Below are 57,671 nucleotides of genomic sequence, written 5' to 3'. Positions count from 1 at the left end.
GAAATCCGTTCGATTTTAAGTGATTATGTAATTGGTCAAGAACGAGCAAAAAAAAGCACTTTCTGTTGCGGTATATAATCACTATAAGCGTATTAATTCCAATGAATCAACAGAGGACGATGTAGAGCTTTCAAAAAGTAATATCTGTATCATCGGTCCTACAGGAAGCGGGAAAACACTCCTTGCTCAAACGCTTGCACGTATTCTAAATGTTCCATTTGCCATTGCAGATGCGACTTCGCTTACTGAAGCGGGATACGTTGGGGAAGATGTTGAAAATATCTTGCTAAAACTGATTCAAGCGGCGGATTTTGATGTAGAAAAAGCTGAAAAAGGCATCATCTACATTGATGAAATTGATAAGGTAGCTCGTAAATCGGAAAATCCTTCTATTACTCGAGATGTTTCGGGGGAAGGTGTGCAACAAGCTCTTCTTAAAATTTTAGAAGGTACTGTAGCAAGTGTTCCGCCTCAAGGAGGAAGAAAACATCCGCATCAAGAATTTATTCAAATTGATACAAGTAACATTTTGTTTATTGTTGGTGGTGCTTTTGACGGAATTGAACAAATCGTAAAAAACCGTATGGGAGAAAAAGTGATCGGATTTGGCACTGAAAATGAAGTGCTTAATGAAGATGAAACTTATCTTTCAAAAGTAGTACCGGAAGATTTGCTCAAGTTTGGTTTAATTCCTGAGTTTATCGGACGTTTGCCAGTAATCGCAACGCTTGAACAATTGGATGAGGAAACACTGGTTTCTATCCTAACGCAACCTAAAAATGCGCTTGTTAAACAATATCAAAAAATGTTGGAACTAGATGATGTTGAACTTGAATTTACAGACGGAGCGCTTCTTGAAATTGCTAGAGAAGCGATCCACCGAAAAACTGGTGCGCGTGGTCTTCGTTCCATTATTGAACGTATTATGCTTGATGTGATGTTTGAGATTCCATCTCGAGATGATATCGTGAAGTGTATCATTACGAAAGAAGCCGTGACGGGAGAAGAATATCCACAGATGCAGCTAAATGATGGCTCTCTGATCCCGACTAAAACTTCAGCATGAGGAAAAAGCCAGCATTTTTTATTAAAGTGCTGGCTTTTTGCTTTTTTGGAGTGTTTCTTTGATTCACCTATTTTTCATGCTATACTTTAATAAAATCATTTAGAGAGGAATTGAAGGGATGAAAAAAGAACAAGGAAAAGGTACTTTTTTTTTCGTCTATCTTCGGTTGGCTGAAAGTGATAATTATCGCTTTAGTAGTAGCTTTTGCGATTCGCTATTTTTTGATTTCGCCGGTAACGGTTTACGGAGATTCCATGGATCCAACACTTCATGATGGTGAACATTTATTTATCAATAAACTTTCAACGCCGAAAAGGTTTGACATTATTGTTTTTCCAGCACCTGATGAAAAAGGTGCAGAATACATTAAACGAGTGATTGGGCTTCCAGGAGATAAGGTTGAATACAAAAAAGATACCCTCTATATTAATGGTAAAAAATATGATGAACCGTATTTAGAAGGGGAAAAAGAAAAAGTTGCAAATGGCTATTTAACGAATAACTTCAAACTTGAAGATTTGCCTGCAGTTAAAAATGCAAAAGTTGTGCCAAAAAATCATTTATTCGTTCTTGGTGATAATCGGCGTATCAGCAAAGATAGTCGCTACATCGGCTTTATTAGTGAAGATGATGTAATTGGAAAAGTTATTTCATTTGGCAGTTCACTAAAACGCTAAGAAATAGCCAGCAAACTTGTTTTCTTTACAATCAAAATGATTAATGGGATAATAAGAAAAAACTATTTGACGAGAAGCAGGCTTATTTTGAGAGGAAGTAGAAATTTTATGACAGAAGAAGTAAAGAAAAAATCCATTTGGAGACAAATTCTTAGCTGGGTACTTGTCATTTTAGTTGCAATTGGGATTGCAATGCTTGTGCGTACTTTTGTATTTGCACCAGTAAAAGTTGATGGCATGTCAATGTACCCTACGTATGAAGATGGTAACCGGATTTTTATTGAAAAGATAACAAAACCTGACCGATTTGATAAAATTGTGTTTGATGCACCGGTATCAACGGGAGATGAAGGGAAGTATTTCATCAAACGTGTAATCGGAGTTCCAGGCGATAAAATTGAATTTAAGAACGGTGCGCTTTATGTGAATGGCAAAAAGAAAAATGAGTCTTATTTGGCGAAGGACATGAAGACCTACCGAGAGCCAGGAGATGGTGATGGTGACTTTACGCTGAAAGATATCACGGGTTCCACAACGGTTCCTGATGGTAAACTTTTCGTTCTGGGAGATAACCGTGAAGGTAGCATGGACAGTCGAATATTTGGCTTTATTAATTCATCCGCTGTAGATGGTGTTGTTATGAACTTTGGCAAAAAATAAAATATAATGGAAAATCCGTGAAGCTACTTCACGGATTTTTGGCTATTCAGCGAGCTTTTTTTTCGTTTATAATAACACATAGAGGCTCGGAAGTTTGATTGAGGCGGTGCAAGTTGTGAAAGAAAAAAAATTTAAAAACACTTTGGGCGTGGATTTGGGCGCTTGTCGTGGCGATAATTTTAGCACTGATAATTCGCTTTTATTTATTTGTCCCAATCATGGTTGATGGTGTTTCGATGATGCCAACGCTACGGGACGGGGATCGAGTTATCATTAATCGCTTTGACAAAATTGAACGTTTTGACGTGATTGTGTTTCGTGAAGGAAAGACAGATTATATAAAGCGTGTTATAGGGCTTCCTGGCGATGAAATTGAATATAGATCTGATGTGCTTTATGTGAACGGGAAAAGGTATGAGGAGCCTTATTTAGATACTTATCGAAAAAAGATGAAGGAAGGCTATTTAACGGAAAACTATAGCACGAAAGAAATGCTAAAAGATGGTAAAGTTCCAAAAGATACTTATTTTGTTTTGGGAGATAATAGAAGAGCTAGCCGTGATAGTCGTATTGTCGGGCCGATTTCTAAAAGCAAAGTCCTTGGAACTGCACCACTTAGTTACTGGCCAATTGATAATGCAAAAATTATAAAGTAGGAGTATAGATGATGACAATTCAGTGGTTTCCAGGTCATATGGCCAAAGCGCGCCGTGAAGTGACGGAAAAATTAAAGTTAGTAGATGTGATTTTTGAGTTAGTGGATGCACGAATTCCTGTTTCATCTTCCAATCCCATGCTTGAAGAGATTATTCATCAGAAAAAAAGGGTGATCATCTTAAATAAAGCAGACATGGCAGATGAAAAGGTAACACAAGCTTGGATTCGACATTTTAAAGAAAAAGGACTTATAGCGGTTGCTGTGAACTCGCAGCAAGGAAAGAACATGCATGCGATTGAAAAGGCTGCTGAGGCTTTAATGGCAGAAAAGTTCGCTCGCTTAAGAGAACGCGGAATGCGACCTCGGGCTATTCGAGCAATGATTTTGGGGATTCCAAATGTCGGGAAGTCCACTTTGATTAACCGACTTGCCAAGAAAAATATTGCCAAAACAGGAAATAAACCGGGTGTGACGAAGGCGCAACAATGGATAAAGGTTGGGAAGGCACTGGAACTCCTTGATACACCAGGGATTTTGTGGCCGAAATTTGAAGATCAAGAAGTGGGTTATAAGCTAGCTTTAACTGGTGCGATTAAGGACGATTTGCTAAACATGGAAGATATTGCAGGGTTTGGTTTAACCTTTATCCATACGCACTACCCCAATCAGTTTCAACAGTGGAATCAAGTCGCGTCTAAGAGCGATACTGGGGCTGAGTGGCTGAAAGAAATTGCAGAACGGAAAGGGTTTCTTGATAGATACGGTGAAGCGGATTACGGGCGTGCAGCGGAGCTTGTGGTACGTGAGATTCGAACACAAAAAGTGGGAAGACTCTCTTTTGATTTTCCAGAAAAAGAGGAGATGAAACATGCAGAAAATGTCGATTGCTGAAGTGAAACGGCTACTTGCTGCGGTGAATTCTGAGGAAGAATTGCTAAGCTTTCGAGAAGATTCACGGAAAGGGATAATCAAACTTGTAAGTGCAGCTGAAAAACGTTTAGATAAGCAAAAAAAAGCTGCACGAACAGTTTGAACAAATGAAAGCTTATGAGCTGTTTTACAGAGAGCAAGGGTATTCGCAAATTGCAGGAGTTGATGAAGTGGGAAGAGGCCCGCTTGCTGGTCCTGTTGTCGCTGCAGCGGTAATTTTGCGGGAGGATTTTGAACTATTAGGAATGAATGATTCGAAACAACTCAGTGAAACGAAGCGTCTTTTTTATAGTGAAGAAATCAAAAAACAAGCGATTTCCTATGGGATTGGCGTCGTTTCTCATGAAGTGATCGATGAAATCAACATTTACGAGGCGACAAAGTGTGCGATGAAAGAGGCTTTAGAGAAGCTTTCGCCCCCTCCTGACTATACGTTAATCGATGCCATGCCACTTGGTCACTCCGAAAAAGAATGCTCGATCATTAAAGGCGATACTAAGAGCATTTCCATTGCTGCAGCTTCTATTTTAGCTAAAGTGGAACGAGACCGGATGATGCGTGAATTTGAATTGATTTATCCGGGATATGATTTCCAAAATAATATGGGATACGGAACGAAAAAGCACCTTGAAGGTCTGGAAAAACTTGGACCTTGTCCAATTCATCGTGTGAGTTTCGCTCCAGTAAAATCGTTTTTTGCTTAACTATTTGTTATGAAAAATCAAATGAAAGTTTGATAATGAGCTGTCTTTTAAAGGACAGCTTTTTTGCTAGCCTTAAAAAGCATTTTTGCGGATTTTACCTTCTTGATAACTTTCAGTAAGATGGCTAAAAGGAGGTCAATCTGATGAACTTTAAAATGAATCATGCAGAATGGGGAGAGCTTGCAAGTCTCCCTGCAAGAAGGCGAGCAGAGTTATTTGCTCGCTACCGAGCTCACCAATCTAAGAAAGAAATTTCAACTCTTTTGTCAAGCGAGGAACGGAAATGGATTAAAAGAAATTCGACTGATTTTCAAGCTTTTTTTGAGGAAGGGGGAAGAATCATTTTTTATGATGATGACAATTATCCGCGTTTGCTGCGTGAAATCACTTTTACTCCGCCACTTCTTTTTGGTAAGGGGAATTTTTCTTTACTAGAAAAAGAACTCATTACAGTAATCGGAACGCATCAAATGCGCCCTTATGGAAAAGCTGTTACGCGTTTTTTTACAAATGGACTCATGAAGTCGAAATTTGGAGTGCTTACGGGCACGTTAAATGGAACGGAGGAAACAGTTTTAAGAACGTCAGCTAGAATGGGAGGCGAAATCGTTTGCGTATTAGCGTCAGGCCATCACTCTTTGTTTCCAAAAAATAATCGGCAATTACTGGAAAAAATTGAACAAACGGGGGTAACGATAACTGAATATACGCCTGATACTGCATTTGACTCGCGTTTTTTGGAGGAGCGTAGCAGGCTATTAAGTGGAATTTCTAGAGGCGTATTACTCACGGAAGAAAAATCGCGAGGCGGTGCGCTCCTTACTGTTCAATATGCTGTTGAGCAAAATCGTGAAGTTTTTGTCGTTCCAGGAAATATTTTTTCGGATGGATCGGCAGGCGCTCATGATCTTATCATGGAGGGGGCGAGGCTTGTTGCGAATCCTCAACAGGTTGTCGAAAGTTTCTTATTTTAAGTAAATGGATTAATTTTTCATGAGAAAAAGGGGATTTAGCTTGCATTTCTAAAATTTTTGAGATAAGTTTGCTAAAGGGTAACAAAAACCTTCTATATTAAGTGCGTAAAATCTAGTTGAAGAAATATATAGATTGACAAACTTTTTTTTTACGGGCTATTATTGACTACTGAATCAAGTTGTTCGAACACTTTGGATAATTTGAACAGTAAAACGAGGCAAAAAATAAAAGGAAGATTGTTTATTTAGCCCGTTTATTTGACCCAATTAGGGAGGAAATGAATACATGGCAGACTATCTTGTTATTGTAGAATCACCAGCAAAAGCTAAAACAATTGAAAAATATCTCGGAAAAAAATATCAAGTGAAAGCTTCGATGGGACATGTTCGCGATTTGCCTAAAAGCCAGATGGGCGTTGATTTTGAACATAACTTTGAGCCTAAATATATTACGATCCGTGGTAAAGGACCTGTTTTAAAAGAATTGAAACAAGCGGCTAAAAAAGCTAAAAAAAGTTTATCTCGCAGCTGACCCCGACAGAGAAGGAGAGGCTATTGCATGGCATTTAGCGAATAGTTTAGAGCTTGACCAGACAGATGACCTGCGGGTTGTTTTTAATGAAATTACGAAGGATGCAGTGAAAGAATCTTTTAAACATCCGCGTAAGATTGACATGGATCTTGTTGATGCTCAACAAGCTCGGCGGGTGCTTGACAGACTTGTGGGTTACAACATTAGCCCCATTCTTTGGAAAAAAATCAAAAAAGGCTTAAGTGCAGGACGTGTTCAGTCGATTGCACTTCGTTTGATTATTGATCGTGAAAAAGAAATCAATAACTTTAAACCTGAAGAATACTGGACAATTGATGGGAATTTCAAAAAAGGTCGTAAATCGTTTCAAGCGAATTTTTACGGCGTAGATGGTAAAAAAGAAAAAAATTGGAAAATGCCGCGGATGTTAAAGCAGTCATGGCGAAAATTAAAGGTAAAGATTATGAAGTAATTGATGTTACGAAAAAGGAAAGACTTCGTAATCCAGCAGCTCCCTTTACAACTTCATCACTGCAACAAGAAGCTGCACGTAAACTGAATTTTAGAACGCGTAAAACGATGATGCTTGCTCAACAATTGTATGAAGGAATAAAACTTGGTAGACAAGGGACTGTTGGGTTAATCACTTACATGCGTACCGATTCTACTCGGATTTCTGATACAGCAACGAATGAAGCGTATAATTACATTGAAGAAAATTATGGAACAGATTTTGCCCGCAAGAAAAAACGGCAAGATAAGAATCAAAAAGGTTCACAAGATGCCCACGAAGCTATTCGACCTACAAGTGTTTTGCGTTCGCCGCAAGAAATGAAAGAATATCTAAGTCGGGATCAACTTCGACTTTATCGTTTGATCTGGGAGCGATTTGTTGCAAGCCAAATGACACCGGCTGTTCTTGATACTATGCGTGTTGATATGGAAAATAATGGCGTTCGCTTTCGAGCAAACGGTTCGAAAATCAAGTTCGCTGGTTTTATGAAGGTATATGTGGAAAGTAACGATGACAATAAAGAAGAAAAAGAAAATATTTTACCTGAGCTGAAAAAAAGGGGACAAAGTTACTTCGGAGTCGCTTGAACAGCGTCAGCATTTCACACAGCCACCTCCACGTTACACAGAAGCTAGACTGGTACGTACTTTGGAAGAAATTGGGGTAGGTAGACCTTCTACGTATTCCCCGACGATTGATACCATCCAGCGTCGTAATTATGTTTCGCTTACGAATAAGCGATTTGCGCCAACTGAACTTGGAGAAATTGTGAATGAAATGATTTCTGAATATTTCCCGGAAATTTTAGATGTTAGCTTTACAGCTGATATGGAAAATGATCTGGATGAAATTGAGCACGGTAAAATGCAGTGGATCAAAGTCATTGATGAGTTTTACAAACAATTTGAACCACATGTAAAACGCGCCGATGAAGAAATGGAAAAAATCGAAATCAAAGATGAACCCGCAGGAATTGATTGTGATGTTTGCGGAGCTCCGATGGTATATAAAATGGGAAAATATGGTAAGTTTTTAGCTTGCAGTCGTTTTCCTGAATGTCGTAATACAAAAGCTATTGTAAAAGAAATTGGGGTTACTTGCCCGAAATGTCGGGAAGGTCAAGTGATTGAAAGAAAGAGCAAGAAGAACCGAATTTTTTATGGATGCAATCGGTACCCAGATTGTGATTATGTTTCTTGGGATAAACCAGTTGAACGGCCTTGTCCAAAATGCGGCGAGCATGCCCTCGTTGAGAAGAAATTGAAAAAAGGCGTTCAAGTCCAGTGTACGAATTGTGATTACAAAGAAGAAACACAAAAATAGGCGGAGATCTGATCGAAGGAGGAAGTTAGTTGGAAAAGACGGTCAATGTAATTGGAGCGGGCTTAGCTGGAAGTGAAGCAGCTTGGCAACTCGCGAAGCGTGGAGTAAAAGTGCATTTATATGAAATGCGTCCAGTGAAGCAAACGCCAGCCCACCATACGGATAAATTTGCTGAGCTAGTTTGTACGAACTCACTTCGTGCAAATGGTTTAACAAATGCGGTTGGAGTTATCAAAGAAGAAATGCGAATGCTTGATTCGATTATTATAAAAGCGGCTGATCGAGCTTCTGTTCCGGCTGGAGGTGCGCTCGCTGTTGACCGTCATGAATTTTCCGGCTATGTAACTGAACAAGTGAAAAATCATCCGCTTGTAACGGTCTTTAACGAAGAAGTGACAGCAATACCAGAAGGCCCGACAATTATTGCAACGGGTCCACTGACGAGTGAAGCGTTAGCCGAAGAAATTCGCAAAGTTACTGGAGAAGATTATCTGTATTTTTATGATGCGGCAGCTCCAATTATCGAAAAAGATAGTATTGATATGGAAAAAGTTTATTTAAAATCTCGTTATGATAAAGGTGAAGCGGCATATCTCAATTGTCCAATGACACAAGAAGAATTTACTGCGTTCTATGAAGCCTTGATTAGTGCAGAAACTGCTGAGTTAAAGAGCTTTGAAAAAGAGGTTTTCTTTGAAGGGTGTATGCCAATTGAAGTGATGGCGAAACGTGGGATTAAAACCATGCTGTTTGGTCCTCTTAAACCAGTTGGCCTTGAAGATCCAAAGACTGGAAAACGTCCTTATGCGGTCCTTCAGCTTCGTCAAGACGATGCGGCTGGAACACTTTACAATATGGTAGGTTTTCAAACTCATTTGAAGTGGGGCGAACAAAAACGTGTCTTTCAAATGATTCCTGGTTTAGAAAATGCGGAAATTATCCGCTATGGAGTGATGCATCGGAATACATTTATTAATTCTCCGAAGGCGATGCAAAGTACCTATCAATTAAAGACTCGTAAGGATTTGTTCTTTGCAGGTCAAATGACAGGGGTTGAAGGCTACGTGGAATCAGCTGCTAGTGGTCTTGCCGCTGGGATTAATGCTGCGCGCTTTGTATCTTCGGAAGAACCAATTGTGTTTCCAAGAGAAAGTGCGATCGGAAGTATGGCTAATTATATTACTTCTACGAATACCAAAACCTTTCAACCGATGAATGTAAACTTCGGTTTGTTCCCAGAACTACCTGAAAAAATTCGTGCTAAACAAGAACGCAATGCTAAATTAGCTGAAAGAGCGTTAGCTGCTATAAAAAGTGTTGCAGAAGAATTATAAAACGACTATAATGGATAAGGGCTAGTGTGCTAGCCTTTATCTTCTTTTGATTTCATTTGTTTGAATAGTCCAACTTTTATACAGTAGGTTTGACAGATTGACTATAGCTTTCAAATCGCTTGAATTGACGCGGATTCTAATTTAATTGGAAATGTTGTGAAAAATGCGTAAAATTATTGCAACTCGCTTTTCCTTGTGTTACGATGGAGTTGTTTGAGAGGTGGATTTATCATGGAAGAAGAGCAGTTTTTACCCAAGTTTATGGATTATCTTCGAGTGGAAAGAAACTATTCGGATAATACGGAAATTGCCTATTTTGAGGATATTCATGATTTTCAAACTTTTTTTAAATCAACAAGCAATTGAAAGCTTCACGGAGGTGGACTATTTAGTTGTTCGTTTATATTTAACTATGCTCAATGAACGACAATTTTCTCGCACTTCTGTCGCACGAAAGATTTCAAGTTTGCGTAGTTTTTATCATTTTTTGATTCGTGAGGGTGTGATTTCTGACAATCCATTTACATATGTCTCGCACGCAAAAAAAAGATCTCAGGCTTCCAAAGTTTTTCTATAACGAAGAAATGGAAGCTTTATTTCAGGTCGTTTATGAAAATGATGAACCACTTACACTTCGTAATCGTGTTATTCTAGAACTGCTTTATGGAACTGGGATACGTGTTTCTGAAGCCGCGCAGATACAGCTTTCGGACATCGATAATACCTATCAAGCTATTTTGATTAAAGGGAAGGGAAACAAAGAAAGATATGTTCCATATGGCTCTTTTTTAGAGGATGCGCTTAGTGTATATCTTGAAAAGGGACGAGCTATTCTTTCAAACAAATATCATAAACATCATGATGCTTTACTTATAAATCACTACGCCGATCCGCTTTCAACACGTGGCATTCGCTATTGTTTAACGAAGACCATCGAAAAAGCAGCTTTGACAAGAAAGATTCATCCGCATATGTTGCGTCATACGTTTGCAACGGATCTTTTGAACAATGGAGCGGATATGCGAACGGTTCAGGAACTTTTAGGACATGCGAGTTTATCTTCTACACAAATCTATACCCATGTTACTAAAGAACATCTCAAAACTACTTATATGAAGCATCATCCTCGGGCATGAAAAATAGGAGGTAGTTGACTAATGGAATTGCATGCAACGACAATTTTTGCTATTAAGCATAATGGTAAGGGTGCAATGGCTGGTGACGGGCAGGTAACACTTGGTGAATCAGTGGTGATGAAGCATACGGCTCGAAAGGTAAGACGTTTGTTTCACGACCGAGTGATTGCTGGCTTTGCAGGTTCAGTTGCAGACGCTTTTACGTTGTTTGAAAAATTTGAAAGTAAACTAAATGAATATAATGGGAATCTTGAACGCGCAGCTGTTGAGCTTGCTAAAGAATGGCGCAGTGACAATGCGCTTCGAAAACTAGAAGCCATGTTAATCGTAATGGATGAAGAAACTCTGTTACTCGTTTCTGGAACAGGGGAAGTTATAGAACCAGATGATGGGATCCTTGCAATCGGCTCTGGTGGGAATTATGCACTTGCTGCTGGTCGTGCACTCATGCGTCACATCGGAGAGGATATGGAAGCAAAAGAAATTGCGAAACATGCCCTTGAAATTGCTTCAGAGATTTGTGTTTTTACAAATGGCAACATTATCGTAGAAGAATTATAAAGAGGTGATAGAGGTGGAAAATGGAGCAACTTCTCAATTAACACCACGTCAAATTGTTGAAAAACTGGATCAATATATCATTGGTCAAACCGGCGCTAAAAAATCAGTCGCTGTTGCCCTTAGAAATCGCTATCGCCGAATGATGATGGATGAAGCGATGCGTGATGAAATCATTCCCAAAAATATTTTAATGATTGGTCCAACTGGTGTTGGGAAAACAGAAATTGCGCGCCGAATTGCAAAAATCGTCAAAGCACCTTTTACGAAAGTAGAGGCTACGAAATTCACAGAAGTGGGTTACGTTGGGCGTGATGTTGAATCAATGGTTCGTGATCTGGTAGAAGTTTCTGTTCGACTAGTCAAAGAAGAAAAAATGCAAACGGTTCGTTTTAAAGCAGAAAAAAAATGCTGAAAAGAAAATTATTAAGCTTCTTGCCCCAGCAGACAAGAAAAAACAAACGACTTCACAAAATCCATTTGAAGCGTTGTTTCAAAATGCGTCTCGTTCTTCAGAAGAAGAAAGTGAACCCGTTGATGAAACGTTGAAGCAAAAGCGTAATCAGCTTGAGTATCGACTAGAGCGCGGAGAACTTGATGATGAGATGGTAACGGTCGAAGTTACCGAACAGCAAAATCCGATGTTTGACATGATGCGTGGCGGGGGAATGGATCAATTAGCAGGTATGCAGGAAGCTTTTTCTAGTCTCTTGCCGAAAAATAAAAAGAAACGCAGGGTGACGGTGAAAGAAGCTAAGAAAATCTTATTTGAAGATGAAGCTTCAAAACTCATTGATCAAGAAGAAGTTGCAGCATTAGCTGTTAGAAGAGCTGAGCAGACAGGAATTATCTTTATTGATGAAATCGATAAAGTCGCAACAAAAGAAAGCGGAAATGGTGCTCAAGTATCGCGAGAAGGAGTTCAGCGTGATATTCTTCCGATTGTCGAAGGGTCTCAAGTGGTGACGAAATATGGACTTGTGAATACAGAATTCATTTTATTTATTGCGGCTGGAGCTTTCCATATGTCGAAACCATCTGATTTAATTCCTGAGCTCCAAGGTCGTTTTCCGATTCGAATTGAACTTGATAAATTATCGCAAGAAGATTTTGTCAAGATTTTAACTGAACCGGACAACGCACTGATTAAGCAATATAAAGCACTGCTTCGTTCAGAAGGTATTGAACTTATTTTTACAAAAGAAGCTGTTGCAAGACTTGCTGAAATTGCTTTTCAAGTCAACCAAGAAACAGATAATATCGGCGCTAGACGTCTTCACACGATTCTTGAAAAATTACTTGAAGATCTGCTATTTGAAGCACCTGACATCAACTTAGATCAAGTGACGATTACGGAAAAATATGTAAATGAAAAACTCGATTCGATTATGCAAAGCAAAGATTTGACCCAATTTATTTTATAAAATTTTAGGAGGAGCTAATTATGAGCTTATTAGAAAAAACAAGAAAGATTAATGCAATGTTACAAAATACTTCAGGAAAAACAGTTAACTTTAAAGAAATGGCAGATACACTGAGTGATGTGATCGAAGCCAATACGTATATCGTTAGTCGTAAAGGAAAACTTCTTGGTTATTCAGAAATTTTACCCATTGAAAATGAACGTATGAAACAAATGCTTTCTGAACGTCAATTCCCGGAAGAATATACACAAAGTTTGTTTAATGTGAATGAAACTTCTGCAAACCTAGAAGTTTCAAGCCAATATACTGCTTTCCCAATTGAAAATACTGACTTATTCACCAAAGGTTTAACAACAATCGTTCCTGTTTTAGGCGGAGGAGAGCGCCTTGGAACTCTTATTTTATCACGTATGGAAAATAATTTTACAGATGATGATCTTTTACTTGCTGAATACGGAAGCACTGTTGTAGGCATGGAAATTCTACATGAAAAAGCGGAAGAAATTGAAGAAGAAGCGCGTAGCCGTGCTGTCGTACAAATGGCAATCAGCTCGCTTTCATATAGTGAACTTGAAGCAATTGAACACATCTTTGATGAATTAAATGGAAAAGAAGGCTTATTAGTAGCTTCTAAAATTGCTGACCGCGTAGGAATTACTCGTTCAGTTATCGTCAATGCACTTCGTAAATTAGAAAGTGCTGGCGTCATTGATTCACGCTCACTAGGAATGAAAGGAACCTTTATCCGTGTATTAAATGATAAATTCCTAGTTGAACTTGAAAAACTAAAAAATAGCTAAATTTAAAGATAAAAGTCTCCTGCTTTCTAGAACTATTCTAGGCAACTAGAAAGCAAGGGGCTTTTTATTATGCTCAGATTTCTTTTTTCTCCGATAATTTGCTAAAATAGAAAAGGATATTGTTTTTTGGAGGGACCAGTTTATGTTATATACGGAAACCAAAATAGAAGTTCGCTACGCAGAAACGGATCAAATGGGCGTTGTCTATCACGCTAATTATCTTGTATGGATGGAGCTTGGGCGGAACCACTTCATCGAAGAAAGCCTCGGCCTCCGTTATTATGACATGGAGCAGCTCGGCTTTTTATCGCCAGTTATTGATGTTTCGATTCATTACGGAAAACCACTGCGTTACGGGCAAGAAGCGATTGTTAAGACTTGGTTATTAGCCTACGATGGCTTACGCGTCACATATGGCTATGAAATTTGTTATGCAGATAGTGGCGAAATTGCAATTACAGGTGAGACAAAACACGTTTGTGTAACAAAAGACGATTTTAAACCGGTTGCGCTAAAACGAGAGTTAAAAGACTGGCATGAAAAATATTTACAAGCGCTTGAGGAAGGATGAAAAAAATGGCCTTTGGTGTACAACGTGAGGAATTAATAGCGTTTAAAAAAAAGGCAGAACAAGGTGAGGTTGCGCTTTTAACACATTACTGGCTTGATGACCGGTTTCCTAATTCTAAAACCGTGACGAAAGCTGCAAGCGCTGACATTGAAGCCTTAAAAAGATGGGGCAGAAAATATCATTTACCGGAAAATTATATTGATTACGGGCATAAGGATCTACCTCATTATGATTTGTTCGGTGATATTCAACTGAAAATTTTGGAAGAAGAAGGAAAATGGGACCAAATTGATCGGTTTCATTTGAGGGGAGATACGGAATGATTAAATTAGAAAATGAGTCGCTACTTGTTGAATTAACGGAACAGGGAGCTGAACTAACACGAATTTACCACAAGAAAACAGGACTAGACTATTTGTGGGATGCCGAAAAAGCATTTTGGGGAAGACATGCACCAATTTTATTTCCGACTGTGGGCCGTTTAGTGGACGATACCTATTATGTAGATGGGGAGGCCTTTCACTTAACGCAACATGGTTTTGCACGGGACAAAACGTTTACTGCAGTTGAATTAGTCGGAAATCAAGCCATACTTGAGCTAGAGGCTGATGATAAATCGAAACTCATCTATCCTTTTTCTTTTCGCTTAAGAGTTACTTATACGCTACTTGAGGATCAAGTTCAAGTTGAGTATCAAGTTGAAAACACAGACAAAGAGCGAATTTATTTTTCTATCGGTGCGCACCCCGCATTCAACGTTCCACTTACAGAAGGAACGAAATTTGAGGACTACTATCTTGATTTTGGTCAAAAAGAAAAACTTGATACACTTTTACTTGAAGGACCTTATCGCAGTGGGAAATTAAAGCCGCTAGCCGATGAAAAAACTGAGACACTAGCACTTGACTATTCCTTATTTGAAAACGATGCGCTTATCTTTGAAGGACTAAATGGAAATGAAATAGCTATTCGTTCGAAAAAACATCCACATTTCGTTAAGGTTTCCTTCCCTCATTTTCCTTTTGTTGGCATCTGGACACCAGGGGACGGTGCACCATTTTTATGTATAGAACCCTGGTTTGGAATCGCAGATAGTATTGGGGAGTCCGTTGAGCTTCGAGATAAAGCGGGAATCGAGCATTTGGATCCTGAAGCCATTTTTACGTCAGAATACAGCATTCAACTTGGATAAAAAAAGAATTCAGCGTACTTAGGTACGCTGAATTCCTTTGCTTTACATCTTACATCCAAGTGATTTTCGGTTCTTCGCCATTTCGAATTCGCTTAATATTAGCACGGTGCCGCCAAATAATGAATAAAGCTAAGCATGTGATGAGCACGATTAAAATCACATCACCCATAAAAAGGGAAATGATAAATGCGGCAACAGCTGCAACCATTGAGCTTAAAGATACATATTTGCTGATCTTAAGTGTTAAAAGAAAGACAACGATAGCAGCAATGAATAGAAGTGGTGCATAAGCGAGCACGACACCGGCAGAAGTAGCGACGGCTTTTCCCCCGCGGAAGCTAGCAAAGATAGGGAAACTATGCCCAATGATCGCAAAAACGCCCGTTAGCAACATAAAATGGGCATCAAGTTGTGGTAAAAAGAAAAACGGTAGTAGCGTTGCAAGTGATCCTTTTAAGATATCAATGACAGTGACAACAGAACCTGCCTTTACCCCGAGAACGCGAAATGAGTTTGTAGCACCTAAGTTTCCGCTACCGAATTCTCGAATATCTTTTTTATAAAATAGCTTTCCAATCCAAAGGCCAGACGGAATGGATCCGATGATATATGCGGCGAGGCACAGTAACACCAATTTGGTAATCATTTTAAAACCCCTTTTGTAACGGTATTTGCTGTTATGAATTATAGCATAGTTTACATCGAAATGGTGAAAAAGCGAGGAATTTGCTACCTCTTTTTAGCGAACTCTTGGTTAGTGGCTTTACAATGAGGCATTTAAACGATAAAATAGTACTTTGAATAGAAACGTTAAAAAGCGAACGAACTTCTTGTTCAAAGGAAAGGGGCAAGTAGCGTGCAAAACCCGAGTAAACAACAAATTGATACGATCCTAAAATCAGCAAAAACCATTGCGGTTGTTGGGTTAAGTGATAATCCAGAACGAACAAGCTATAAGGTTGCTAAGTTTATGCAGGGAGCGGGTTATCGAATTATTCCTGTAAATCCAAAGGCGACAGAAATTCTTTCGGAGAAAACGGTAGCAAGCCTTGGCGAAATTGAGGAGCATGTGGATATTGTCAATGTTTTTCGGCGTTCTGAGTTTTTACCAGAGATTGCGCGTGATTTCCTAAATATAGATGCTGATGTTTTCTGGGCACAACTTGGGCTTTTTAACGAAGAAGCTTATGAACTTCTAGAAAATCATTACCCAGTGATTATGGACAAATGCATTAAGGTAGCTTACCGCGAAATGGAACATTAACAGGTGAACAGGTTCTTTCTGGGCCTGTTTTTTCACGGCTTTTAGAACAACTTAAGAAAATGTGGCAGGATGAAGATGAAAGGAGTTTTGAATGGATGAAAAAAAAGTGAATACAACGATGATTCTATTCAGGTACTGGAAGGACTGGAAGCGGTTCGGAAAAGACCTGCAATGTATATTGGATCAACTGATGTACGTGGACTTCATCATTTAGTATATGAAATTGTCGATAATTCTGTCGATGAAGCATTAAATGGATATGGGAAAGAAATCAAAGTAATTTTACATGAAGACGGAAGCGTGAGTGTAACCGACCATGGTCGTGGTATGCCGATCGGAATGCATAAAACGGGAAAGTCAACAGTAGAAGTTATTTTGACCGTTTTGCATGCTGGTGGGAAATTTGGTCAAGAAGGCGGTTATAAAACAAGTGGTGGATTGCACGGCGTAGGTTCATCAGTTGTTAATGCACTTTCGGAATGGCTAACGGTGACGATTCACCGTGACCAAGCTATTTATGAACAACGTTTTGAGCATGGCGGGAAACCGGTAAGTAAGCTTACTAAAATTGGTAAAACAAAAGATACAGGAACGACACTCCGATTTAAGCCTGATCCAGAGATTTTTCCAGTCACTTCGTTCAACTATGAAGTCTTATCAGAACGTCTGCGCGAATCCGCGTTCTTGCTTAAAGGTTTGCGAATTGAACTAATCGATGAACGTGTTGGCATGGGAGAAGCATTTTATTTTGAAGAAGGTGTCAAAAACTTTGTTGAATATATCAATGAAGGAAAAGATGTCTTGCATCCTGTTGTTGCTTTTGAAGGTGAAAGCAACGATATCGAAATTGAAATGGCTTTTCAGTTTAACGATGGCTATTCGGAAACGGTGCTTAGCTTCGTTAACAATGTTCGGACGCCAAATGCGGGAACTCACGAAGCTGGAATGCGTTCTGCGATGACTCGTGTCTTTAATGAATACGCAAAACGAGTTGGACTTTTAAAGGAAAAAGATAAAAACCTTGAAGGTAGCGATATTCGTGAAGGCTTATCAGCTGTTTTATCAGTTCGCGTACCCGAGCGAATGCTCCAATTTGAAGGGCAAACGAAGGAAAAATTAGGAACGACAGAAGCACGTGCGGCAACGGAGGCTGTGGTTGCTGAGCACATCGCTTATTTTCTTGCGGAAAATCCAGATACAAGTAGTTTGCTCATTAAAAAGGCGATCAAAGCACGAGAAGCACGAGAAGCAGCTCGAAAAGCGCGTGAAGAAACGCGTAATGGCAAGAAACGGAAGCGCTCGGAAACCCTTCTTTCTGGGAAACTGACACCAGCGCAATCTCGTAATGCAAGCCGAAACGAACTTTATCTGGTTGAGGGGGACTCAGCCGGAGGATCAGCTAAACAAGGACGCGATCGGCATTTTCAAGCTATTTTGCCACTTCGCGGGAAAGTCATTAATGCTGAAAAGGCAAAACTCCAAGATATTTTAAAAAATGAAGAAATCAACACCATTATTCACACGGTGGGTGCTGGTGTTGGTCCAGAATTTGAAGTAGAAGATTGCAACTACGACAAGATTATTATCATGACAGATGCGGATACTGACGGGGCACATATTCAAGTCTTACTTCTCACTTTCTTTTACCGGTATATGCGCCCGCTCATTGAAATGGGGAAGGTATACATTGCTTTGCCTCCACTTTATAAAGTAAGCAAGGGAAGCGGCAAGAAAGAAGTGATTGAATATGCGTGGACTGATGACGAACTGGATGGAGCGATTCAAACAATTGGGAAAGGCTACATGATTCAGCGTTACAAAGGTCTTGGGGAAATGAATGCCGACCAGCTCTGGGAAACAACTATGAATCCGGAAACACGAACTTTGATTCGGGTGCGGATGGAAGATGTGGCAAGAGCAGAACGTCGTGTTGCAACACTTATGGGAGATAAAGTTGAGCCTCGCCGGAAGTGGATTGAGTCTCACGTAGAATTTAGCCTCGAAGATGATTCAAATATTCTAGACAATGAAAATATGGTAGAGGGGGCGGATGAATCTTGAGCAATACACCTGGACAACAAATTCAAGATTTAGCGCTTGAAGAGGTAATGGGCGACCGTTTTGGCCGTTATAGTAAATACATTATTCAAGAACGTGCGCTTCCAGATGCGCGTGATGGACTGAAGCCCGTTCAAAGACGGATTTTATTCGCGATGAACGAAGAAGGCAATACGGCTGACAAGGGATTCCGTAAGTCGGCCAAAACAGTCGGAAACGTTATCGGGAATTACCATCCACATGGTGATACCTCTGTTTATGATGCAATGGTTCGGATGAGTCAAGACTGGAAAGTGCGCAATGTTTTAATTGAAATGCACGGAAATAATGGGAGTGTGGACGGAGATCCGCCTGCTGCGATGCGTTATACGGAAGCAAGGCTTGCTCCGATTGCTGCTGAACTTTTGCGCGACATTGAGAAGGAAACGGTGGATTTTGTACCCAACTTTGATGATACATCGAGTGAGCCAACGGTACTTCCGGCGCGGTTTCCAAACTTGCTTGTCAACGGGTCAACAGGGATTTCTGCTGGGTATGCGACAGATATTCCGCCACATAATTTGGGGGAAATTATTGATGCAGTTATCAAGCGGCTCGATAGCCCAGAATGTGATCTTTCAACCTTGCTTAAAATCGTTAAAGGACCGGATTTCCCAACTGGCGGAATTATTCAAGGTGCTGATGGGATCAGAAAAGCTTATGAAACTGGGAAAGGGCGAGTTGTGGTTCGCTCGAAAACCGAGATTGAAGATATTCGCGGGGGTAGAAAGCAAATTTCTGTCTATGAGATTCCGTATGAAGTCAATAAGGCAAGTCTTGTTAAACGGATTGATGAACTCCGAATCGATAAAAAAAATTGAAGGAATTTCGGAAGTTCGTGATGAAACAGACCGAACTGGCCTTCGAATTGCGATTGAACTAAAGAAAGAAGCGAATGCAGAAGGGGTTTTGAATTACTTATTCAAAAATACGGATTTGCAGGTGAGCTATAATTTCAATATGGTAGCTATCTTTAATAAGCGTCCCGTTTTGATGGGCTTAATCTCGTTACTTGATGCTTATATTGCCCACCAAAAAGAAATCATTACGAAACGTTCAGAATTTGATATTCGGAAGGCGCGTGCGCGCGAGCATATCTTAGCTGGATTAATGAAAGCTCTCTCGATTCTTGATGAAGTGATTCGCTTGATTCGTGAATCAAAAGATAAACGTGATGCGAAACTGAATTTGCAGGATCGCTATGATTTTAGTGAAAAACAAGCAGAAGCGATTGTTTCCTTGCAACTTTATCGCCTAACAAATACCGATATTACTGAACTACGAGAAGAAGCAAAGGAATTGCAAGAAAAAATCAGTCGGCTTGAGAAAATTTTGCAGAATCCAAGTGAGCTTATTGCTGTTTTGAAAGATGAGCTAAAAGAAATCAAGAAAAAATATAAAACAGCTCGTCTTACTGAAATTCAAGCTGAGATTGAAGAAATTAAGATTGACACAGAGGTGCTTGTAGCAAGTGAAGATGTTGTCGTTTCGGTAACGAAAGAAGGCTATGTGAAACGGACAAGTATGCGATCTTATAGTGCTTCGAATGGCCAAGATTTAGCTATGAAGGATTTGGATCATCCGATTTTTATCGAAAAGCTGAATACTATGGATTCCTTGTTAATGTTTACAAATCGCGGGAATTTCATTTACCGGCCAGTGCATGAGCTACCGGAAATGCGCTGGAAAAATTTGGGAGACCACATCAGCCATTTGGCAGGAGACTTAGGCCAGGGTGAAGAAATTATCGCGGCTAAAGGCATTTCCAAGTTTGATAATGCAAGATATTTCTTGTTTGTAACGCGTCTTGGTATGATCAAGGCCTCGCTTATTGCAAATTACAAACCTCAGCGCTACTCGAAATCGATGATGGCGATTAAACTAAAAGCGGACGATGAGCTTTTAAGTGTTGACTTGATTGATCGATCAGAAGACGTTTTCCTTGCAAGTAAATTTGGTTACGGCTTGCGATATGCGGTTGATGAAGTGCCTGATTCTGGTGCAAGAACAGCAGGTGTAAAGGCCATTAACTTAAAGAGCGGTGATGAAGTAAGTGGAGCCGTTGTTATCCCGAGAGAAGAAACGAAAAAACTCTTCTTGTTGACACAGCGCGGTTCACTGAAGAAAATGAAGCTTACAGAATTTGAACCAATTTCACGTGCCAAACGAGGTTTGATCATGCTTCGCGAATTGAAAAATAGTCCGCATCGCGTTTTTGGCGTTTTCCTTGCTGCAAGTGATGAGTTCCTGATGATTGAAACTGATAAGGAACAATTTGTTGAAGTGGAGTTGAAAAATGTGCGGACAGCTGATCGATATTCTAATGGCTCGTTTGTTGTCGACGAGGCACTAGAAGGGAAACCGATTGATGCTTGGTTAGAGATTCCTGAGATTAAAGAAGAACCTGGAGAAACAAATTTGTAACAGCTGAAAACCGGCTATTCGAGGAAAAGATTGGTCGGTTTTTCTAGCTTAAAAGATTGTGGAGAGGAGCTTTTTTATGAGTGAAAAAATGAATGTAGAAAGTTTTAACTTGGATCATACGAAGGTGAAGGCGCCGTATGTGAGGCTTGCTGGTGTAAAAAAGGGCATGCACGGGGATGAGATTTATAAATATGATGTGCGCTTTAAGCAACCTAATAAGGCGCATATGGAAATGCCAGCGCTCCATTCACTTGAGCATTTGATGGCAGAACTTTCGCGAAATCATTCGGATAAAGTCGTTGATATTAGTCCAATGGGCTGCCAAACGGGCTTTTACGTTTCCATGATCAACCATGATGACTATGAAGATTTTCTTCGTATTTTAGAGGAAACATTAAAGGATGTTTTAATACAAGATGAAGTACCTGCGTGCAATGAGATGCAATGTGGTTTTGCCGCAAGTCACAGTTTAGAAGGAGCAAAAGAACTTGCACGTGAGTTTTTAGCGAAACGCGCAAATTGGTCGCAAGTGTTTGCATAAAAAAAACTCTTTTCCAGCCAATGACTGGAAAAGAGTTTTTTTTTATTTCTTGATGGCTTGCATAAGTAAGTTCACATAAGCCTTGGCACCTTCTTTTTTCAAGTGCACTCCATCAGGTTCAAAATAACTACTGTTTACTTTGGCAAGCGAGTACCAATCAATAACCGTTAAGTTAGGATAGTTTTCCGCGGCAGAACTGATTGCAGCATTCACTTCTTGTTCCCATCCACGTGGAACACGGGAATTCACAAAGTAAATATGAGCCTCGTCAAATTGATCTAATAAACGATTTAATTGTTTTTCGGTGAATGGGCCGTTTGTTCCAAGTTCAATAATTACGGCGCTATCACTGGTGTTATATTGTTTATAGCTTGGCGCAATACCAATGGCATCAGATAGTTGTCGCCCGATTTTTCCGTCAATCGTCACATTCGGTACAGTTTCTTTTAAATAGGGTTCGATGTCAATCATAATCGAATCGCCGAGTGCTAATGTTTGCTTATAAGGATAAGGCATATCTTTTTTAGGAGGAACCGCTCCTTGATTTGGCTTGTTTTCTTGTTTGTTTTGCTGTGCGCCATTATTCGATGTTTCTGATTTGTTTTTTTGTATCTTGTTTTTCCTTTTTAGGAGGCACTTTGGTTTTCTCACCATGATTAGAAGTTTTCACTGTTGTTTTTTTTCGTTTCTGCTTTTGTTTCAGTGGATAAAATGCCCGTCATTCCGAGTGCGAAAGTGCCAACTGAAAGAACGAGGACGAGAATAGACGCCCAAAGGCCAACAGGTTTACTTTTAAATACGAAATAATTTTTGTAACGGAACGAGCGAATGAAATTGAAAAAACCATGTTTTCGAATGGGTGTTTCTAAATAGCGATACGAGAGTTCGGCAATAATAAAAGTCGCTGCTACTTGTAAAACAGGTCGCATAATACTTGGTTGACCGATTTCAGTCACAGGAGTTGTTAGTGTAATAATCGGATAATGCCACAAGTAAATGCCATAAGACCGTGTTCCTATCCAGCGTAGCGGCTTAAGACTAAATACGCGACTTAAGTAACAAGATGGATGAGAAATCGTTGCTATCATAATAACGCCTAGAAGAGCGACTAAAAATAGACCGCCTCGATAGAGGAAAGTTTGATATTCACTTAAGAAATAAACAAATACAAAGAATAAAATGATGCTAATTGTACCAGCAATGTTGAGTGTAAGGCGGCTTTTTGCTGGTATTTTAGGGCTGAGTCGATTAAAAGGCCATAAAAAGGCAAGGGCACAACCACTTAATAAATCAAATAGGCGAGTATCCGTTCCATAATAGACCCGGCTTGGGTCGCTACCAGGAGTGTAAAGGATTCCCATTAGAATTGCAGACAAAATGGCAAGAGCAATGATGATTCTTAGCAGCCACTTTGGATTCTTAATAAAACGAAGAAATCCGTATAAGAAAAGAGGCCAGATTAAATAAAACTGTTCTTCAATTGCAAGTGACCATAAATTTTTTTAATGGTGATGGGACACCAAACGAATCAAAATAAGATACGTTATGGAAAATGAACCACCAGTTGCTTACATAGAAAAAAAGAAGCAATGCTATCACCGCGAAGATTAGGTAGTAAACTTCGATTAAATAAAACCGCAAAAATAACTACGCAGATAATCATAAAATAAGCGGCAGGGAATAATCTTCGAATCCGTCTAAGCCAAAATTGTTTTAAATCAATGGTATTTTTAGTTTCCCATTGTGTTAATAGAATATTTGTAATTAAATAACCAGATAACACGAAAAATATATCAACGCCAATAAAACCGCCCTTGGCCCAAGAAAAATTCAAATGGTAAGCAATGACTGCTAAAACGGCCAGTGCACGAAGCCCATCAATACTTGGAACGTATTTTCTACTGTAACGAGCAGTTCTTTTCAAAATAACATCTCCCAATCCCAGTAATTTCAATTTAAGTAATTTTTAAGTCACCATCAATAATACCACAGAAGCGGTATACTGTAACGGATAAAGGTGCTTTTTTTTAACATTTTGAGACCTTAGATACAAAAAAAGGAAAATACGCCTAAAATAAAAGCGCTTTTTAAACATTGTATTTGAATCGTTTATTAAAATTCATCACTGGCTATTAGTTCTATTTTACTATAAAATTTTACAGAATTATTTTTTGAAAACAAAATGCTTTCTCTTTTGAGAAAGATTGGTTATAATGGATATAAGTTAATAGTTAAATTGTCTATTTGAGATTAGAGAGACTACAAACGACGATCCATTCGTCTGTTTTGTGGTCTCTTTTTTTTCTGTTCGCAAGTAAGCTTTACTTTATTTTTTGCGTTTCAAAAGGTGTATTTAGTGGAAAAGGCGAATAGGTGAGTAGATGCGTTAACGAGATATGAAGGGGGAAAAATCATGGTACAATTATTTTCAGCTTTTGACAGAGAAACGATTGAAAGAAAAATGCAAGATGAAAAATTTGATGTAGTGATCGTTGGTGGTGGAATTACGGGAGCTGGGATTGCGCTAGACGCAGTTTCACGTGGAATGACAGTTGCTCTAGTTGAGATGAATGACTTTGCTAGCGGGACATCAAGTCGTTCAACGAAACTCGTACACGGTGGTTTGCGCTACCTACAACAATTTGAAGTAAAAGAAGTTGCAGAGCTTGGTAAAGAACGGGCGATCGTTTATGAAAATGGGCCTCATGTTACGACGCCAGAATGGATGATGCTACCGTTCCATAAAGGCGGAAATATGGGGAAATTAACAGCTTCTGCTGGGATTCGACTTTATGATTACTTAGCAGGTGTTAAAAAAAAGTGAGCGCCGCAAAATTTTGTCGAAAGCGGAAACGCTCTCTAAAAATCCATTCGTGAAAAAAGACGGGCTAAAAGGTTCGGGTTACTATGTGGAGTACCGAACGGATGATGCGAGACTAACTATTGAAGTGATGAAAAAAGCAGTTGAACTCGGGGCGAAAGCAATTAACTATACGAAAGCCGAACAATTTATTTATGATGACAAACGTCAAGTTTCTGGAGTAACGGTTACGGATCGTCTTTCCGGAAAAGTGTATGATATTTATGGTCACCGCGTAATAAATGCCGCCGGACCATGGGTGGATAAGGTTCGTAAATTGGATTATTCCCATAATAATAAACATCTGCGTCTGACAAAAGGGATTCACTTAGTTATTGATAAGAAGAAATTCCCGATGGAACAAGCCGTTTATTTTGATACACCAGACGGTCGGATGGTATTTGCGATTCCACGTGATAAAAAGGTATATGTTGGAACGACGGATACATTTTATGATGAATCACCAATCAATCCAAAAGCGCTTGAATCAGATCACAATTATGTCATTAAAGCGATTAATTATATGTTCCCAGATGTACACGTGACAGAAAAAGACGTGGAATCTAGCTGGGCTGGTGTTAGACCTCTTATCTATGAAGAAGGAAAGGATCCATCTGAAATTTCTCGTAAGGATGAAGTCTGGTTCTCTGATAGTGGCTTAATTACAATGGCTGGAGGTAAACTAACAGGATACAGAAAGATGGCTGAAAAACTTCTAGATGATATTTCAAAAGGCTTGAGTAAAGAAACAGGAAAAACATTTAAATCGGTGCAAACTAAACATTTACCGATTTCTGGTGGAGATATTGGCGGCTCGGGCAACCTAGAAAGCTTTATTGATAAGAAAGCTAAAGAAGCCATTAACCGTTTTGGTTGGTCACTCGAAGAAGCTCGTGAAGTGGTAAAACGCTTTGGAACAAATATCGATCAATTATTTACTTATGCACAGGAACATAAGGAAAAAGGTATCGATACACTTCCGAATAGTTTGTATGCAGAATTGCACTATGCAATCTATCATGAATCGGTGATAGACCCAGTTGACTTCTTGCTTAGAAGAACAGGCTACTTGCTTTTCGATATGCCTTATCTACTTGAATGGAAAGATGCAGTGTTTGAAGAAATGAACCGGTTATTCCACTGGGATGAAAAAACGCGTGAAAAATTGCAGGTTGAATTAGATACACAAATTAAAGATGCGCGCGAACCAGCGGATTGGCATGATAGAAAAAGTGAATAAATGACGAAAGACTTAGAAAAGTACGGGCACGTTCCTAGGATGAATTAGGAGCGTGCTTTTGTATTAAACAAGCACTGTTAAGCAAAAAAAGAGTTTCCAAGCAGTCGTTTTCATGATAAATTAGTAATAGACGAAAAGGAGGTTTTTTCGTTTGACTAAAATTCCAGTCATTGTTCTTGTCGGGCCGACTGCTGTTGGAAAAACCGAACTTAGTGTTTCACTTGCTCAAAAATGGCAAGGTGAAATCATTAGCGGTGATTCTATGCAAGTTTATAAGGGGCTTGATATCGGAACGGCTAAAATCACAGAAAACGAAATGCGTGGTATTCCTCATTATCTAATTGATGTCGTCCAACCAAACGAGTTTTTTTTCAGCTTCTGCCTTTAAAGATGAAACGAAGAAGAGAATTCGGATGATTCATTCAAAAGGCAAACTTCCTTTTATTGTAGGTGGAACAGGTCTTTATATTCAATCGGTTTTTTATAATTATTCGTTTGGGACCGTTTCAGAAGATTCTGAGTACCGAGCTAAATTGGAAGAAATGGACGCGCAAACACTTCATAATAGGCTACTTGCTGAAGATCCTAAAAGTGCAAAACAAATCCATTTTAACAATAAACGACGTGTCATTCGTGCGCTTGAAGTGATTAAGTTGACAGGTAGACCTTTTAGCGAATATCAAGTAGAAACGAAGCTATCAGATGAATTTGAGCCTCTTTTTTTGGGCCTTGAATTAGAGCGTTCTGTACTTTACGACCGAATTAATCGACGAGTTGATCAAATGATGGAAGCTGGATTAGCGAAAGAAGCAAGAGCTTTATTCGATTTATCTCTAGGAGATATGCCTGCAACACGCGGCATCGGTTACAAAGAATTGTTTCAACATTTCGATGGCTTGTTAACAGAAGAAGAAGCTGTTTGGCTAATAAAAAGGAATTCGCGTCATTTTGCCAAAAGACAGATGACTTGGTTTAGGAACCGAATGAAGATTCACTGGATTAACGTATTGGAGGAATTGACTGAAGAAAAAGCAAATGCTTGTATCAGTCAATTTTTAAAGGCAAATCCGTTTGATTCTTATAAATGAGGGTATAAATTTTAGAAACAGAGACAGAGGTCTTCTGGCAATCCTTTTTGTGTGATTGATTTTAAAGAGAGATAGGAGAGAGAAACATGAGCAAAGGTGGACAAGCTTTACAAGATCAATATTTAAATCAACTTCGTAAGGAGAAAATTTTAGCCACAGTATTTTTAACTAATGGCTTTCAGCTACGTGGACGTGTCGTAAGTTTTGATAATTTTACGGTTCTTCTTGATGTTGAAGGAAAGCAGCAACTTGTTTTTAAGCATGCGATTTCAACATTCTCGCCACAAAAAAAATGTAGCGCTTAATCAAGAAGACTAAAATAAAACTTAGAAGGCAGGTTTTCCTGCCTTTTTTGTGTTGAACAAAACAAAGAAGTAAGAAAGGAAAGCGAATGGACGAAAAAGTAAGTAAGTTAAAGCAACAAGCTGAAGAAATGATTCAAGAATGGAATAGTGAAACCGACCAAATTGCTGAGGAAAACCAAGCAAAAGTTCTTGCAGCTTTTCGAGAAAATAAAGTAAGTGACTTTCATTTTAATCCATCAACAGGCTATGGCTATGATGATGAGGGGCGCGACACGCTCGAACGTGTTTATCGTTCTGTTTTTCACACCGAAGCAGCCATTGTGCGACCGCAGTTAATCTCAGGGACTCATGCGATCAGCACAGCGCTTTTTGGAGTGCTTCGCCCCGGCGATGAATTGATTTATATAACGGGGGATCCTTATGATACATTAGAAGAAATCGTCGGCGTTCGTGGTGAAGCGGGGAATGGTTCGCTTCGAGACTTTCAAATCCATTACGAAGCCATTCCGCTTTCTCACAATCAAGTGGACTGGCAAAAGGTTGAGCAGAAACTGTCAGAGAAAACAAAAATGGTGGGGATTCAGCGGTCAAAAGGATATGCAGAACGGGATTCTTTTTCGATCGCCGAAATTGAAGAAATGATCCGCTTTGTTAAATCGCTTTATCCAGACGTTATTGTTTTTGTTGATAATTGTTACGGTGAGTTTGTTGAGCGACTTGAGCCAACAGATGTGGGAGCTGATTTAATTGCAGGCTCTCTGATTAAAAATCCAGGGGGTGGACTTGCGAAAATTGGTGGTTACTTAGCTGGGCGCCAAGACCTTATTGAACTTTGCGGATACCGGTTAACTACCCCAGGAATTGGTCTTGAAGCTGGGGCGTCGCTTTACAGTCTGCTTGAAATGTATCAAGGTTTCTTCTTAGCGCCTCACGTAGTTGCGCAAGCTGTTAAAGGAGCGCGTTTTACTGCTGCTCTTCTTGAACTTTGTGGGATTGAAACGAAACCAAAATGGAATGTAAAGCGGACAGATTTAATTCAAAGTGTTTCTTTTCATGATGAGTCTCAAATGGTGACATTTGCACAAGAAATTCAAAAAATTTTCACCGGTAAATGCCCATGTGCTACCAGTTGGTGCTTATATGCCTGGCTATGAAAATGACGTAATCATGGCAGCAGGAACCTTTATTCAAGGAGCGAGTCTTGAATTAACGGCAGATGGACCCATTCGTCCGCCTTATGAGCTTTATGTCCAAGGTGGGCTGACTTATGAGCATGTGAAAATTGCTGTTTCTGAAGCTGTCAATGAGCTTTTTTCGTGTAAATAACTTTAGATACAATACGAGCAGTATTTGCTCGTATTTTTTTTATAAAACAAACGTGTTAGATAATCTTACATAAATTTGACAAAAGAAATGACATCTTATATAATGCAACTATCCTAAAAAAGATGGAGGGAATGATGGCTATGGGTGAAAAGGAAATTCGTAGATCTATGCCGCTTTTTCCAATCGGTCCGGTGATGAAACTGACAAACTTAACTGCCCGGCAGATTCGATATTATGAGGATCAGGGTCTAATACATCCAGCAAGGAATGAAGGAAATCATCGCCATTATTCTTTACAGGATATTGATACATTGCTTGAAATCAAGGACTACTTAAATGATGGCTTAAACATCGCGGGCATCAAGAAAATGTACAAAATGCAAGAACAAGTTGCAAAGACTCCGCTTACAGATGAAGATGTTCGCAAAATTTTGCGAAAAGAAATGCAACAAGCTGGTCGCTTTGTTAAGGGAACGGATATTCAAAAGAACCAATATCCAAAACTTTAATAGAGTTGAAATTTGGTATTTACTTTTTAAAAAGTTAATATAAAAAATGATTCGGGAGGATTTAGTATGGCAAATTATACAAAAGAAGATATTTTTCGCTTCGCAGATGAGCAAAATGTAAAATTTATTCGTCTTCAATTCACGGACATTCTTGGAATAATCAAAAATGTGGAAATCCCTGTTAGTCAATTAGAGAAGGCCTTAGATAACAAAATGATGTTTGACGGTTCATCAATTGAAGGATTTGTGCGCATCGAAGAATCTGATATGTACCTATTTCCAGATTTAGATACGTGGGTTGTATTCCCTTGGACAGCTGAAAAAAGGCAAAGTTGCTCGTATGATTTGCGATATTTATAACCCAGATATGACACCATTTGATGGAGATCCGCGCGCGAACTTAAAGCGTGTGCTTGAAGAAATGCATGAGTTAGGTTTTACTGATTTTAATTTAGGACCAGAACCAGAGTTTTTCTTGTTCAAACTAGATGAAAACAGAAAACCAACACTTGAACTAAATGACTCAGGTGGTTATTTTGATTTAGCCCCAACGGACCTTGGCGAAAACTGCCGTCGAGATATTGTTCTTGAATTAGAGGAAATGGGCTTTGAAATCGAAGCTTCCCACCATGAAGTTGCTCCCGGTCAGCACGAAATTGACTTTAAATATGAAGATGCGATTACCGCTTGTGACAACATTCAAACGTTTAAACTCGTTGTTAAAACGATTGCGAGAAAACATGGCTTGCACGCGACCTTTATGCCAAAACCTCTATTTGGAGTGAACGGGTCAGGGATGCACTTTAATATGTCGCTTTTCAAAGGTAAAGAAAATGCTTTTTATGATAAAGATGGCGAACTACAATTAAGCGAAACAGCTTATCAATTTTTAGCAGGAATGATTAAACACGCAAAAGGTTATACAGCGATTACAAATCCAACGATCAATTCATACAAACGTCTTGTTCCAGGATATGAAGCACCGTGCTATATTGCTTGGAGCGGTAAAAACCGTAGCCCGCTTATTCGAGTTCCTAGTTCTCGCGGATTAAGTACACGACTAGAACTTCGAAGTGTTGATCCATCGGCTAATCCGTATCTAGCAATGGCCGTGCTTCTTAAAGCCGGACTTGAGGGTGTGAAAAATAATTTAACACCTCCAACACCAGTTGATCGCAACATTTACGGGATGGATGAAGAAGAGCGCCATGAAGCGGGAATTTATGATCTTCCTGAAAGCCTTTCTCATGCAATGAAAGAACTTTCAAAAGATGAAGCCATTCGTGAAGGCTTAGGAGAACACATTTATGAACATTTCATTGAAGCAAAAGAAATTGAATGTGATATGTTCCGCACGGCTGTTCATCCTTGGGAAAGAGATCAATACTTAGAAATTTATTAAAAAAAAAGCAGCCGATTTAAAAAAATCGGCTGCTTTTCTAAAGATAAAAAAAACGCTCCTAAAAGGAGCGTTTTTTTATCTTATATCACGGAATAAACCAATAACTTTTCCAAGAATGGTTACGTTGTCTAAAATAATGGGTTCAAGACTATCGTTTTCTGGTTGCAAGCGAAAATGATTTTGTTCCTTGAAGAAACGTTTACAAGTGGCTTCGTTTTCATCAGTCATTGCCACAACAATCTCACCATTTGTTGCATTGCTCTGTTTTCTAACAATAACTCGGTCCCCATCAAGAATGCCAGCATTGATCATGCTCTCACCATCTATTTCCAACATAAAGATATCTTTTTCACCGGAAGCCATGCTTTCGGGAAGTGGAAAATAATCTTCAACGTTTTCAACGGCAGTAATAGGCATCCCAGCAGTTACTTTACCAATTAATGGAATATTAATAACCGCAGGAGCAGGGATTTCATCTTCCATTGAAAGGATTTCAATGGCGCGTGGCTTTGTTGGGTCACGTCGAATTAAACCTTTTGTTTCAAGCCTCGCAAGATGTCCATGAACAGTTGAACTTGAAGCAAGTCCAACAGCTTCACCAATTTCACGGACGGAAGGTGGATAGCCTTTTTCTTTCACTTCAGATTTAATAAATTCGTAAATGTCTTGTTGTCGTTTGGACAGTTTCATGGTCTCACCCCGTTATTTATAAATATTAACTAAATTAAGTATAGCAAATCTTTCTGATAGATGCAAACAAAGGTTCGATTTTTTTATTGACAAAACCGAACAACCGTTCTATAATAATAAAAAAGCGAACATATATTCTTTCGGAGGGATAAAAATGACTGTTAAACAATTTTGGGATAAATATTATATTGCTGTTATTTTCGTTATCGTATCAATCGTTATGGGGGTTGTTTTTCTGTTTGTGACAAGTGCAACAGATCAGTCTAATTATTCGAAAGTAGATATTTTGTCAGGGGATTCTGTTTGGCAGCTAGCAGAACGACATGCAGATGAGGCAAAAATGGATAAGGCTAGCTTTGTAGCTTGGGTAGAAAAAAAACAATAATTTAGATTCTAATGAGATAAAAGCGGGGGAAAGTCTTGTGATTCCCGTAAAAGAAAAGCAAATTAAAACGGATACGACAATTCAACTTGCAAATGAGTAACCCATAAAAGACAAGAGTTGTTCATTCATGTATAATGAAGAAAGTAGTGAAAACTGCTTTCTTTTTTGTTTGATAGGGAGCTATTTTTTAAATAAAAGGATGAGGGCTATGTTAGAAAAAGCAAAAATCGATCGAATTAATGAACTTTCGCGTAAAAAGAAAACGGAAGGGTTAACAGCAGATGAAAAAATCGAGCAAGAAACGCTTCGTGAGGAATATGTGAAGTCGTTTCGATCTCACATGCGTCAAACGATTGAAAATACAAAGATCATTGATCCAAAAGGAAATGATATTACACCTCACAAGGTAAAGGAGCTAAAACGCAAAAAGAAATAACAATTTATCAAATGAGCAAAAACGCGCAAATGAACAAAAATAATGATCATTTACGCGTTTTTAGTTGAGTAATTCCTAGTTTAGGACTAAAATAAGATAGAGTTGATAATAAAACAAGAGAGGATGTTTCAATTGTTTGATAAAACAGATCAATTAGCGATTAATACAGTTCGTACTTTGTCAATTGATGCGATTCAAAAAGCCAACTCAGGTCACCCTGGTTTACCGATGGGAGCGGCACCAATGGCATACACACTATTTTCACGTGTTTTGAAAGCTAATCCAGCGAATTCGCATTGGTTTGATCGTGATCGTTTTGTACTTTCTGCAGGACACGGATCAATGCTATTATATAGCTTGCTTCATTTAAGCGGTTACAAAGTTAGTTTAGAAGACTTGAAGAATTTCCGCCAGTGGGGAAGCAAAAACCCCTGGGCATCCAGAATTTGGTCATACAGATGGTGTTGATGCAACAACTGGACCGCTTGGACAAGGAATTGGGATGGCAGTTGGAATGGCGATGGCAGAACGTCACCTTGCTGGACTATATAATAAAGAAAACTTTGATATTGTTGACCATTATACATTTGCTTTATGCGGTGATGGTGACTTAATGGAAGGCGTTTCTTCGGAAGCTTCTAGTTTTGCTGGGCATCAAAAATTAGGTCGCTTAATTGTGCTTTACGATTCCAACAATATTTCACTGGATGGGGATTTGGATCGTTCATTCTCTGAAAATGTTAAGGCTCGTTATGAAAGCTATGGTTGGGAACATCTTCTTGTTAAAGATGGAAATAATACGGATGAAATTCTTGCTGCGATTGAAAAGGCGAAAGAAAATACCTCGCAACCTACTTTGATTGAAGTGAAAACGGTGATTGGTTTCGGAGCTCCAAATGCTGGAACAAATAAAGTTCATGGTGCCCCACTTGGTGAAGAAGGAACTGAAATTGCGAAGAAGGCTTATGGATGGGACTATAAAGAAACGTTTTATGTTCCGGATGAAGTGTATGAACGGTTTGGCAAAACGATTGCTCGTCGCGGAGCAAAAGCAGAAAAGGAATGGAGCGATTTATTCGTTTCTTATAAACAAACTTACCCTGAACTTGCTAAACAACTGGAACAAAGTATTGACGGGGAACTACCAGCGGACTTTGCTTCTTTATTTACAACTTACCATGAAGGCGATAAAGCTCTTGCTAGTCGTGCTTCTAGTGGGGAAGCAATCAATGCGCTTGCTGAAAAAATTCCATATCTGTTTGGTGGCTCTGCCGATTTAGCAGGTTCGAATAATACGATGATTAAGTCGGACGGTGAATTTACGAAAGAACACCCAGAAAATCGCAATATTTGGTTTGGGGTTCGCGAATTTGCTATGGGGACAATGCTTAATGGAATGGCTTTGCACCAAGGCTTAAAAGTTTATGGTGGGACATTCTTCGTGTTCTCGGACTACTTACGTGCTTCTATTCGGTTAGCCTCGATTCAAAAGTTACCGGTCACGTATGTACTTACGCATGACAGTGTGGCTGTTGGGGAAGATGGACCAACGCATGAGCCTGTTGAACAGCTTGCGTCCTTGCGTGCCATGCCTGGTTTATCCGTACTTCGTCCAGCTGATGGAAATGAAGTCAATGCGGCCTGGAAAATAGCGATTGAGTCGAATAATAAACCACACGCACTTGTTCTTTCAAGACAAGGCTTACCTGTTCTTAAAGATAGCGATAAACTAGCGGATGAAGGCGTCAGAAAAGGCGCTTATGTGATCTCGAAATCGAAGAAAGAAATGCCAGATGCCATCTTGCTTGCAAGTGGATCAGAAGTTCACCTTGCAACAGAAGCTCAAACTGCTTTGGCTAATAAGGGTATGGATGTTTCTGTCGTTTCTGTACCATCATTTGATTTGTTTGAAGCACAATCCGCTGAATACAAAGAAAGCGTCCTTCCAAATGGAGTCCGTAAACGCTTGGCTATTGAAATGGGTGCAAGCTTCGGTTGGGAACGTTATGTTGGTTTAGACGGAAAAGTACTTGGAATTGATCGTTTCGGTGCTTCTGCTCCCGGTGAAACCATTATCGAAGAGTATGGTTTCACAGTAGAAAATATTGTAAAATTAGTAGAAACTCTTTAATTGGAAAAGTAGAAGTTAGGTTTGTAGGACTTGACTTCTGCTTTTTTTGTTTGTAAAAAAAGAGTTGTTTGTTCAAGTTAAATCAAGTACAATAGAATAGGTATATTCGTTCAAGGAGGAGAAAGAAACTATGTGGATTTACATTCTTGTCGGTCTTGTGTGCTTGCTTGCTGGACTGGCTGGCGGCTTCTTCATTGCAAGACGCTACATGATGAACTATTTGAAAAATAATCCGCCTGTCAATGAGCAAATGCTTCAAATGATGATGGCGCAAATGGGACCAAAAACCGTCTCAAAAGAAAATCAATCAAATGATGAATGCGATGAACAAACAATCTGAAAAGGAAATAAGCAACAAGAAAAAAGAAAAAAATAAGCGAAGCGTATAGGGAGTTTGCGGTCTAGCACTTTATGGGCTGGCAGTATTTATTTTTCATTGAACCTCTCTTGATAGTTTATTTGAGTATGAATCTATGACACCGTTATTTATTGTAGCCAAGCTACGGTAAATAACGGTGTTTTTATGTTCCATTAAGAAATTTTAGACTTAGTTTGTGGGTCTCTTTGTAAATTCTTAATTTTCAGCGGCTAAAATGAAGAAGATGAGAGGAGGGAAAAATGTGGATGACTTTGGTACGAAATTGTCGGTTGTGCGACTATAATTTTACTTCTTTTTGGAAACGCTATTTTTTATTTTGGAATACGTTCAAAATATGTTTTTATAATGATTACGGGTAGTTGTGTCATATTTTTAGCAAGCCTAATAACATTTTTAATGCTTATTCATAACATATTGGAGCAAAATTTATATATCTAGTTTTAAAATCGTAGGTAAATCCCTAATAGTATTTTAATACATAAAATTTTATGATCAAACTTGAAAAAGAGGTGTCAAAATGGCAAAAACAGGTATTTTATTTGTAGCCCACGGAAGTAGATCGCAAGAAAACAATCAAGCAATGAAAAAAGTTTTTTTCAAGAAATGACGATTGAAATCCCTTGCTTTAAACAACAACTTACTTTTCTAGAAGGAAATGAAAAAACACTGGCTGAAGGGGTTTTAGATTTAAAAGAAGCAGGAAGTAAGCTGATTTTTGTGGTACCGCTTTTACTTTTTACCGGCACACACGTTAGCCAAGATATCCCGAGTGCTATAAAAGCTATAAAGCAAGCTGAAACAGATCTCACTTTTCAGATTTTACCCCCTCTTGCTGAAGCAAATGATGAACTCTTGCCGATTCTTGAAAGTCGTATTCCTTGTTCTAGAGGGCGAGAAAAGATGCTGATTTTCTTAGTCGTACACGGTTCGGCAAAATATCCAGACATTTCTACACGAGTACATGAACTAACAGAAAAATTAGCTCGAAAAACAGGTAAAAGCGTAGAATTCGGCTTTGTACATGGTACGGAAACATATTTAGAAAAACTAGCGCGGATGGATTTTAAAGCGGTGGATCGTCTTGTCATTTGTCCATTTTTTTTGATGGAAGACAGTTTTCTAGTAGGGAAAATTCGGCGTGAAGCATCGGAAATGCTAGATTTGATGGATGTGAACTATGAAATTACGAAGAGTTTGGCGCTCGATCCGCGAATCAGAAAAGGAATTGGGCTAGAAATTCGAAAGGAGATCGAAAATGAGCTATTTGGTTAATTTAAGTTTAGCAGGAAAGAAGGTAGTCGTGATTGGTGGCGGACGGATTGCCTCACGAAAAGTTCGACGTTTAATAGAACTTGATGAAGTACCAAATATTTTCGTAGTATCTCCTGGTTTTTGTTCGGATTTTCCAGAACATTTTAAAATTGAACAACAGCGACGAAAATATCAAAAAGGAGATTTAAATGGGGCGCAACTAGTCTTTGCCTGTACAAATCATCAAGAAATTAACCAGGAAATCGCGAACGATGCGGAAACGTGGCAATGGGTAAATGATGTCAGCACGCCCGCACACAGTGATTTTACAAACACTGGACTTGTGGAAATAGGGGATTTTACTTTAGGCATTTCGCATCGCTTCAAAGATCCACGTGCGACTAAAACATTTTGTGAAGACTTGAAAAAGACCTTTCATTTAAAATAGGTATTTCCCTAATATAACTAGGTTTTCTTTCGTGCTATTCTTTGGTTGTGAAGTTGTCGAGGTGAATGTTCACTTTGTCACAATAGGAGGATGACAGATGGAAAAAGAAAAATTAGTTTTAATTGGAAATGGAATGGCGGGAGTACGAACAATCGAAGAGATCCTTGAACGAGAGCCAGAACGGTATCAAATTACGATTATCGGCGAAGAAAAGTATCCAAACTACAATCGCATTATGCTTTCCAATATTTTACAGAAAAAAACGACCGTTGAAGAAATCATCACAAATCCGTTTGATTGGTATCAAGAAATGGGAATCGAGCTTTTTGTAGATAATCGTGCAACGCATCTGAATCCCAAAAAGAAAGAAATCGAACTACTTCATGGAGAAAAAATTTCTTATGATATATGTATTTTAGCAACAGGGTCACGTGCGTTTATTTTACCTATCTCAGGTGCAGATTTAGATGGAGTTGTAGCTTTTCGAACCATTGAAGATACAGAGAAAATCATGGCGGCTGCCAGCACGTATAGAAAAGCAGCAGTCATTGGTGGTGGTTTATTAGGGCTTGAAGCGGCCAAGGGGCTCGTTGATCAAGGGATGGACGTTACAGTTGTCCACCTTGAAAATTGGCTGATGGAAACTCAATTAAATGAAAAAGCAGGCAAACTTTTGAAGGAAGATTTAGAAAAGCAAGGCTTGAAATTTAAAATGGGTGCTAAAACTGAAAAAATACTTGGAGAAAAGCGTGTAACAGGCCTTTCTTTTGCAGACGGGAGTGAACTTGAAGCAGATTTAGTAGTCATGTCCATTGGGATTCGTCCAGAAACGTCTCTTGCAAAAGAAGCGGAACTTGAGGTGGGGCGAGGGATTTGTGTAAATGATTATCTTGCGACAAGTGATTCTTCTATCTTTGCTATTGGGGAATGTGTCGAACATCGTGGAGTTTGTTATGGCTTGTAGCGCCACTTTATGAACAAGCGAAAGTGCTTGCGGATTCGTTAACAGGTCGTGAAACGGATGGTTATCATGGCAGCATGACTTATACAGCACTTAAAGTTTCTGGGTGCGATTTATTTTCTGCGGGCTGCATTAAAGCAGGAGATGACATTAAAACAATTGAAGCTTATGATGAATGGAATCATTGCTATAAAAAAGTCTTTATCCAAAACAATCAAGTAGTCGGGACGATACTTTACGGGGATACCACCGAAGAAAATCGCTTTTTTAAAATTGATTACACAGAAACTAGACATTTCAGATTTGAACCCGATTAGCTTGCTTGCAGCCGCAAATGGAGAAGATGAGGCGCTAAATGATGTCACAAGTTGGGATGACTTTGAAACGGTTTGTGGATGTAATGGTGTTACTAAGGGAACAATTATGCAAGCCATCGCAGACAAAAATTTAACGAGTGTCTCGGATGTAACCAAGCATACCAAAGCAGGAGGCTCTTGCGGGAAATGTAAGGATAAGATTGCTGATTTATTAAGTTATGCGCTTGGCGAGGAAGCTCCAACGACTTCTAAAGGAATTTGTGGCTGCACAGATTTAACGCGAGACGAAATTGTTCTTAAAATCCATCAAAAAGGGTTGAAATCTGTTTCAGAAGTCTATCAAGAATTGCACTTTAAAAATCCAGAAGGCTGTTCCAAATGCCGGCCAGCCATCAATTTTTATTTGAATGTCGCTTTCCCGCAGGAACATCAAGACGAAAAAGCATCAAGGTATGTGAATGAGCGTCTCTATGCCAATATTCAAAACGATGGAACGTATTCGGTGATTCCGCGTATGCGAGGTGGAAAAACAGATCCACAACAATTGCTTTTAATTGCAAAAGCCGCGGAAAAATACGATGTTCCGCTTGTGAAAATTACAGGAAGTCAACGAATTGGTTTGTATGGCGTCAAAAAACAAGATTTACCAAAAATATGGAAAGACCTTGATATGAGCGCAGCCGAAGCTTACGCAAAAGCTGTTCGCTCGGTGAAAACGTGTGTCGGCAAGAATTTTTGCCGGTTTGGCACCCAAGATTCCATGGGGCTTGGTATTCAATTAGAAGAACGCTATGAGTTCATTGATACACCACATAAATTTAAAATGGGAGTGTCAGCTTGTCCACGTAGTTGTGCGGAAAGTTGCGTAAAAGACTTTGGAGTGATCGGCGTCGAAAACGGCTTTCAGATCTATATTGGGGGGAAATGGCGGAACGACTGTTCAAGAAAGCCATTTCCTTACAACCGTAGAAACAGAAGAAGAAGTGATAGATATTTGCGGGGCGTTTCTTGAATACTATCGTGAAACAGGTATCTATGCAGAGCGAACAGCGCCTTGGATCGATCGCCTTGGCTTTGAGCACGTTAAGCAAATACTTTTAGATGAAGCAGAACGGGCGAAACTTCTTTCAGAATTAGAAAAAGCGGGAAAACGAGAAGAACCATGGCATCAAACGATTCAAGACACAGAACTTCAGCAAAAACTATATACAGTAGGAAGCGGGGAACAAAAGTGATGAAGCAGAAAAAGTTTATAGCGAATTTCGATGATTTGCCAGAAAAAATCGGCTATGAGTGCTTGATCGATGGGGAAAAGTTGGCTGTATTTCGCTTGAATGAGGAAGAAGTTCGTATTATCAGTAATGTTTGTCCGCATAAGCAAGGACCACTAGCTGAAGGAACAGTGTCCGGTGAGTTTGTTTTTTGTCCGTTACATGATTATAAAATTTCACTTGTAGACGGGAAAGTCCAAGAACCTGACGAAGGTTGCGTTAAAACCTATGATGTGTGCATCGAAAATAAAAAAAGTTTATGTGTTGGTGTAACCGAGATGGGTAAAGTTTATTTAGTTGGTGCAGGCTCCGGAGATCCAGAATTATTAACACTAAAAGCTTTACGGGTATTACAGCAAGCGGATGTTGTTTTATACGATCGTTTGGTGAATCCATTGTTGCTTTATCATACGAAGCAGGGGGCCAAACTGGTTTTTTGCGGAAAGTCACCGGATCGTCATGCGATGCGTCAAGAAATAATCGGTGAGAGGCTTGTCCAAGAAGCGGAGAAAAATCAAGTGATTGTTCGTCTGAAAGGCGGAGACCCAGGGATTTTTGGAAGGGTAGCAGAAGAAATCACACAACTTGAAAAAGCGAAAATTGCTTATGAAGTGGTCCCTGGAATCACAGCCGCATCCGCAGCTTCTTGCTATGCAGGGATTTCACTTACGGATAGAGAAGCGAGTAGCCACGTTACTTTGTCGACGGCTCACAGGAAAACTGGAGCGCTCACAGAAGATGATTTTGCTTCGTTTGTAAGGCACGGAACAGCTTGCTTTTACATGGGCATGGAAAATTTGCCGCATATTGTTCGTAAGCTATTAGATGGTGGGATTTCAAGTGAAATGCATGTGGCTGTGATTTCTTGGGGAAGTTATGGCAGACAAAAAATGATAAAAAGCACGCTTGCAAGAATTGAAAGAGAAGTTGCGGCTAGCGATTTAAGAAATCCGGCTTTGATTTTGATTGGTGAAGTCGTCGCCCGGTCAAATGACGTAAGTTGGTTCATGAAGCTACCTCTATTTGGTCAGCGCTACTTACTGGTTTCAAAAAATCCAGTTGATTTTGATGTCATTACTCGCTTTACTGGGCAAGGTGCAGATGTTTGGTTTGTTCAAGTGGGAGAAAAGCGCGACATTCGCTTTGATGAAATCACAAAACGCTATTTGAATGAACAAAGTTATCCAAATTTGCTGTTTTTAGAGCCTGATGCTAAAGTGCTCTGGGAGTTCCAAGCTCGTGGGAAGAAACTTCATTCTTGAATGTAAATTAAAATTTGCTGGTTTCTACTATTCAAAATAACTTCATTCCGATATAATGTGTGTATGACACTTAGAAAGAGGTATACAAAATGAATAATCGAAAACCTGAATTTGTAATGACAATTATTGGAGCAAGTTTAGCCGCACTTGGAATTTTAATAACTGGGCCACTTTTGCTTCTTATTCTTTTTGCAGCTACTGCTAGCTCAATGGATCAAATGATGATGTCAAGTGATGATATAATTGGCATTACCTTTGGCGCAGGGTTCATTGGTCTTTCATTAGTACTTGCAATTGCGGCATGTGTGTTTGGCTTTATTGCTGCTTTTAAAATGAAAAACGGAACACCTGCTATCAAAGGCTGGTCAATCGCGCTGATTGTTATTGGTGCACTTTGTATTTTTAGTTACGGGTGGATAACAGGGATTTTATTTTTAATCTCAGGAATTATGTCACTTGTGAAGGTTTCCAATGAAAAAAATCATTTTGAATCTTTTTGATGGGGTTTAAGAGACGAAAGCACTGTTTTTATAAAACGGGTGCTTTTTTCTTTGGGTTGCTTTATTTTTTCGGTTAACACAATCAGAAATAAAGCCGCTCGTGTGTTATACAAGATTTGTTGCTTGTGTTAAAATAGCAGTGAATCTCTTAAGCGACACGAACTTTGTGCGCATCTTTTTTTAGAAAGGAATTTAGTGATGGATGAAATAAAACATTCCCGTAGAAAAAACACTGCGGTTTATATTCATATTCCATTTTGTGAGCATATTTGCTATTATTGCGATTTTAATAAGGTTTTTTTGGAAGGACAACCAGTCGACGAATATGTGGACCTTTTAATTCGGGAAATGGAACTAAGAACGGAAGGAAAGGAACTGGAGACAATCGAAACGGTTTTTGTTGGCGGAGGAACGCCAACGACGCTAACGCCTAAACAAATTGAAAAACTTTGTGAAGCTGTACAACGCATCTTCCCTCTTTCAAAAGAGGTGGAATTTACGTTTGAGTCAAATCCAGGTGATCTTTCCGTTGAAAAATTGCGCGCTATGCAGGATAGCGGTGTTAACCGACTGAGCATGGGGGTGCAAAGCTTTAATCAGGAGCTGCTAAAAAAAATTGGTCGCATCCACACGGTAGAGGATGTTTATGAGTCGATTCGAAATGCTGAAACGGTTGGGCTTGAAAATGTAAGTATTGACTTGATTTTTAGCTTGCCTGGGCAAACGGAAGCGGATTTTAAAGATACGCTCAGCAAGGCGCTTGCGCTTGATTTACCGCATTATTCTGCGTACTCACTTATTGTGGAGCCGAAAACGATTTTTTATAATTTAATGCAAAAAGGCGAGCTGATTTTACCAGGTCAAGATGCTGAAGCCAACATGTATGATTATTTGATGTCGGAAATGGAAAAAGCTGGGAAGAAACAATATGAAATCAGTAACTTTGCTGAAACTGGTTTCGAGTCTCGTCATAACCTTGTGTACTGGAGCAATGAACATTATTTTGGATTCGGCGCTGGTGCGCATGGGTATTTGCAAGATACGCGCTACAGCAATTTTGGTCCTCTAAAACAGTATATGGCACCTCTAAAGCAAAACTTGCTTCCCACTTTTCAAACAAAAGATTTGTCTTTAAAGGAGGAAATGGAAGAAGAAATGTTTTTAGGCTTACGAAAAGTTTCAGGGGTGAATAAAAAACGTTTCTTGGAGAAGTTTGATAATGAACTAGAAAGTATTTTTGAGCAAGCTATCGCTGTAACAAGTGCAAAAGGCTGGCTAGATTCCGAAACAGAATTTGTAAAATTAACAAGAGCGGGACGTTTTTTAGGAAATAATGTTTTTCGAGAGTTCTTGTAAATCGCATGGTTGACCAATTTTGACCAAATAAGTCGGTCTTCGGTCTGAAAATAAGTGTTTTCAGTTGACGAGCGCCGATTTGTTTGGTAAATTTATACTTGTATTTAGCACTTAAGTTATTCGAGTGCTAAAAAGAGGTGATAGATTTGTTGACGGAAAGGCAATTGCAGATTTTTCGGGCAATCATCGATCATTTCACTTGGACCGTCCAACCAGTTGGTTCAAAGAATTTGATAAAGGAAAGCGAGTTGCCATATAGTTCGGCGACGATCCGCAATGAAATGAGTGTGCTCGAGGATTATGGCTTTATTGAGAAGACGCATTCATCTTCTGGACGTATCCCTTCTGAAAAAGGCTATCGTTTCTATGTGGATTATTTGTTGCAACCTAAAGCGTTGTCGAAAGAGGACAAGAGATTGATTCGTTCGCTTTTTGCTGCTGATCACTATGAAGCGGAACAGTTGATTCAAAATTCAGCTTCGATGCTTTCGAAACTTTCGAATTACACGTCGATTGTTCTCGGACCAGAAACAGCGAAAAACAGATTAAGCGGTTTTCGTTTTGTTCCGATTAGTGATTCGCAGGCCATGCTGATTTTGATCACAGATCAGGGGCACGTTGATAATCATTTAGTTAACTTGCCGACTGATGTAACCCTTTCAGATATCGAACGAACGGTTAATATCTTAAATGATCGTTTGATCGGTGTACCACTAAACGAGCTTTCGAACCGGATTTTGACTGAAGTTCAAGAGCTACTAAGCTGGCACGTTGAAAACTCGGAACGCCTTGGTGAAATTGTGTTTGATACTTTAAGTAACGTTAGCCCTTCAAAAATTTATTTTGGTGGGAAAACGAATATCTTAGATCAACCGGAATTTCATGATGTTGCAAAAATTCGCGATTTTTTACGATTAGTTGAAGAAGAAGAGGGAATACATGAATTGTTCCGCGATATTCCTGATGGGATTCAAGTGAAAATTGGTCGTGAATGGAATAATGACTTGCTGAATGATTTAAGCATCATCACAGCGACTTATCATATTGAAGATGAGCGAGTTGGCGGGATTGTTTTACTTGGTCCAACACGAATGGAATATGCTCGAATGATGGGACTCGTCGATGTTTTCAGCAAAGATTTGACATCAGTTTTAACCAAATTATATCGAGATAACCAAAAATAGAAAGGATTGGAAAACTACGGTTTTTCTAAGAGGTGATTTCTGTGTCTGAACCAAAAGATAAGCAAACTAAAATTGAAGAAGAAATCGAAAAAGAAGCAACGCAAGAAACTGAAGAAACAGTTGAAGAATTAGATGAGCAAAATCAAGTTGCTGAGCTTGTAAAAAAAAGTTGCTGACTTAGAGGAAAAAGTTGAAGAAGCGGAAAATCGCTATTTACGTTTACAAGCAGATTTTGAAAACGTGAAAAAAACGAAATATCCTCGATCGTGAAGCTGCAATTAAGTATCGCTCTGAAAGCCTTGCTACCGATTTACTTCCTGCACTTGATAGTTTTGAAAAAGCTCTTGCAACAAGCTCTGATAGTGAAGAAGTGGCAGCGCTTTTGAAGGGGATGGAAATGGTACACAACCAGATCATAAATGCTCTTCAAAAAGAAGGAATTGAGCCAATTGTGGCGCTTGGGGAACAGTTTGATCCAAACTTCCACCAAGCAGTGATTCAAGACCAAGATGAAACGAAGCCAAGCAATGAAATAACGGCTGAACTTCAAAAGGGTTATAAAATTAAAGATCGGGTGATTCGCCCTTCAATGGTAAAAGTAAACGAATAAAAACAGAATTTGAATTTTCAGGAGGAAATGAATTATGAGTAAAATTATTGGTATTGACTTAGGAACAACAAACTCTGCTGTTGCAGTTTTAGAAGGCGGAGAAGCAAAGATTATCCCAAATCCAGAAGGTGCACGCACAACACCATCAGTTGTCGGTTTTAAAAATGGTGAACGACAAGTTGGAGAAGTAGCAAAACGTGCAGCAATCACAAACCCTAATACAGTGATTTCGATTAAACGTCACATGGGGACAGATTATAAAGAAACAATTGAAGGAAAAGATTATTCTCCTCAAGAAATTAGTGCGATTATCTTACAATATCTAAAAGGTTACGCTGAAGATTATTTAGGTGAAACAGTAGATAAAGCAGTTATTACTGTTCCTGCTTATTTTAATGATGCACAGCGCCAAGCAACAAAAGATGCAGGGAAAATTGCTGGGCTAGAAGTAGAACGTATTATTAATGAACCAACAGCAGCAGCACTTGCTTATGGAATGGATAAAACGGATAAAGACCAAACTATTCTTGTATTTGACCTTGGTGGTGGTACATTTGACGTATCCATTCTTGAACTTGGCGACGGTGTATTTGAAGTTCATTCGACTGCAGGAGATAATCATCTCGGTGGGGATGATTTTGACCAAAAAATCATTGATTATCTCGTATCTGAATTTAAAAAAGAAAATGGAATCGATCTTTCGCAAGATAAGATGGCTCTTCAACGTCTTAAAGATGCAGCAGAAAAAGCGAAAAAAGATCTTTCTGGGGTTATGAGCACACAAATCTCACTTCCATTTATTACAGCTGGTGAGGCAGGACCACTTCATCTAGAAGTTAACTTAACTCGTGCAAAATTTGATGAATTGACAAGTGATCTTGTAGAACGTACAGTAGGACCAACTCGTCAAGCACTTAAAGATGCTGGTCTTTCAGCAAGTGATATCGACCAAGTGATTCTTGTTGGGGGATCTACTCGTATCCCTGCTGTTCAAGAAGCGATCACAAAAGAACTTGGTAAAGAACCTCATCGTGGTGTAAACCCTGATGAAGTAGTAGCGATGGGTGCTGCTATTCAAGGTGGTGTTATCACTGGCGATGTTAAAGATGTAGTTCTACTTGACGTTACTCCATTATCGCTTGGAATTGAAACAATGGGTGGCGTTATGACATCTCTAATTGAACGGAATACAACGATTCCAACTTCAAAATCTCAAGTATTCTCGACGGCTGCTGATAATCAACCCGCTGTTGACATTCACGTTCTTCAAGGAGAACGTCCAATGGCGAAAGATAATAAAACGCTTGGTCGCTTCCAACTAGCTGATATTCCTGCAGCGCCACGTGGTGTACCTCAAATTGAAGTTTCGTTTGATATCGATAAAAATGGGATTGTGACCGTTCGTGCAAAAGATCTTGGAACGGGTAAAGAACAAAATATCGTTATTAAATCTTCTTCAGGTTTAACAGATGACGAAATCGATCGTATGGTCAAAGATGCTGAAGCAAATGCAGAAGAAGATAAGAAGAACAAAGAAAATGTAGAAACGCGAAACAATGCGGATCAATTAATCTTCACTGTGGATAAAACACTTAAAGAACTTGAAGGGAAAGTTGATGCTGATGAAGTGAAGAAAGCTGAAACAGCACGTGATGAACTTCAAGAAGCGCTTAAGGGTGAAGATTTTGATGCCATTAAAGAAAAATCAGATGCGCTCAATGAAATCGTTCAAAGCCTATCTGTCAAACTTTATGAGCAAGCAGCTGCAGCTCAACAAGCTCAAGGTGAAAATCCAGAAGCAAATGCTGCTGATGGTAGCGAAGATGTTGTCGATGCTGATTTTGAAGAAATCAACGATGACGATAAAAAAGAAGATAAGTAAGTTTTTAAAATGCATGAAATCGGATGAAGAGTCAAAGTCTACTGTGGCTTTGGCTTTTTATCTGAGATGCGCTATATTTATTTAACTATCTATGGTACAATACCCTAGGATTAAAACAAAGAACAGGAGTGATGGCGGATGGCGAAACGTGATTATTATGATGTGCTTGGTATTTCGAAAAGCGCAACCGCGGATGAAATAAAAAAAGCCTACCGGAAACTTTCGAAAAAATACCATCCGGATATCAATAAAGAAGAAGGTGCGGATGAGAAATTTAAAGAGATCTCGGAAGCTTATGAAGTGCTGAGCGATGAAAATAAACGGGCGCAGTATGATCAATATGGTCATGTTGATCCTAACCAAGGTTTTGGTGGTGGAGCAGGCGGCTTCTCATCAGCAGGTGGTTTTTCTGGATTTGAAGATATCTTTGATACATTTTTTGGTGGAGGCAGCGGAAGACAGCGTGATCCGAATGCACCACGCCAAGGAAATGACTTGCAATATACGATGCAGTTGAAATTTAAGGAAGCTGTGTTTGGAACAGAAACCGAAATTGAAATTCCTCGTGAGGAAAACTGTGAGACTTGTCACGGCTCTGGGGCCAAACCAGGAACACATCCGGAAAAGTGTTCGCACTGTGATGGTAAAGGAAGCATTAATGTGGAACAAAATACGCCGTTTGGCCGAATTGTTAACAAGCAAACTTGTCCATATTGCCACGGGACTGGAAAAGAAATTAAAGAAAAATGCCCAACTTGTCATGGATCCGGTCGTGTAACTAAGAAGAAGAAAATCAAATTGAAAGTTCCTGCAGGTGTCAATGATGGCCAACAAATGCGCGTTGCCGGTGAAGGAGAAGCTGGAATAAACGGTGGACCAAACGGTGATTTATTTGTCGTCTTTGTAATTGCACCAGATGATTTCTATGAGCGCGATGGCGATGACATTTTTGTTGAAGTGCCGCTCACGTTTGTTCAAGCTGCACTTGGAGATGAGATCGATGTGCCAACTGTCCATGGAAAGGTAAGACTGAAAATCCCTGCTGGTACACAAACGGGGACAACATTTAGACTTCGAGGTAAGGGTGTTCCTCATTTACGTGGAAGCGGGACAGGAGATCAGCATGTGGCTGTAAAAGTCATTGTGCCGAAGAAACTAGATGAAAAACAAAAAGAAATTTTACGTGAATTTGCTGGCACTACAGGGAATAAAGTAGATGAACAGAATGCTGGTTTTTTTGATAAAATGAAAAAAGCTTTTAAAGGCGAGTAAAAAAATGAAAAGCGGACGTTGAAAAAGGTTGTTCAACATCCGCTTTTTTATCCGAGGAGGCTTATGCGTGATGGAATGGGCAGAAGTTGAAGTACATACACTAAACGACGCAGTGGAACCAATTGCCAATTTATTGAATGAATACGGAGCAAGTGGCGTTTCAATTGAAGATGTGGCGGACTTTTTTAAGGAAAGAGAAAATCAATTTGGCGAAATTTATGCTTTAAATCGTGACGATTATCCAGATGATGGTGTTATTATTAAAGCGTATTTTTTAAAAACGGAAGACTTTGTTGCGGGGATTCCAGAGCTTGAAAAAGCATTATTTGACCTTGCAAAATTTGATATTCCGCTTGGTGAGCTTAAATTTTTTGTGAATGATGTTAACGATGATGACTGGGCAACAGCTTGGAAAAAGTATTATCATCCAGTTGCTATTACAGAATCGATCACCGTTTCTCCAACTTGGGAAGACTATCAGAAAAGAGAAGACGAACTCGTGATTGAACTTGATCCAGGGATGGCCTTTGGTACGGGAACTCACCCAACAACACAGCTTTCGATGCGGGCAATAAGTGAATTTTTACAGGCGCATGACCGAGTGATTGATGTTGGAACAGGATCTGGGGTGCTTGCAATTTTATGCGCCAAACTTGGAGCAGAGTCGGTTTTAGCGCTCGATTTGGATGAAGTGGCAGTTCGAGCGGCGAGAGAAAATGTGAAGCAAAATCATGTAGAAACAAAAGTCGAGTTACGCCAAAATGATTTGTTAAATGGAATCGAAGAAGAAGCAGATTTGATTGTCGCGAATATTTTAGCGGAAGTCATTTTACTTTTCCCACAGGATGTTTACCGGTTACTTAAACCCGGTGGCCATTTTATCGCATCTGGGATTATTGAAAATAAAGCTGAACAGGTTCGTGAGGCACTGATCGAAGCTTCTCTTGTTGTACTTGAAACGAGACAGCAAGGCGACTGGGTGGCAATCATAGCCAAACGGAGCGAGGACTAAGCTATGCAACGTTATTTTATTGATCAAGTCATGGAGAAGGACTTACCTGTTTCAATTACTGGTGATGATTTTCATCATATGGTTCGTGTTATGCGGATGAAAACGGGGGATGAGGTTTGGCTTGTGGATTCAAATGAAAAGGTTGCACGGGCTACTTTACAGGAAATTTTAGAAGATGAAGTCACACTGGCTGTTTCTAGCTTTGTAGAAAAAACTAGTGAGCTACCGGTTGAAATAACTATTGCAAGTGGCCTCCCAAAAGGAGATAAGCTTGATTTGATCGTGCAAAAAGGAACTGAACTAGGTGCGGCTCAGTTTTTGCTTTTTCAAGCAGAACGATCGGTTACAAAGTGGGACGAAAAAAAAGGTGCATAAAAAAATGGAACGGCTTGAGCGGATTGCAAAAGAAGCGGCGGAACAATCACACCGGGAACGAATTCCGCTTCTTCGCTATCATTCTAGTTTAAGTGCGCTGTTTAAGTCCGAGATTCAAGCATTTGATTTTGTGGTTTGTGCATACGAAGAAAGCGCTAAGCAAGGTGAAAGCTCAAGTCTTGCGCGAGTATTTCAGGAAATGCCAAAAGGCTCGAGATTGCTTGTTGTTTTTGGTCCAGAAGGCGGGATTTCAGAGCAAGAAGTGGCAGAACTTAGGGAGCTCGACGCAAGATTTGCTGGACTGGGACCGAGAATTTTACGGACAGAAACGGCACCGTTATATCTTTTAGCTGCGGCATCGTTTTATTTTGAGCTTAGCGGGAAAAGTGAAAATGAATAATCTAGAATAAAAATGCATAAAGTTAGTGATTTCATGTTGACGCACTTTTGAGTTTCCGCTATAATTTTAGATGAGTGAATGCTATTTCTGTTAAGCTTTAAAAGCCTGCTAACAGCATGTTGGCATTCTGAAGCCTTATATGGATCCAGTTTTTGGGTCTACGTAAGTGTCGGAGGGAGGGAAAGAGAGATGTCAAAAACAGTAGTTCGCAAAAACGAATCGCTTGACGATGCTCTTCGTCGCTTTAAACGTACTGTTTCTAAAAGCGGAACTTTGCAAGAATCGAGAAAGCGCGAATTTTATGAAAAGCCAAGCGTAAAACGCAAGAAAAAATCAGAAGCAGCTAGAAAACGCAAATTCTAATAGTTAAAGGCGATGATTTCATTGGCACTGCTTGACAAGTTAAATGAAGATATGAAGCAAGCTATGCGTGATAAAGAGAAAGAAAAACTTTCTGTTATCCGGATGTTAAAATCTGCTTTGCAAAATGAAGCAATCAATCATGGTGGAGAGCTTTCCCCTGATGATGAAATCACTGTTCTTGCGCGCGAAATGAAGCAGCGCAGAGATTCTCTTTCTGAGTTTGAAAAAGCTGGCAGGGATGATCTAGCTGAAAAAGTTCGTTCTGAAATCGAGATTGTTGAGGATTATTCACCAAAACAGCTTTCGGATGATGAGCTTGAAGAGATTGTAAAAGCAACAATTGCAGAAGTCGGAGCAACGTCTAAGGCTGATTTTGGGAAAGTCATGGGCGCTATTATGCCAAAAGTAAAAGGCAAAGCCGACGGAAATGCAGTGAATAAATTTGTAAAACAGTATCTTTCATAAAACTTTAAAGACTAGCTTCGGCTAGTCTTTTTTATGCGAGAAAAATAGAGAAATTGGTCTTTTGCAGGTAGATGCGGTTTTTATTCTGCCTTCTTTTCGTGTATAATGGGGAGGACAAAGGAAGTTAAAAGACAAAGGGGTTAGAGAATGCAAAACGGATCCTATAAAGAAACCATCGAACTAAATGAAGGCATTGATGTGCGTGACTTATTTGGAAATCAAGATGCTCACTTAAACGTGCTTGAAGAAAGCCTTGCTGTGAGTCTTGTTTCACGTGGTGGTGAAATTTTAATTAGTGGAGAAGAAGAAAATGTGAAGCATGCCAAACATGTCATTGCAGCTCTTCTTGCTGCACTAAAAAATGGTAACCATCTCGATGGGAGGGATGTCGCGCAAGCTGTGAAAATGGAAAAAGGCGGGACACTCGAATATTTTGGCACGCTTTTTGAAGATGAAATTACAAAAAATGCTCACGGGAAACCCGTTCGTCCGAAAACTTTTGGACAACGCGAATATATGCAAATGGTACGGCGCTTTGACATTGTGTTTGGAATTGGTCCAGCTGGAACGGGGAAGACTTATCTCGCGGTTGTTATGGCGATCGATGCTTGGAAAAAAGGGAAAGTCAGCAAAATCATTTTGACTCGTCCCGCTGTAGAAGCAGGGGAAAGTCTTGGCTTTTTACCAGGTGATCTAAAAGAAAAAGTCGATCCTTATTTGCGTCCAGTTTATGATGCGCTTTATGACATTTTGGGGCTTGAACATACGACACGGCTTATGGAGCGAGGTGTGATTGAAATCGCTCCGCTTGCTTATATGCGTGGTCGTACTTTGGATAACGCTTTTGTCATTTTAGATGAAGCGCAAAATACAACGATCGCTCAAATGAAAATGTTTTTTAACTCGCTTGGGCTATGAGTCAAAAATGATTGTAAACGGTGATATGACACAAATCGATTTACCAAAGGGGACAGTAAGTGGGCTTGTGAACGCCGAGCAAGTTTTAAACCATGTGAAAAATATTGGCTTTGTTTATTTTGAACATCACGATGTGGTGCGTCACCCGCTTGTTGCTGAGATCATTAAAGCGTATGAACGAAACTAAAGGAGCAGGATTTGTATGATGCAAAAATGGAACCATTTTTATGGAAAATATGGACAAAAATTCATCATTCCCGCTATTCTTGTCATTTTGATGCTTGCTTCTTATATTTTGATGATTCAAATGACCAAACCTGAATCTTTTAACGCGAAGTTATTTTCTGTTGCGGATCGCACTATTCGTTCCCCGCAAACGGTGATTGATACGAAGAAAACCGATGAGGAAAAAACGGCAGCAAGAGAATCGGTCGAGGATGTTTATACTTTTAACCGAGAAACAGCTCAAAATCGTGTTTCGTTAATAAACTCCTTTTTCGCATATGTAAGCGAAGTACAAGGGGAAATAAAAGAAAAAACGGATAAAAAAGAGTCGGTTTCAAATTCGGATAAATTAAAAATGCTAAAAGACAAACTCTCGAGCAATGTTTCTGAAAAAATCACATCAAGTATTTCAGATGAGGTTTTATTGCGGTTTTTAAATGCTAACCCTAAAGATTTAACTACAGCCAAAGAAACTCTTTCAACTGAAATTGAAACGGTTATGGGTGAAAGTATCCGTGAATCCAATTTAAATACAAAGAAAGTGCAAGCGCGAGATGATATCGAGCTTTCAAGCATTCCAGCTCCTCTTAGATCAGCGGCCAAAACACTTGTTTCCTACGCCATTGTGCCAAACGAAACCTACAACAAAAAAGAAACAAATGTCCGTAAGCGAGAAGCTGCAGCGAGTGTTATTCCTGAGAAAATTTTACAGGGGCAAGTCATTGTCCAAGAAGGGCAGATTATCGACCGAGAAACGTATCGCCAACTTGGGTTGCTTAATCTTTTAGACCAAAAAATGCCCGTGAAACAATATGCCGGTTACGCACTATTAATTTTAGTACTGGCTTCGATTCTTTATTTCTTTACAACCAAAACGAAAATGTCACGCAAAAAACGGCAACAAACCTTACTGATTTTTGGAGTGGCTTTCGTTTTGACGCTCATATTGCTTTTTGTGATTCGGGTGCTTGAGTCAGCTAATTTGAGTAATATTTCGTTCTTGTTTCCTGCCGCGTTTCTTCCGGTTATTTTAAAAATATTATTACGAGAACGTTATGCCTTTTTGGGTCTTTTATTTATTTCAGTGACAAGTTTGTTTGCTTTTCAATCGCATGAAACAAGTGTTGTGAGCAGTCTCATCACGCCGTTTATTTTACTGAGCGGTTTTGCTGCGATTATTTCGCTACGGGACTATTCTAGGCGGATTGCGATTTTTAGGTCCGGAATGATCGTCGGAGCCTTTAATATTCTATGTGTATTTTTCTTACTGCTCATTAATAATTCAACGATTTGGAGTGAAAGCACTCTTGAATCGATGTTTTATGCGTTTGCTGGCGGCGTTGGAGCCTTTATTTTGGCACTCGGGTTGATTCCGTTATTTGAATTTTTATTTGGAGTGCTAACCACTAGCCGACTTGTGGAGCTTGCTAATCCGAATCACCCACTTTTGAAACGGATTTTGATGCGTGCACCTGGAACCTATCACCATAGCATGATGGTTGCTAATCTGGCGGAAACGTGTGCTGATAAAATTGGAGCAAATGGGTTGCTCACCCGCGTTGGTTGCTTTTATCATGATATTGGAAAAACACTTCGGCCGCCGTATTTTGTTGAGAATCAGCTCCAAGGAATTAATCCACATGACCGGTTGACGCCTAAGCAAAGTCGAGATATCATTTTAGCGCATACCGTGGATGGTGCAGAAATTTTGCGAGAAAATCATATGCCGCAACCAATTATTGACATTGCACTTGAACATCACGGCACCACCTTACTAAAGTTTTTCTACTTGAAAGAAAAAGAAGAAAATCCAGATACGGAAGAAGCTGAATTTCGGTACTCAGGTCCGAAACCAAAAACAAAAGAAGTAGCAATTATCAACATAGCAGATAGCGTCGAAGCAGCTGTGCGTGCCGCTGTTGATCCGACGAAAGAAAAAATCAAACAAATTATTGACGGGATTATCCGTGATCGAATCCTGGATGGACAGTTTTCAGAATGTGACATTTCTTTAAAAGAAATCGAACAAATTCGCGAAACCTTGAATCAAACGCTGAATGGAATCTATCATCAGCGCATTCAATATCCAGATGATGTGAAGGGGGAAAACTAATGGCGACACTTGAGCTTGATTTAATTGATGAGACAGAACGACTTCCAGAAAAAGAACAGCAATTGGTGGCAGATATTTTAGAGTTTGCTGCTCGCTACTTGAAGCTTGATCCAGGAACAGAAATGTCAGTTACATTTATGGACAATGCCGGGATTCGAGAAATTAATCGTGAATACCGGTCAAAAGATGCCGCAACAGATGTTATTTCGTTTGCGCTCGAAGAACTGGGCGAAGATGAGATGCCGATTATTTTTGAAGAAGATCAACTGCCAAGAAACTTGGGGGATATCATTATTTCAACAGAGCGAGCAAATGAGCAGGCGAAAGAGTATGGGCATTCATTTGATCGGGAACTTGGCTTTCTTGCCGTACACGGCTTGTTACACTTGCTTGGGTATGATCACATGGAAAAAGCAGACGAAGAAAAAAATGTTTGGTTTGCAAAAAGAAGTGTTGGATGCTTATGGCCTCAAACGATAGGAAATATAAACGTAGTCGCAGTTATCTCGCGTCTTTTAAACATGCTTTTTGTGGTATTAAGACCACGCTAAAAGAAGAACGAAACATGAAGATCCACGTGACGGCAGCTTTTTTGGTTCTTCTTTTTGCCACTTTGTTTCAAGTAAGCAAGGTGGAATGGCTTATTTTACTGCTTTGTATCGGTCTTGTCTTAGCACTTGAAACGCTCAATACGGCTATCGAACGGACGATCGATACGATCACAACTGAATTCCTTCCAGAAGCTAAAAAAGCGAAGGATGCAGCTGCTGGCGCAGTTTTGATTATGGCAACAATTTCGGCCATCATTGGGCTCACTATTTTTATCCCTTATTTTTTGGCAATTATTCCATTTATAGATAGGAGTTTCCTAGTATGAGAGAAACTAATTTTATTGAACTTGCGAAAAAAGCTCGCGAGTTTGCTTATGTGCCTTACTCAAAGTTTCCTGTTGGCGCGGCACTCGTGACAGAAGACGACAAAGTGATTCTCGGGGCAAATATTGAAAATGCTTCTTATGGATTATCAAACTGTGCAGAGCGGACAGCCATTTTTAAAGCTGTTTCAGAAGGACAGCGAGAATTTGCAAAGCTTGTTGTCGTAGCTGATACTGATGGACCAGTTTCGCCTTGTGGAGCTTGCAGGCAAGTAATCAGCGAGTTTTGTAAACCGGATATGCCGGTGGTGTTAACAAATTTAAAGGGTGACGTGGCAGAGGTAACAGTAGCTGATCTTCTTCCAGGTGCTTTTATGGCGGGGGATATGGATCATGAGCGATATATTTAAATCTGGTTTTGTTGCAATTGTAGGTCGACCAAACGTTGGAAAGTCAACCTTACTGAATCGAATCATCGGACAAAAAATTGCGATTATGAGCGACAAAGCGCAAACTACGAGGAATAAGATTCAAGGGGTTTATACGACGGAAGATGCACAGGTGGTATTCATTGATACACCAGGGATCCACAAGCCGAAACATAAACTGGGTGATTTCATGGTGAAAGTTGCGCTAAATACTTTCCGAGAAGTTGACTTAATTTATTTTGTGATTGACGCTGATGCTGGGCTTGGTCGTGGAGATGAATTTATCATTCAAAAACTCGAACAAGTGGATACACCTGTTTTTCTATTGATCAATAAAATTGATTTAGTCAGTCCGGATGAACTTATCCAACTAATAGAAACTTATAAAGAAAAACTTGATTTTGCAGAAATCATTCCAATTTCCGCACTTGAAGGAAACAATGTGCCTAATTTGCTCGAGGAAACCATAGAGCATTTAGAAGAAGGGCCGATGTACTATCCGAAAGATCAAATCACTGATCACCCGGAGCGCTTTATCATTTCAGAGCTTATCCGTGAACAAGTCTTAAGCTTGACACGTGAAGAAGTACCGCATTCCGTTGCTGTTGTCATTGAAGGAATTGAAAAAAATCCAAAAACAGAAAAGTTAACGATTATGGCCACGATTATTGTGGAACGTAGTACGCAAAAAGGGATTATTATTGGCAAACAAGGACAGATGTTGAAACAAATCGGTATGCGTGCTCGTAAGGAAATTGAACTTTTACTCGGCTCTAAAGTATTTCTTGAAGTTTGGGTGAAAGTTCAGAAAAATTGGCGGGATAAAGAACACTATCTTCAGGACTATGGCTTTGATCAAGATGAGTATTGAGTATTAAAAAAAGACGCGCAAAAAAAGCGCGTCTTTTGGCTCATTCATGCCAGATTAAATTGTCATATTCGACTTCAAGTTCCCCTTTGCCGATGTATTTATAATAGATTTTAAAGGATGCTGTTTTACTCACTTCAATTTTTTCGTGGAAGTAATCTTTTTTCAAAACTTTGGGATAGTCATCTTTGCCGTAATTATAAAGGTAGAAGTCCTTTGCAGAAATGTAGATGGGTTCGGAGCTATTATTTTTTATGGTCACTGAAATCTCGTAGGCTTTGTCTAAACCCCGTTCATCTAATTTTTGAATCTGTGGCTTTGATACTTGTACGCTTGCTTCCTCAGTTGAAATTCCTTTTGCACCGAACTCAAGTTCTTCATATTCATCTCCGTAGTCCTCGTAAAATTCATCTTCAGAAGATGCTGTTGTGGAATCTTCTACTTGAACTCCGTTGCTTGTTTCTTGACTGATGTAATAAAGAAAGGTACCACTAAAGACAAACAAACTGATCAAAAGAATGGCTCCTCCAGTGCTTACAAACCAGATAGCGGTTACTTTTCTTATCTTTAAAAATAAAAAAACGATTCCCATGATAAGAAGTACAAATGCAAAAAATGCGATAATACCTAAAATACCAATGATAACCATCTGATAAACTCCTTTTTCACTCAATATCGACATTGTATCATTTTTAACGAACAAGGGGAATAAAAAAAGAAATTTTCTGTTATAATAATAAAGTGGAATAAAGGGAGGACTGCGATGTGGAAAAAGCGGAGGGAATCGTTTTAAGGCAAACGAGTTACCGAGAGTCAGATAAAATTGTTGTTGTCTTTACACGAGAATTTGGCAAAATCGGCATGGTGGCTCGTGGAGCTAAAAAAGGAAAAAGTCGTTTAGCAGCCGTTACCCAACCGTTTACAACAGGAATGTTCTCTTTTTTCGGTGGACGAGGGCTTGTAACACTCCAACAAGGCGATGTGATTCATAACTTTTCAAGTATCCAACAAGATATTTTTTTAACAGCTTACGCTTCGTTTGTCTGTGAATTACTTGATAAGGCAACGGAAGAAAGACAAAAAAAATGAATATCTGTTTGAACTTGCTTATGCGATTTTGCGTGATATTGATGAAGGTTATGATGCTCAAATTTTAACTCAAATTTTTGAAATGAAGATGCTGAATTTACTTGGACTTTATCCGGTTATGGACCGGTGCGCTATTTGTGGCGAAACGGAAGGACATTTTGACTTTTCTAGTGCAAGTGACGGACTTGTATGTCATCGATGCTTCGAAAGAGATCCTTACCGGATGCATTTACCCGAAAATGTAGTGAAATTGTTGCGCCTTTTTTATATGTTTCGGATTGATCGATTAGGTGAAATTCACGTGAAGCCGGAAACGAAAGCTTGGCTTGAAAAAGCTATTGATACGTATTATGATGAAAAATCTGGCCTGTACTTGAAAAGTAAGAAATTTTTACGAGATATGTCAAAATGGAGTGGCATACTTGAGAAAAAGGATGAGGATTGACAAAAAGCTTCTTATCCTTTATCTTTAAGGATAAGAAGAATAATACATGCAAAGATGAAAAGGAGTAGAAACGAGCGCTGGTCTATTAGCGAAATCGGGATAGTGAGAGCCGATGATCAACTGGTTTTGAAAGGCATTTCGGAGCATGATTAAAGAAGGTGGAATCTTCTCGTTGTGAAGATTCAAATAGGGTGGAACCGCGAGTATCTCTCGTCCCTATATGCAAAACAGGCATATAGAGGCGAGAGTTTTTATGTGCTTTGGATATTTATTCGGAGGTGGGAAAATGAATTTACAAACAATGATTCGAACGTTGCAAGACTATTGGTCGGAGCAAGGCTGCATCATGTTGCAATCTTATGATGTTGAAAAAGGTGCCGGAACGATGAGCCCCTATACATTTTTAAAAGCGATTGGACCTGAACCGTGGAAGGCCGCTTATGTGGAGCCTTCACGTCGCCCGGCAGATGGCAGATATGGCGAAAACCCAAATCGGCTGTTTCAGCATCACCAGTTCCAAGTCGTGATGAAACCTTCACCGGACAACATTCAGGAACTATACTTGGGCTCACTAGAAAAAATCGGGATCGATCCTTTGAAACACGATATTCGTTTTGTGGAAGATAACTGGGAAAACCCATCACTTGGCTGTGCAGGGCTAGGATGGGAGGTTTGGCTAGATGGAATGGAGATCACCCAATTTACTTATTTCCAGCAAGTGGGAGGGATTGAGTGTTTTCCTGTGACGTCTGAAATCACTTACGGCGTTGAGCGGCTTGCGAGCTATATTCAAGACAAGGAAAACGTTTTTGACCTTGAGTGGACAGAGGGGATTACGTATCGAGATATTTTTTATCAAGCAGAATATGAAAACTCGAAATATGCGTTTGAAACATCGAATACGGAAATGCTACTTCAATTGTTTGATACGTATGAACAAGAAGCCAGTAACCAAATGGAAGTGGGGCTTGTATTCCCGGCTTATGATTACGTTTTAAAATGTTCACATACTTTTAATTTGCTTGATGCAAGAGGGGTTGTTTCTGTAACAGAAAGAGCTCAGTATATTGGTCGAATCCGTCGACTTGCTAGACGAATTGCGAAAACTTTTTATGAGGAACGAGAGAAGCTGGGATTCCCCTTAATAAAGGAGGAGAAAACGCATGAGTAAGGATTTTTTATTAGAAATTGGTTTAGAAGAAATGCCTGCAAAATATATTTCAGATTCTGCGAAGCAACTTGAAAATAGAGCTACCGAGTGGTTTGAAGAGCAAAAAATTGAACACGGGGAAGTGATGAGTTTCCAGTCTCCGAGAAGACTTGCAGTACTTGTAAAAGACGTTTCTGATAAGCAAGCTGACCGCGTGGAAGAGGCAAAAGGGCCGGCAAAAAAAAATTGCATTTGATGAAGACGGCAACTGGTCAAAAGCGGCGCAAGGTTTTGCTCGGGGACAAGGAGTCGCACCAGATGAACTTACTTTTCGTGAAATAAAAGGTGTAGAATACATCTATATAGAGAAAAAGGTAACGGGAATTGAGACGAAAACACTTTTAACCGGAACTCAAAAAAATCATTACGGATATGACATTCCCCGTTAGCATGCACTGGGGAGCAAATGAAATGCGTTATATTCGGCCTATTAAATGGCTCG

The 57,671-nt window shown here is 39.5% G+C and carries 36 protein-coding genes and 24 pseudogenes (1 of these 60 running past the window's edge); 56 read left to right on the top strand and 4 right to left on the bottom strand.

Features of this window, described 5'->3' with window-relative positions; genetic code table 11:
• The 19 genes and pseudogenes from clpX to MAQA_RS11390 form a co-directional block, all read left to right on the top strand.
• Positions 1-1,066, top strand: a pseudogene (clpX, locus tag MAQA_RS11465) (ATP-dependent protease ATP-binding subunit ClpX) (it extends 195 nt beyond the left edge of the window).
• 170 nt (positions 1,067-1,236) lie between these two features.
• Complete coding sequence (gene lepB, locus MAQA_RS11460) at positions 1,237-1,743, top strand: type I signal peptidase SipX (RefSeq protein WP_277619984.1); 507 nt, start codon at positions 1,237-1,239, stop codon at positions 1,741-1,743.
• 108 nt (positions 1,744-1,851) lie between these two features.
• Positions 1,852-2,403: a type I signal peptidase SipY gene (gene sipY, locus MAQA_RS11455; protein ID WP_036074077.1), complete on the top strand. Its 552-nt coding sequence runs from the start codon at positions 1,852-1,854 to the stop codon at positions 2,401-2,403.
• A 167-nt stretch (positions 2,404-2,570) separates the two neighbouring features.
• A complete protein-coding gene (gene lepB, locus MAQA_RS11450) occupies positions 2,571-3,059 on the top strand; it encodes a type I signal peptidase SipZ (RefSeq protein ID WP_420911947.1) in 489 nt (162 codons plus the stop codon).
• An 11-nt stretch (positions 3,060-3,070) separates the two neighbouring features.
• On the top strand, positions 3,071-3,952 hold the full coding sequence (gene ylqF, locus MAQA_RS11445) for a ribosome biogenesis GTPase YlqF (protein ID WP_036074073.1): 882 nt from the start codon (positions 3,071-3,073) through the stop codon (positions 3,950-3,952).
• Positions 3,930-4,695 (top strand): annotated as a pseudogene (locus tag MAQA_RS11440) (ribonuclease HII). The gene ylqF and the pseudogene MAQA_RS11440 overlap by 23 nt, the downstream one beginning before the upstream one ends.
• Positions 4,696-4,838: 143 nt before the next feature.
• Positions 4,839-5,669: a DNA-processing protein DprA gene (locus tag MAQA_RS11435; RefSeq protein WP_036074071.1), complete on the top strand. Its 831-nt coding sequence runs from the start codon at positions 4,839-4,841 to the stop codon at positions 5,667-5,669.
• A 286-nt stretch (positions 5,670-5,955) separates the two neighbouring features.
• A complete protein-coding gene (locus tag MAQA_RS16690; protein ID WP_420911946.1) occupies positions 5,956-6,201 on the top strand; it encodes a toprim domain-containing protein in 246 nt (81 codons plus the stop codon).
• Positions 6,202-6,223: 22 nt separating this feature from the next.
• Positions 6,224-7,302, top strand: a pseudogene (topA, locus tag MAQA_RS16685) (type I DNA topoisomerase).
• 31 nt (positions 7,303-7,333) lie between these two features.
• A pseudogene (locus MAQA_RS16680) lies at positions 7,334-7,540 on the top strand (DNA topoisomerase); the annotation flags it as partial.
• A gap of 3 nt (positions 7,541-7,543) precedes the next feature.
• Entirely contained in the window at positions 7,544-8,038 is a 495-nt protein-coding gene (locus MAQA_RS16675) for a DNA topoisomerase family protein (RefSeq protein WP_420911948.1), read from the top strand.
• Positions 8,039-8,067: 29 nt separating this feature from the next.
• Complete coding sequence (gene trmFO, locus MAQA_RS11425) at positions 8,068-9,372, top strand: FADH(2)-oxidizing methylenetetrahydrofolate--tRNA-(uracil(54)-C(5))-methyltransferase TrmFO (protein ID WP_036074068.1); 1,305 nt, start codon at positions 8,068-8,070, stop codon at positions 9,370-9,372.
• Positions 9,373-9,603: 231 nt separating this feature from the next.
• Positions 9,604-10,508 (top strand): annotated as a pseudogene (gene xerC, locus MAQA_RS11420) (tyrosine recombinase XerC).
• Positions 10,509-10,529: 21 nt separating this feature from the next.
• Positions 10,530-11,069 (top strand): ATP-dependent protease subunit HslV, encoded by a 540-nt coding sequence (hslV, locus tag MAQA_RS11415; protein ID WP_036074065.1) that lies wholly within the window; start codon positions 10,530-10,532, stop codon positions 11,067-11,069.
• Positions 11,070-11,082: 13 nt separating this feature from the next.
• Positions 11,083-12,490: pseudogene (hslU, locus tag MAQA_RS11410) on the top strand (ATP-dependent protease ATPase subunit HslU).
• Positions 12,491-12,510: 20 nt separating this feature from the next.
• Positions 12,511-13,290: a GTP-sensing pleiotropic transcriptional regulator CodY gene (gene codY, locus MAQA_RS11405; protein ID WP_036074062.1), complete on the top strand. Its 780-nt coding sequence runs from the start codon at positions 12,511-12,513 to the stop codon at positions 13,288-13,290.
• Positions 13,291-13,432: 142 nt separating this feature from the next.
• Positions 13,433-13,861 (top strand): acyl-CoA thioesterase, encoded by a 429-nt coding sequence (locus tag MAQA_RS11400; protein WP_036074059.1) that lies wholly within the window; start codon positions 13,433-13,435, stop codon positions 13,859-13,861.
• Positions 13,862-13,866: 5 nt separating this feature from the next.
• Positions 13,867-14,184, top strand: a complete 318-nt coding sequence (locus MAQA_RS11395; RefSeq protein ID WP_036074147.1) for a hypothetical protein — start codon at positions 13,867-13,869, stop codon at positions 14,182-14,184.
• Entirely contained in the window at positions 14,181-15,053 is an 873-nt protein-coding gene (locus MAQA_RS11390; protein ID WP_036074057.1) for an aldose 1-epimerase family protein, read from the top strand. Before MAQA_RS11395 ends, MAQA_RS11390 begins: the two co-directional genes overlap by 4 nt.
• 49 nt (positions 15,054-15,102) lie before the next feature.
• Here MAQA_RS11390 and plsY read toward each other — a convergent pair whose 3' ends face one another.
• Positions 15,103-15,699, bottom strand: coding sequence for a glycerol-3-phosphate 1-O-acyltransferase PlsY (gene plsY / locus MAQA_RS11385; RefSeq protein WP_036074056.1), 597 nt, complete (start codon positions 15,697-15,699; stop codon positions 15,103-15,105).
• Positions 15,700-15,909: 210 nt separating this feature from the next.
• On the opposite strand from plsY, the gene MAQA_RS11380 reads away from it, so the two are divergent.
• From MAQA_RS11380 to MAQA_RS11365, 4 genes and pseudogenes are all read left to right on the top strand, one after another.
• Positions 15,910-16,317 carry a CoA-binding protein gene (locus MAQA_RS11380; RefSeq protein ID WP_036074055.1) on the top strand — a complete coding sequence of 136 codons (408 nt, stop codon included), beginning with the start codon at positions 15,910-15,912 and terminating at the stop codon, positions 16,315-16,317.
• Positions 16,318-16,419: 102 nt separating this feature from the next.
• Positions 16,420-18,378 (top strand): annotated as a pseudogene (parE, locus tag MAQA_RS11375) (DNA topoisomerase IV subunit B); the annotation flags it as partial.
• A gap of 47 nt (positions 18,379-18,425) precedes the next feature.
• A pseudogene (parC, locus tag MAQA_RS11370) lies at positions 18,426-20,838 on the top strand (DNA topoisomerase IV subunit A).
• A gap of 76 nt (positions 20,839-20,914) precedes the next feature.
• The gene (locus MAQA_RS11365; RefSeq protein WP_036074051.1) at positions 20,915-21,379 is read left to right on the top strand and encodes an S-ribosylhomocysteine lyase; all 465 of its coding nucleotides are present in this window, start codon (positions 20,915-20,917) and stop codon (positions 21,377-21,379) included.
• A 42-nt stretch (positions 21,380-21,421) separates the two neighbouring features.
• Here the strand turns inward: MAQA_RS11365 and MAQA_RS16465 are convergent.
• A pseudogene (locus MAQA_RS16465) lies at positions 21,422-23,303 on the bottom strand (acyltransferase family protein).
• Positions 23,304-23,792: 489 nt separating this feature from the next.
• Between MAQA_RS16465 and MAQA_RS11355 the strand changes: the two are divergent.
• The 6 genes and pseudogenes from MAQA_RS11355 to glnA all read left to right on the top strand — a co-directional run bounded on the left by MAQA_RS11355 (position 23,793) and on the right by glnA (position 30,109).
• A pseudogene (locus MAQA_RS11355) lies at positions 23,793-25,479 on the top strand (glycerol-3-phosphate dehydrogenase/oxidase).
• A gap of 151 nt (positions 25,480-25,630) precedes the next feature.
• Positions 25,631-26,567: pseudogene (miaA, locus tag MAQA_RS11350) on the top strand (tRNA (adenosine(37)-N6)-dimethylallyltransferase MiaA).
• Positions 26,568-26,653: 86 nt separating this feature from the next.
• Positions 26,654-26,885 (top strand): annotated as a pseudogene (gene hfq, locus MAQA_RS11345) (RNA chaperone Hfq).
• Between the two features lie 115 nt (positions 26,886-27,000).
• A pseudogene (locus tag MAQA_RS11340) lies at positions 27,001-28,198 on the top strand (methionine gamma-lyase family protein).
• 140 nt (positions 28,199-28,338) lie between these two features.
• Entirely contained in the window at positions 28,339-28,707 is a 369-nt protein-coding gene (locus MAQA_RS11335) for a MerR family transcriptional regulator (RefSeq protein WP_036074145.1), read from the top strand.
• 66 nt (positions 28,708-28,773) lie between these two features.
• Positions 28,774-30,109, top strand: a pseudogene (glnA, locus tag MAQA_RS11330) (type I glutamate--ammonia ligase).
• 75 nt (positions 30,110-30,184) lie between these two features.
• Here glnA and lexA read toward each other — a convergent pair.
• A complete protein-coding gene (gene lexA, locus MAQA_RS11325; protein ID WP_036074047.1) occupies positions 30,185-30,799 on the bottom strand; it encodes a transcriptional repressor LexA in 615 nt (204 codons plus the stop codon).
• 154 nt (positions 30,800-30,953) lie between these two features.
• Here lexA and yneA point away from each other — a divergent pair.
• The 24 genes and pseudogenes from yneA (at position 30,954) to era (ending at position 54,488) form a co-directional block, all read left to right on the top strand.
• Positions 30,954-31,284, top strand: a pseudogene (gene yneA, locus MAQA_RS11320) (cell division suppressor protein YneA).
• Between the two features lie 108 nt (positions 31,285-31,392).
• Complete coding sequence (locus MAQA_RS11315) at positions 31,393-31,620, top strand: DUF896 domain-containing protein (RefSeq protein ID WP_036074142.1); 228 nt, start codon at positions 31,393-31,395, stop codon at positions 31,618-31,620.
• A 132-nt stretch (positions 31,621-31,752) separates the two neighbouring features.
• Positions 31,753-33,751, top strand: a pseudogene (tkt, locus tag MAQA_RS11310) (transketolase).
• Between the two features lie 130 nt (positions 33,752-33,881).
• Positions 33,882-34,140: pseudogene (locus MAQA_RS11305) on the top strand (YneF family protein).
• A 593-nt stretch (positions 34,141-34,733) separates the two neighbouring features.
• The gene (locus tag MAQA_RS11300; RefSeq protein ID WP_036074045.1) at positions 34,734-35,402 is read left to right on the top strand and encodes a sirohydrochlorin chelatase; all 669 of its coding nucleotides are present in this window, start codon (positions 34,734-34,736) and stop codon (positions 35,400-35,402) included.
• Complete coding sequence (locus MAQA_RS11295; RefSeq protein WP_036074043.1) at positions 35,386-35,829, top strand: precorrin-2 dehydrogenase/sirohydrochlorin ferrochelatase family protein; 444 nt, start codon at positions 35,386-35,388, stop codon at positions 35,827-35,829. The genes MAQA_RS11300 and MAQA_RS11295 overlap by 17 nt, the downstream gene beginning before the upstream one ends.
• Positions 35,830-35,926: 97 nt before the next feature.
• Positions 35,927-38,342: pseudogene (gene nirB, locus MAQA_RS11290) on the top strand (nitrite reductase large subunit NirB).
• The gene (cobA, locus tag MAQA_RS11285) at positions 38,342-39,640 is read left to right on the top strand and encodes a uroporphyrinogen-III C-methyltransferase (RefSeq protein ID WP_159099973.1); all 1,299 of its coding nucleotides are present in this window, start codon (positions 38,342-38,344) and stop codon (positions 39,638-39,640) included. The pseudogene nirB and the gene cobA overlap by 1 nt, the downstream one beginning before the upstream one ends.
• A gap of 89 nt (positions 39,641-39,729) precedes the next feature.
• Positions 39,730-40,140 carry a DUF4064 domain-containing protein gene (locus MAQA_RS11280; RefSeq protein ID WP_036074041.1) on the top strand — a complete coding sequence of 137 codons (411 nt, stop codon included), beginning with the start codon at positions 39,730-39,732 and terminating at the stop codon, positions 40,138-40,140.
• Positions 40,141-40,338: 198 nt separating this feature from the next.
• Entirely contained in the window at positions 40,339-41,496 is a 1,158-nt protein-coding gene (hemW, locus tag MAQA_RS11275; RefSeq protein ID WP_036074039.1) for a radical SAM family heme chaperone HemW, read from the top strand.
• 146 nt (positions 41,497-41,642) lie between these two features.
• Positions 41,643-42,680 (top strand): heat-inducible transcriptional repressor HrcA, encoded by a 1,038-nt coding sequence (gene hrcA / locus MAQA_RS11270; protein ID WP_036074037.1) that lies wholly within the window; start codon positions 41,643-41,645, stop codon positions 42,678-42,680.
• Between the two features lie 41 nt (positions 42,681-42,721).
• A pseudogene (grpE, locus tag MAQA_RS11265) lies at positions 42,722-43,290 on the top strand (nucleotide exchange factor GrpE).
• Between the two features lie 34 nt (positions 43,291-43,324).
• On the top strand, positions 43,325-45,172 hold the full coding sequence (gene dnaK, locus MAQA_RS11260) for a molecular chaperone DnaK (RefSeq protein ID WP_036074036.1): 1,848 nt from the start codon (positions 43,325-43,327) through the stop codon (positions 45,170-45,172).
• A gap of 138 nt (positions 45,173-45,310) precedes the next feature.
• Positions 45,311-46,444 carry a molecular chaperone DnaJ gene (gene dnaJ, locus MAQA_RS11255; RefSeq protein ID WP_036074035.1) on the top strand — a complete coding sequence of 378 codons (1,134 nt, stop codon included), beginning with the start codon at positions 45,311-45,313 and terminating at the stop codon, positions 46,442-46,444.
• A gap of 70 nt (positions 46,445-46,514) precedes the next feature.
• Complete coding sequence (gene prmA, locus MAQA_RS11250) at positions 46,515-47,456, top strand: 50S ribosomal protein L11 methyltransferase (RefSeq protein WP_036074033.1); 942 nt, start codon at positions 46,515-46,517, stop codon at positions 47,454-47,456.
• 3 nt (positions 47,457-47,459) lie between these two features.
• A pseudogene (locus MAQA_RS11245) lies at positions 47,460-48,231 on the top strand (16S rRNA (uracil(1498)-N(3))-methyltransferase).
• A 189-nt stretch (positions 48,232-48,420) separates the two neighbouring features.
• A complete protein-coding gene (rpsU, locus tag MAQA_RS11240; RefSeq protein WP_036074031.1) occupies positions 48,421-48,594 on the top strand; it encodes a 30S ribosomal protein S21 in 174 nt (57 codons plus the stop codon).
• A gap of 21 nt (positions 48,595-48,615) precedes the next feature.
• Positions 48,616-49,059, top strand: a complete 444-nt coding sequence (locus tag MAQA_RS11235; RefSeq protein ID WP_036074027.1) for a GatB/YqeY domain-containing protein — start codon at positions 48,616-48,618, stop codon at positions 49,057-49,059.
• Positions 49,060-49,206: 147 nt separating this feature from the next.
• A pseudogene (locus MAQA_RS11230) lies at positions 49,207-50,164 on the top strand (PhoH family protein).
• A 15-nt stretch (positions 50,165-50,179) separates the two neighbouring features.
• Positions 50,180-52,315 carry an HD family phosphohydrolase gene (locus MAQA_RS11225; protein ID WP_277619979.1) on the top strand — a complete coding sequence of 712 codons (2,136 nt, stop codon included), beginning with the start codon at positions 50,180-50,182 and terminating at the stop codon, positions 52,313-52,315.
• Positions 52,315-52,795: pseudogene (ybeY, locus tag MAQA_RS11220) on the top strand (rRNA maturation RNase YbeY). Before MAQA_RS11225 ends, ybeY begins: the two are co-directional and overlap by 1 nt.
• Positions 52,773-53,192, top strand: a complete 420-nt coding sequence (locus MAQA_RS11215) for a diacylglycerol kinase family protein (RefSeq protein WP_036074022.1) — start codon at positions 52,773-52,775, stop codon at positions 53,190-53,192. The pseudogene ybeY and the gene MAQA_RS11215 overlap by 23 nt, the downstream one beginning before the upstream one ends.
• Positions 53,189-53,599 carry a cytidine deaminase gene (locus MAQA_RS11210; RefSeq protein ID WP_036074021.1) on the top strand — a complete coding sequence of 137 codons (411 nt, stop codon included), beginning with the start codon at positions 53,189-53,191 and terminating at the stop codon, positions 53,597-53,599. The genes MAQA_RS11215 and MAQA_RS11210 overlap by 4 nt, the downstream gene beginning before the upstream one ends.
• Positions 53,583-54,488, top strand: a complete 906-nt coding sequence (gene era, locus MAQA_RS11205; RefSeq protein WP_036074020.1) for a GTPase Era — start codon at positions 53,583-53,585, stop codon at positions 54,486-54,488. Before MAQA_RS11210 ends, era begins: the two co-directional genes overlap by 17 nt.
• Positions 54,489-54,528: 40 nt before the next feature.
• Here the strand turns inward: era and MAQA_RS11200 are convergent, their stop codons facing one another.
• Entirely contained in the window at positions 54,529-55,134 is a 606-nt protein-coding gene (locus MAQA_RS11200) for a hypothetical protein (protein WP_036074019.1), read from the bottom strand.
• A 116-nt stretch (positions 55,135-55,250) separates the two neighbouring features.
• Here MAQA_RS11200 and recO point away from each other — a divergent pair.
• The 3 genes and pseudogenes from recO to MAQA_RS14260 all read left to right on the top strand — a co-directional run.
• Positions 55,251-56,019 (top strand): annotated as a pseudogene (recO, locus tag MAQA_RS11195) (DNA repair protein RecO).
• A 286-nt stretch (positions 56,020-56,305) separates the two neighbouring features.
• Positions 56,306-57,190 (top strand): glycine--tRNA ligase subunit alpha, encoded by an 885-nt coding sequence (gene glyQ / locus MAQA_RS11190; protein ID WP_036074018.1) that lies wholly within the window; start codon positions 56,306-56,308, stop codon positions 57,188-57,190.
• Positions 57,183-57,671, top strand: a pseudogene (locus MAQA_RS14260) (glycine--tRNA ligase subunit beta); the annotation flags it as partial. The gene glyQ and the pseudogene MAQA_RS14260, both read left to right, overlap by 8 nt.

Origin of the sequence: Listeria aquatica FSL S10-1188, assembly GCF_000525795.1 — a bacterium.
Taxonomy (GTDB): domain Bacteria; phylum Bacillota; class Bacilli; order Lactobacillales; family Listeriaceae; genus Listeria; species Listeria aquatica.
Note: the sequence above shows the minus strand (reverse complement) of the source record. Positions and strands in the feature narration are given on the sequence as shown.

Excerpts from the sequence above, each read along its gene's own strand:
- sipY (WP_036074077.1), top strand. The coding sequence starts at position 1,852 with ATGACAGAAGAAGTAAAGAAAAAATCCATTTGGAGACAAATTCTTAGC.
- ylqF (WP_036074073.1), top strand. The coding sequence starts at position 3,071 with ATGACAATTCAGTGGTTTCCAGGTCATATGGCCAAAGCGCGCCGTGAA.
- MAQA_RS11435 (WP_036074071.1), top strand. The coding sequence starts at position 4,839 with ATGAACTTTAAAATGAATCATGCAGAATGGGGAGAGCTTGCAAGTCTC.
- MAQA_RS16690 (WP_420911946.1), top strand. The coding sequence starts at position 5,956 with ATGGCAGACTATCTTGTTATTGTAGAATCACCAGCAAAAGCTAAAACA.
- MAQA_RS16675 (WP_420911948.1), top strand. The coding sequence starts at position 7,544 with ATGGAAAATGATCTGGATGAAATTGAGCACGGTAAAATGCAGTGGATC.
- hslV (WP_036074065.1), top strand. The coding sequence starts at position 10,530 with ATGGAATTGCATGCAACGACAATTTTTGCTATTAAGCATAATGGTAAG.
- codY (WP_036074062.1), top strand. The coding sequence starts at position 12,511 with ATGAGCTTATTAGAAAAAACAAGAAAGATTAATGCAATGTTACAAAAT.
- MAQA_RS11400 (WP_036074059.1), top strand. The coding sequence starts at position 13,433 with ATGTTATATACGGAAACCAAAATAGAAGTTCGCTACGCAGAAACGGAT.
- MAQA_RS11395 (WP_036074147.1), top strand. The coding sequence starts at position 13,867 with ATGGCCTTTGGTGTACAACGTGAGGAATTAATAGCGTTTAAAAAAAAG.
- MAQA_RS11390 (WP_036074057.1), top strand. The coding sequence starts at position 14,181 with ATGATTAAATTAGAAAATGAGTCGCTACTTGTTGAATTAACGGAACAG.
- plsY (WP_036074056.1), bottom strand. The coding sequence starts at position 15,699 with ATGATTACCAAATTGGTGTTACTGTGCCTCGCCGCATATATCATCGGA.
- MAQA_RS11365 (WP_036074051.1), top strand. The coding sequence starts at position 20,915 with ATGAGTGAAAAAATGAATGTAGAAAGTTTTAACTTGGATCATACGAAG.
- MAQA_RS11335 (WP_036074145.1), top strand. The coding sequence starts at position 28,339 with ATGGGTGAAAAGGAAATTCGTAGATCTATGCCGCTTTTTCCAATCGGT.
- lexA (WP_036074047.1), bottom strand. The coding sequence starts at position 30,799 with ATGAAACTGTCCAAACGACAACAAGACATTTACGAATTTATTAAATCT.
- MAQA_RS11315 (WP_036074142.1), top strand. The coding sequence starts at position 31,393 with ATGTTAGAAAAAGCAAAAATCGATCGAATTAATGAACTTTCGCGTAAA.
- MAQA_RS11300 (WP_036074045.1), top strand. The coding sequence starts at position 34,734 with ATGACGATTGAAATCCCTTGCTTTAAACAACAACTTACTTTTCTAGAA.
- MAQA_RS11295 (WP_036074043.1), top strand. The coding sequence starts at position 35,386 with ATGAGCTATTTGGTTAATTTAAGTTTAGCAGGAAAGAAGGTAGTCGTG.
- cobA (WP_159099973.1), top strand. The coding sequence starts at position 38,342 with ATGAAGCAGAAAAAGTTTATAGCGAATTTCGATGATTTGCCAGAAAAA.
- MAQA_RS11280 (WP_036074041.1), top strand. The coding sequence starts at position 39,730 with ATGAATAATCGAAAACCTGAATTTGTAATGACAATTATTGGAGCAAGT.
- hemW (WP_036074039.1), top strand. The coding sequence starts at position 40,339 with ATGGATGAAATAAAACATTCCCGTAGAAAAAACACTGCGGTTTATATT.
- dnaK (WP_036074036.1), top strand. The coding sequence starts at position 43,325 with ATGAGTAAAATTATTGGTATTGACTTAGGAACAACAAACTCTGCTGTT.
- dnaJ (WP_036074035.1), top strand. The coding sequence starts at position 45,311 with ATGGCGAAACGTGATTATTATGATGTGCTTGGTATTTCGAAAAGCGCA.
- prmA (WP_036074033.1), top strand. The coding sequence starts at position 46,515 with ATGGAATGGGCAGAAGTTGAAGTACATACACTAAACGACGCAGTGGAA.
- rpsU (WP_036074031.1), top strand. The coding sequence starts at position 48,421 with ATGTCAAAAACAGTAGTTCGCAAAAACGAATCGCTTGACGATGCTCTT.
- MAQA_RS11225 (WP_277619979.1), top strand. The coding sequence starts at position 50,180 with ATGATGCAAAAATGGAACCATTTTTATGGAAAATATGGACAAAAATTC.
- MAQA_RS11215 (WP_036074022.1), top strand. The coding sequence starts at position 52,773 with ATGCTTATGGCCTCAAACGATAGGAAATATAAACGTAGTCGCAGTTAT.
- MAQA_RS11210 (WP_036074021.1), top strand. The coding sequence starts at position 53,189 with ATGAGAGAAACTAATTTTATTGAACTTGCGAAAAAAGCTCGCGAGTTT.
- era (WP_036074020.1), top strand. The coding sequence starts at position 53,583 with ATGAGCGATATATTTAAATCTGGTTTTGTTGCAATTGTAGGTCGACCA.
- MAQA_RS11200 (WP_036074019.1), bottom strand. The coding sequence starts at position 55,134 with ATGGTTATCATTGGTATTTTAGGTATTATCGCATTTTTTGCATTTGTA.
- glyQ (WP_036074018.1), top strand. The coding sequence starts at position 56,306 with ATGAATTTACAAACAATGATTCGAACGTTGCAAGACTATTGGTCGGAG.